38 protein-coding genes, 1 tRNA gene and 2 pseudogenes (1 of these 41 running past the window's edge) are annotated in these 57,671 nt (G+C 63.4%); 20 read left to right on the plus strand and 21 right to left on the minus strand.

What is annotated here, in order from left to right; genetic code table 11:
• Window positions 1-247: 247 nt before the first annotated feature.
• From Q4E25_RS07170 to Q4E25_RS07185, 4 genes are read right to left on the minus strand one after another with little or no spacing between them, the layout of a single operon-like run.
• Complete coding sequence (locus tag Q4E25_RS07170) at window positions 248-1,060, minus strand: PHB depolymerase family esterase (protein WP_303155825.1); 813 nt, start codon at window positions 1,058-1,060, stop codon at window positions 248-250.
• Window positions 1,061-1,071: 11 nt separating this feature from the next.
• On the minus strand, window positions 1,072-2,007 hold the full coding sequence (locus Q4E25_RS07175; RefSeq protein WP_303155827.1) for a metal ABC transporter permease: 936 nt from the start codon (window positions 2,005-2,007) through the stop codon (window positions 1,072-1,074).
• On the minus strand, window positions 1,985-2,686 hold the full coding sequence (locus Q4E25_RS07180) for a metal ABC transporter ATP-binding protein (protein ID WP_303155829.1): 702 nt from the start codon (window positions 2,684-2,686) through the stop codon (window positions 1,985-1,987). The genes Q4E25_RS07175 and Q4E25_RS07180 overlap by 23 nt, the downstream gene beginning before the upstream one ends.
• Window positions 2,687-3,610, minus strand: a complete 924-nt coding sequence (locus Q4E25_RS07185; protein WP_303155832.1) for a metal ABC transporter solute-binding protein, Zn/Mn family — start codon at window positions 3,608-3,610, stop codon at window positions 2,687-2,689.
• Window positions 3,611-3,681: 71 nt separating this feature from the next.
• On the opposite strand from Q4E25_RS07185, the gene Q4E25_RS07190 reads away from it, so the two are divergent.
• A complete protein-coding gene (locus tag Q4E25_RS07190) occupies window positions 3,682-4,767 on the plus strand; it encodes a LacI family DNA-binding transcriptional regulator (protein WP_303155835.1) in 1,086 nt (361 codons plus the stop codon).
• On the opposite strand, the gene otsB is transcribed toward Q4E25_RS07190, so the two are convergent.
• The 5 genes and pseudogenes from otsB to Q4E25_RS07215 form a co-directional block, all read right to left on the minus strand.
• A complete protein-coding gene (otsB, locus tag Q4E25_RS07195) occupies window positions 4,764-5,510 on the minus strand; it encodes a trehalose-phosphatase (protein ID WP_303155837.1) in 747 nt (248 codons plus the stop codon). The two genes, Q4E25_RS07190 and otsB, sit on opposite strands and share 4 nt — an antisense overlap.
• 17 nt (window positions 5,511-5,527) lie before the next feature.
• Window positions 5,528-6,034, minus strand: coding sequence for a hypothetical protein (locus Q4E25_RS07200; protein WP_303155840.1), 507 nt, complete (start codon window positions 6,032-6,034; stop codon window positions 5,528-5,530).
• Complete coding sequence (locus tag Q4E25_RS07205; RefSeq protein ID WP_303155843.1) at window positions 6,022-7,467, minus strand: trehalose-6-phosphate synthase; 1,446 nt, start codon at window positions 7,465-7,467, stop codon at window positions 6,022-6,024. Before Q4E25_RS07205 ends, Q4E25_RS07200 begins: the two co-directional genes overlap by 13 nt.
• Window positions 7,468-7,476: 9 nt before the next feature.
• Window positions 7,477-7,716 (minus strand): annotated as a pseudogene (locus Q4E25_RS07210) (hypothetical protein); the annotation flags it as partial.
• A gap of 51 nt (window positions 7,717-7,767) precedes the next feature.
• Window positions 7,768-9,477 (minus strand): threonine/serine exporter ThrE family protein, encoded by a 1,710-nt coding sequence (locus tag Q4E25_RS07215; RefSeq protein ID WP_303155845.1) that lies wholly within the window; start codon window positions 9,475-9,477, stop codon window positions 7,768-7,770.
• A gap of 135 nt (window positions 9,478-9,612) precedes the next feature.
• Between Q4E25_RS07215 and Q4E25_RS07220 the strand changes: the two genes are divergently transcribed.
• From Q4E25_RS07220 to Q4E25_RS07235, 4 genes are all read left to right on the plus strand, one after another.
• Window positions 9,613-9,685 (plus strand) — tRNA-Thr (locus Q4E25_RS07220).
• A 350-nt stretch (window positions 9,686-10,035) separates the two neighbouring features.
• Window positions 10,036-11,778 (plus strand): pyruvate dehydrogenase, encoded by a 1,743-nt coding sequence (locus Q4E25_RS07225; protein WP_303155848.1) that lies wholly within the window; start codon window positions 10,036-10,038, stop codon window positions 11,776-11,778.
• 148 nt (window positions 11,779-11,926) lie between these two features.
• Entirely contained in the window at window positions 11,927-12,631 is a 705-nt protein-coding gene (locus Q4E25_RS07230) for a response regulator transcription factor (RefSeq protein ID WP_303155850.1), read from the plus strand.
• A 2-nt stretch (window positions 12,632-12,633) separates the two neighbouring features.
• Window positions 12,634-14,082 (plus strand): cell wall metabolism sensor histidine kinase WalK, encoded by a 1,449-nt coding sequence (locus Q4E25_RS07235; protein ID WP_303155853.1) that lies wholly within the window; start codon window positions 12,634-12,636, stop codon window positions 14,080-14,082.
• 4 nt (window positions 14,083-14,086) lie between these two features.
• Here Q4E25_RS07235 and Q4E25_RS07240 read toward each other — a convergent pair whose 3' ends face one another.
• Window positions 14,087-14,509: an HIT family protein gene (locus tag Q4E25_RS07240; RefSeq protein WP_303155855.1), complete on the minus strand. Its 423-nt coding sequence runs from the start codon at window positions 14,507-14,509 to the stop codon at window positions 14,087-14,089.
• Window positions 14,510-14,543: 34 nt separating this feature from the next.
• On the opposite strand from Q4E25_RS07240, the gene purD reads away from it, so the two are divergent.
• Window positions 14,544-15,830, plus strand: coding sequence for a phosphoribosylamine--glycine ligase (gene purD, locus Q4E25_RS07245; protein ID WP_303155857.1), 1,287 nt, complete (start codon window positions 14,544-14,546; stop codon window positions 15,828-15,830).
• Between the two features lie 226 nt (window positions 15,831-16,056).
• On the opposite strand, the gene Q4E25_RS07250 is transcribed toward purD, so the two are convergent.
• Together Q4E25_RS07250 and Q4E25_RS07255 are read right to left on the minus strand one after the other, a co-directional pair.
• The gene (locus Q4E25_RS07250; protein WP_303155860.1) at window positions 16,057-18,018 is read right to left on the minus strand and encodes an alpha/beta fold hydrolase; all 1,962 of its coding nucleotides are present in this window, start codon (window positions 18,016-18,018) and stop codon (window positions 16,057-16,059) included.
• 110 nt (window positions 18,019-18,128) lie between these two features.
• Window positions 18,129-19,040, minus strand: coding sequence for an alpha/beta fold hydrolase (locus Q4E25_RS07255; RefSeq protein WP_303155863.1), 912 nt, complete (start codon window positions 19,038-19,040; stop codon window positions 18,129-18,131).
• 145 nt (window positions 19,041-19,185) lie between these two features.
• Here Q4E25_RS07255 and purB point away from each other — a divergent pair, with 145 nt between their 5' ends.
• Window positions 19,186-20,625, plus strand: a complete 1,440-nt coding sequence (purB, locus tag Q4E25_RS07260; RefSeq protein WP_303155865.1) for an adenylosuccinate lyase — start codon at window positions 19,186-19,188, stop codon at window positions 20,623-20,625.
• A 51-nt stretch (window positions 20,626-20,676) separates the two neighbouring features.
• Here purB and Q4E25_RS07265 read toward each other — a convergent pair whose 3' ends face one another.
• On the minus strand, window positions 20,677-21,576 hold the full coding sequence (locus Q4E25_RS07265) for a serine/threonine protein kinase (RefSeq protein ID WP_303155867.1): 900 nt from the start codon (window positions 21,574-21,576) through the stop codon (window positions 20,677-20,679).
• A gap of 71 nt (window positions 21,577-21,647) precedes the next feature.
• Between Q4E25_RS07265 and Q4E25_RS07270 the strand changes: the two genes are divergently transcribed.
• The 3 genes and pseudogenes from Q4E25_RS07270 to Q4E25_RS07280 all read left to right on the plus strand — a co-directional run bounded on the left by Q4E25_RS07270 (window position 21,648) and on the right by Q4E25_RS07280 (window position 25,433).
• Window positions 21,648-22,532, plus strand: coding sequence for a phosphoribosylaminoimidazolesuccinocarboxamide synthase (locus Q4E25_RS07270; protein WP_303155869.1), 885 nt, complete (start codon window positions 21,648-21,650; stop codon window positions 22,530-22,532).
• A 28-nt stretch (window positions 22,533-22,560) separates the two neighbouring features.
• Window positions 22,561-24,667, plus strand: a pseudogene (locus tag Q4E25_RS07275) (S9 family peptidase).
• Window positions 24,668-24,755: 88 nt separating this feature from the next.
• Complete coding sequence (locus Q4E25_RS07280; protein ID WP_303155871.1) at window positions 24,756-25,433, plus strand: DUF2334 domain-containing protein; 678 nt, start codon at window positions 24,756-24,758, stop codon at window positions 25,431-25,433.
• Window positions 25,434-25,471: 38 nt separating this feature from the next.
• Here the strand turns inward: Q4E25_RS07280 and Q4E25_RS07285 are convergent, their stop codons facing one another.
• Window positions 25,472-28,156, minus strand: coding sequence for an ExeM/NucH family extracellular endonuclease (locus Q4E25_RS07285; RefSeq protein ID WP_303155874.1), 2,685 nt, complete (start codon window positions 28,154-28,156; stop codon window positions 25,472-25,474).
• Between the two features lie 329 nt (window positions 28,157-28,485).
• Between Q4E25_RS07285 and purS the strand changes: the two genes are divergently transcribed.
• The 8 genes from purS (at window position 28,486) to Q4E25_RS07325 (ending at window position 45,253) form a co-directional block, all read left to right on the plus strand.
• Window positions 28,486-28,728, plus strand: a complete 243-nt coding sequence (gene purS, locus Q4E25_RS07290) for a phosphoribosylformylglycinamidine synthase subunit PurS (RefSeq protein WP_303155876.1) — start codon at window positions 28,486-28,488, stop codon at window positions 28,726-28,728.
• A complete protein-coding gene (purQ, locus tag Q4E25_RS07295; protein ID WP_303155878.1) occupies window positions 28,728-29,414 on the plus strand; it encodes a phosphoribosylformylglycinamidine synthase subunit PurQ in 687 nt (228 codons plus the stop codon). Before purS ends, purQ begins: the two co-directional genes overlap by 1 nt.
• Window positions 29,415-29,459: 45 nt before the next feature.
• Window positions 29,460-31,733 (plus strand): phosphoribosylformylglycinamidine synthase subunit PurL, encoded by a 2,274-nt coding sequence (gene purL, locus Q4E25_RS07300; protein WP_303155881.1) that lies wholly within the window; start codon window positions 29,460-29,462, stop codon window positions 31,731-31,733.
• Between the two features lie 117 nt (window positions 31,734-31,850).
• Window positions 31,851-32,423: a cysteine hydrolase family protein gene (locus Q4E25_RS07305; RefSeq protein ID WP_303155884.1), complete on the plus strand. Its 573-nt coding sequence runs from the start codon at window positions 31,851-31,853 to the stop codon at window positions 32,421-32,423.
• Window positions 32,424-33,982: 1,559 nt separating this feature from the next.
• Window positions 33,983-35,233, plus strand: a complete 1,251-nt coding sequence (locus Q4E25_RS07310; RefSeq protein ID WP_303155887.1) for an LPXTG cell wall anchor domain-containing protein — start codon at window positions 33,983-33,985, stop codon at window positions 35,231-35,233.
• Between the two features lie 164 nt (window positions 35,234-35,397).
• The gene (locus Q4E25_RS07315; RefSeq protein ID WP_303155890.1) at window positions 35,398-40,395 is read left to right on the plus strand and encodes a DEAD/DEAH box helicase; all 4,998 of its coding nucleotides are present in this window, start codon (window positions 35,398-35,400) and stop codon (window positions 40,393-40,395) included.
• Window positions 40,396-40,410: 15 nt separating this feature from the next.
• Window positions 40,411-41,907, plus strand: a complete 1,497-nt coding sequence (locus tag Q4E25_RS07320; RefSeq protein ID WP_303155892.1) for an ATP-binding protein — start codon at window positions 40,411-40,413, stop codon at window positions 41,905-41,907.
• 151 nt (window positions 41,908-42,058) lie between these two features.
• Window positions 42,059-45,253, plus strand: coding sequence for a Z1 domain-containing protein (locus tag Q4E25_RS07325; protein WP_303155894.1), 3,195 nt, complete (start codon window positions 42,059-42,061; stop codon window positions 45,251-45,253).
• Window positions 45,254-45,356: 103 nt separating this feature from the next.
• Here the strand turns inward: Q4E25_RS07325 and Q4E25_RS07330 are convergent, their stop codons facing one another.
• The 7 genes from Q4E25_RS07330 to Q4E25_RS07360 form a co-directional block, all read right to left on the minus strand.
• Complete coding sequence (locus Q4E25_RS07330; RefSeq protein ID WP_303155897.1) at window positions 45,357-46,340, minus strand: class C sortase; 984 nt, start codon at window positions 46,338-46,340, stop codon at window positions 45,357-45,359.
• Window positions 46,341-46,351: 11 nt separating this feature from the next.
• The gene (locus tag Q4E25_RS07335) at window positions 46,352-50,431 is read right to left on the minus strand and encodes an LPXTG cell wall anchor domain-containing protein (RefSeq protein WP_303155900.1); all 4,080 of its coding nucleotides are present in this window, start codon (window positions 50,429-50,431) and stop codon (window positions 46,352-46,354) included.
• Between the two features lie 11 nt (window positions 50,432-50,442).
• Window positions 50,443-51,267 carry a surface anchored protein gene (locus tag Q4E25_RS07340; RefSeq protein WP_303155902.1) on the minus strand — a complete coding sequence of 275 codons (825 nt, stop codon included), beginning with the start codon at window positions 51,265-51,267 and terminating at the stop codon, window positions 50,443-50,445.
• A 58-nt stretch (window positions 51,268-51,325) separates the two neighbouring features.
• Window positions 51,326-52,288, minus strand: a complete 963-nt coding sequence (locus Q4E25_RS07345) for a class C sortase (RefSeq protein ID WP_303155906.1) — start codon at window positions 52,286-52,288, stop codon at window positions 51,326-51,328.
• 268 nt (window positions 52,289-52,556) lie between these two features.
• Entirely contained in the window at window positions 52,557-54,179 is a 1,623-nt protein-coding gene (locus tag Q4E25_RS07350; RefSeq protein WP_303155909.1) for a SpaH/EbpB family LPXTG-anchored major pilin, read from the minus strand.
• Between the two features lie 511 nt (window positions 54,180-54,690).
• Window positions 54,691-55,155, minus strand: a complete 465-nt coding sequence (locus Q4E25_RS07355; RefSeq protein WP_303155911.1) for a hypothetical protein — start codon at window positions 55,153-55,155, stop codon at window positions 54,691-54,693.
• A 121-nt stretch (window positions 55,156-55,276) separates the two neighbouring features.
• On the minus strand, window positions 55,277-55,996 hold the full coding sequence (locus Q4E25_RS07360; protein ID WP_303155913.1) for a Crp/Fnr family transcriptional regulator: 720 nt from the start codon (window positions 55,994-55,996) through the stop codon (window positions 55,277-55,279).
• A gap of 159 nt (window positions 55,997-56,155) precedes the next feature.
• On the opposite strand from Q4E25_RS07360, the gene Q4E25_RS07365 reads away from it, so the two are divergent.
• The gene (locus Q4E25_RS07365) at window positions 56,156-56,389 is read left to right on the plus strand and encodes a cation transporter (RefSeq protein WP_303155915.1); all 234 of its coding nucleotides are present in this window, start codon (window positions 56,156-56,158) and stop codon (window positions 56,387-56,389) included.
• Between the two features lie 139 nt (window positions 56,390-56,528).
• On the plus strand, window positions 56,529-57,671 hold the 5' portion of the coding sequence (locus Q4E25_RS07370) for a cation-translocating P-type ATPase (RefSeq protein WP_303155959.1). Its footprint extends 744 nt past the window's final position; the window shows 1,143 of its 1,887 coding nt (coding positions 1-1,143); its start codon is at window positions 56,529-56,531; the stop codon falls past the right edge of the window.

Consider the following 57,671-nt stretch of genomic DNA (forward strand, 5'->3'; position numbering starts at 1 on the left):
CACACCCGGCCATGAGCCGCCACTCAGCACCAGCCCCCAAGGAGGCGCCACAGCACCCAGCAGACACCACGCACCCAGCAGGGGAACCGGCTTCCCGGTTCCTCTACACGCCGTGCCCAAGCACGGTGAGGCATTCGAAGCCTTGGGCATCCGCAGCGCCACTGATGCCGGGTGCGTGCGCGCGATACGGCGAGACGCTGGCGCGCGGTTCGGCGGTGATGCGCGCGGTTGAGCAGGTGGGCTTCGGCTAGCGCAGCCCGAAGAAGCGGCCCACCACATCCGCGGCTAGGAAGCTATCGGTGTTCGGCCCAATACGCGGGTCCAGCTCCTTGCCCGAGGGGATGACGTGGCCGGCGCCCAGCATGGTCCAGAACTCGACGGGGTTCTCGCCCTCCCAGGTGCGCACCTCGACGTCCGGGTAAGGGCGCGCGAGCACCGGCTCGGCGGCGGCGCCGTTGAGCTGCGCCATGTGCTTGGCGGTCCACAGCGCAGAGGTCACCCGGCCCCGCGTTCGCTGCGGGTCCAGGCCCGCCACACCGCCCTCGTAGGGCGCGTACGGGTCCGCCGTCCCATGCATGAACATCAGCGGGGTGGGCCGATACGCGGAGTCCGGGTTGCTCGGGGCGTGGTTATCGCCCTCGCCCAAGGTGGAGGCGAAGACGCAGGCGGCGTGGAGGAGGCCGGGGGCGTCGAAAAGCAGGCGCAGCACCATCTGCCCGCCGTTGGAGTAACCGCAGGCGAAGGTGCGCTGAGTGCCGTAGCGCCGCTGGGCCAGGGAGACCAGCGCGCGGGTGAAGGCGATATCATCGACGCCCAGCTCCCGCGCCTTGACCGGCAGCTGCCGACGGTAATCGTTGAAGTGCCGGTCCACCCCATCCGGGTAGATGAGCACGCAGCCGGTGCGCCGGGCGAGCTCGTCAAAGGTGCCGTCGGTAAAACGGCGCATCACCGAGCCCGACTGCAAGGAGCCGTGAAAGAACAACAGCAGGTCCCGCGGCTTTTCAGGCTCCACCACGGTGAAGGTGCGCGTTAGGCCGTCAATCTCCAGCGTCTCTTTCATGAGGAGACAGTCTAGTGGCTGGTGTGGTGCTCATCGCCGGCGCCCCGGCCTTCGCGGTCGCCCCGGAAGAAGCGGGCGGCAGCGACGTCATCGCGCACCGCCGCACGCCCGCGCCGCCAGCCCACGAAGCGGCAGAGCAGATAGATAACAAAAGAAATCGTGGTGACAAACACCGAGACCGGCAGCCCCGGCGCCAGCGAGAGCACGAAGCCACCCACCGCGGCCACCTCCGCAAAAAGCGTGGACCACAGCACCGCCTTGACCGGCGAGGAGGTAATCTGCACCGCTGCCGCCCCCGGCGTGATGAGCAGCGCCATGACCAGCAGCGAGCCCACAATCTGTACCGACTGCGCCGCCGCCAGGCCCACCAGCACGGCGAAGAAGACCGAGATGAGCTTGACGTTGACCCCCGCTGCCTGCGCCATGACCGGGTCGGCGGAGGCAAAAAGCATGGGCCGCCACAGCAGCGCCACCGCCACCACAATGATCACCGTGGTCAACGCCAACAGCCGCACTGAGGCCGCGGACACGCCGACGATTTGGCCGGTCAGCAGCGTCATGGCGGTCGTCGCGTTGCCGGGGTAGAGGTGCAGGAAGAGCACGGACAAGCCCAACCCAAAGCTCATCACTACGCCGATGGCGCTGTCCTGCTGCCCGCGCAGCCCCAGCACCGCCAGGATGATGGCGGCCACCACCGCGCCCACTAGGGCGCCGGCGCCGATGTTGAGCCCGAAGAGCAGCGCGGCCGCCGCGCCCATGAGCGCGAGCTCCGAGGTGGCGTGCACCGAAAAGGACATCTGCCGCAGCACGATGAGCGAGGTCATCACGCCCGAAAGGATGCCCAGCAGCGCGCAGGCCACAAGCGAGGACTGCACGAAGTCCACCCCCAGCAGGTACTGGGTGTCGTGCCAGAAATTAGACAACCTAGACAACGATGAGTCTCCCATCCACGGTGATGACGTTAACCTTGGAGCCGTAGAGCTCGCTGAGCACCTCCGAGCGCATGACCTCGCTGACCTCGCCGTACATGTGCCCGTGCGGGGCGATGTAGAGCACCTTGTCCACCACGCCGAGCACCGGGTTGATGCCGTGGGTGACAAAGATGACCGAGGTGCCGCGCTCGTGGCGCCAGCGGTCGAGCTTGGCCACCGTGTCCTTTTGGCGGGCGGGGTCGAGGGAGAGGAGGGGCTCGTCGGCAAGCAGCAGCTGCGGGTCGTTCGCCAGCGCCTGCGCCTGCCGGATGAGCTGCTGCTGGCCGCCGGAGAGCTGGCCCACGCGGCGCTTGGCGATGCCCTCCGCGCCGACCTCCGCCAGCAACTCATCCACACGGCCGAGCGCCGGGCGACGCCCCTTAAACACCCCGTGGGCCAGTGAGAGCGAGACGAGGTCGCGGGCGCGCAGGGGCAGATCGGGCGGGAACATGCGCTGCTGCGGGATGAAGCCCACGCGCGAGGTGACCTCGACGGAGCCGGCGCTGAGCTGGCGGGTGCCCAGGATGGTGCCCAGCAGGGTGGACTTGCCGGCGCCGTTGGGGCCCAAAACGGCGATGAACTCCCCGCTGTCCACGGAGAGGTTCAGGCCGGACCACAGCGGCTCGACGGCCGCGTTATGAAATTGAACTAGCACTTAAATCGCTTCGAGTGAGGAGACGGCGTGGTCGTAGTAGTCGAGGAAGTTGGTGCCCTCGGGCGGGGTCTCGCCGATTTCCACGATGGGGATGTGGCGCTGCTCGGCGGCGTCGTGAATGCGCGTGGCGATGTCCGTCTCGGTCTGCGGGTTGTACACCAAGAGCTCGACCTTGTCTTCCTTGATGGCCTGGAGGAAGCGCGCGAGGTCGGCGGCGGTGGGCTCGCCCTCGGAGACGGTGGCCTTGCGGTAGCCCTCGGGGGTGACGTCGGTGCTGTCGGTGTACTTCATGATGTAGTCCGCGATGGGCTCGGTCTGCGCGTAGTCCACGGCGGGCAGCTGCATGAGGCGCTGCTTGATGCCTTCGACGCGTTCGACCAGCGGCGCGGCGCTGGCATGGGCCTCGGGGTTGGCTTCGTTGACGAGGTCGGCGACCTCGCTGGCCACCTTCTCGAGTGCGGCGGCGTCGTACCAGATGTGCTCGTTGCCGTCGATGTTGGTGATGGAGTCGCGGTCCTGCTTGGCCTCGGCGGCGCTGACGACGTCGGGCTGCTCGTCGAGTGCGCCGTGATCCGTGAGGGGGAGGGCGGAGATGATGTCGTCCTGGTTGCTCACGGCCTGGTAGAGCCAGGAATCGTAGCCGCCGCCACCGACGATGAGCACGTCGGCCTCGTTGGCCTTGGCCAGGTCCGCGGCGGTGGGTTCGAAGTGGTGGGGGTCCACGCCGTTGCCCTTGACGATGGGCTCGACCTCGATGTCCACGTCAGCCTGCGCGGTGTCGATGACCGCCTCGGCCACGTCGGCCCAGATGGAGGTGGAGGCCACGACGGTGATCGTGGAGTCCTGCGGTTCGGCGTCCGTGGCGCAGCCGCTGAGCAGGGCGGCCGTGGCGCTGAACGCCAGGAGGGAGCGTGTAGGGTTCATGCCTTCTACTATCGCGTTGTTGAAAATAGCTGTCAAATGGAAATGGATTGAAAATGGTAGGCTAAGCAACCATGGTCAAACAGCCCCGCGCCACCCTTGCCTCGGTGGCCGCCGCGCTGGGGGTGTCCCGCACCACCGTCTCCAACGCCTACAACCGGCCGGATCAGCTCGCCCCCGATACCCGCGAGCGCATCCTGGCCGCCGCCGCAGCGCTGGGCTACCCGGGCCCGGATCCCACCGCCCGCAGCCTGCGCACCCGCCGCCAGGGCTCCATCGGCGTGCTGCTGACGGAGCACCTCTCCTACGCCTTCGAGGACATGGCCTCGGTGGACTTCCTCGCCGGGCTGGCGGGTGCCTCCGACGGCACCAACATCACGCTCATTCCCGCCGGGCCGGATACCGCAAGCAGCCAGGCCCAGGCCGCGGAGCTCATCGGCGGGGCGGCGGTGGATGGCTTCGTGGTCTACTCGGTGGCGGCGGGGGATGCCTACCTGGCCGCTGCGCAGCGCCGCGGCCTCCCGCTGGTGGTGTGCGATCAGCCCACAGACTCCGGGCTGCCCTTCGTGGGCATCGACGATTACGCAGCGATCGCCCCGGCCGCCCGCGCGCTTGTCGATGCCGGCCACCGCCACATCGGCATCCTCGCCATCCGCCTGCACCGCGAGCGCCTCGACGGGCCCGTCAGCCCGCAGCAGCTGGGCAGTGCGGACATGCACGTGCAGCGCTCCCGCGTGCTCGGCGTGCTCGATGTCTTCGCAGCCGCCGGCCTAGAGCGCGAAGCGATCCCCGTGGTCACCCGCCACATCAACGATCCCGCCACCGCCCGGGCGGCCGCCGCGGAGTTGCTGGACGCGCATCCGGAGCTCACCGCGGTGTTGTGCACCACGGACTCGATGGCCCTCGGAGTGCTCAGCGTGGCGCGCGAGCGTGGGCTGCGGGTGCCGGAGGATCTCTCCGTGACCGGATTCGACGGCATCTCCACCGCGCTGCTGGCGGATCTCAGCACGGTGATTCAGCCCAACAAGGACAAGGGTGCTGCCGCCGGGCGGATGCTGGCCAGGCTCATCGCCGAAGGGCCCGGCGAGGATTGGGGCACCAGGGAGCTGCTGCCCACCAGCTTCCACGCCGGGCGCACCGTGGGCCCGCCGCGCGCCTAGTGTGCCGCTAGAAAGTCGGCGCGGGCGCGGGCCAGCTCCTCGAGGAAGTCGGCCACCCCGTCCAGGTCCGCCACCCGGTGCTGGGCCAGCGTGTCGCCTTCGCCCACCTTCACGCCCAGGTCCTGCGGCTGGTGGAGCACGGCGAAGCCGTCCTCGTCGGTGGTGTCATCGCCCAAGAAAACCACCGCGGTGGCGCCGACCTTGGCGCGCAGCTTCTCAATCCACGTGCCCTTGGTGTCAGCGGTGGCGGAGTACTCGACGATGGACTTGCCCACCGTCTTGGGGAATCCCCCGGCATCGAGCGCCGCGGCCTCCTCGTAGGCCTGACGGGCCGCCTCCGGGTCCCGCTGCTCCAGCTCGCGCACGTGCAGCACGCGCTGGAAGGGCTTGATCTCCAGGCCCGCGCCGTAGCGCTGCGCAATCTCGCGCAGCTCGGCCTCTTTGGTGGCGAGGTGGGCACGCATGGCGTCGTCAAGCTGCGCCGGCTCCCAGGAGGACTCTGCGCCGTGCGAGCCGCCCAGCAGCACCGGCTCGCGCAGCGGGAAGACCCGCTTTAGCCCGTCGAGGTGGCGGCCCGAGAGCGCGGCGACGGTGGTCCGCGGCAGCTGCGCTAGCCGCTCCAGCGCGGCAATCGAGCGCGGGTGGGGCTTGACGGCGTAGATGTCGGTGTCGTGGCCGGCCAGGGTGCCGTCGAAGTCGGAGACCACGGCCAGATGCTCGGTGGAGGCGAGTTCTTCAAACATGCCTCCCAGCCTATCCTTTACAGGGCGGTCATCTGGATGCTGGGGGAGTCCACGGCACCGGTGCGCAGCGTGAGCACCAGCTGGTTGTTGGGGTCGAGGGTGAAGTCGAACTCGTGGCCCTCACTGATCAGGTTGTGCATGAGGTTATGCGCCCAGCTCGAGGAGCCCTCGCAGGGCTGGCGGGGCGCGTCATAGCGCACCGAGTCCACGCGCATAGCTTCCGCGTCGCGGATGTTGGCTGGCTTGTCCTCCGCGCTGAAGGAGACTTCCGCGGTGAAGGCTGCGCAGCCGGTATCGCCCACCACGCTGCTCTCCCCGAAGCTCATCTGCGGCACGGTGGCGATACCTCGCGGGATCCCCGAGGGCGCGTCCGGCGCGGTGTACAGGCCGATGACCTGCCACTGCTTGCCCACAACGCCCGCGTCACCCCGCGGTGCCGGGCCCTGCTCCTCGCTGCCGCAGGCGCCGAGCCCCAGGGCAGCCACGGCCGCTGCGGCGCACAGCGCCGCCCTTAGCGTGCGCATCGGGCCTCCTCGAGAGCGCCAAGGAAGGACTGGGACCAGCGGTCGACGTCGTTGTCCAGCACCTGCTGGTGCATCGCCCGCATGCGCTCGGCCATCATCTCCGGCTGCTCGTCGAGTGCTTTGATGGTAGACAGCAGCGCCCGCTTGACCGACTCAATGTCGAAGGGGTTGCACAGGCTGGCCTCCTGCAGCTCTTGGGCGGCGCCGGCGAACTCGGAGAGCACCAGGGCCCCGGAGCCGTCAGCGTGGCAGGCCACGTACTCCTTGGCCACCAGGTTCATGCCGTCTTTGAAGGGGGTGACTAGCATGACGTCGGCAAGCCGGTAGTAGGTGCGCAGCACGTCCTTGGGCACGCTGCGGTGCTGGTAGTGCACCACGGGCGCGCCCAGGGAGGCGAAGCGGCCGTTGATGCGGCCCACGGCCTCCTCCACCTTGGAGCGGGTGGCCTGGTAGTGGGAGATGCGCTCGCGCGAGGGGGTGGCCAGCTGCACCAGGGTGACCTCCCCTGGGTTAAGCGCCCCGGTATCCAACAGCTCCTCAAAGGCGGTCAGCCGCTGCAGGATGCCCTTGGTGTAGTCCAGGCGGTCCACGCCGAGGATGATGTGGCGGGGCGCGCCGAGGTCAGCGCGCAGCTGGGCCACGGAGGCCTCGTCAGCCTCGTCGAGGTGCGTGAACTCCCGGGTGGAGATGGAAATGGGGAAGGCCCCCACGCCCACGCGGTGGCCGTTGGCCATGCGGATGTGGGCGGTGACCTCGCGGGTGGAGACCTCCCCCTCGACGTCGAGGCCCTGCAGGCGGGCCAGCTCGAGGAAGTTGCGGGCGTTGGATTCTAGGTGGAAGCCGATGAGATCGGCGTTGAGCAGCCCGCGCACCAGCTCCTCACGCCAGGGCAGCTGGCGGAAGAGATCCGGGGAGGGGAAGGGGATGTGCAGGAAGAAGCCAATGGTGAGATCGGGGCGCAGCTGGCGCAGGATGCCGGGCACGAGTTGCAGCTGGTAGTCCTGCACCCACACGGTGGCGTTATCGGCGGCCACGGCGGCGACCTCGTTGGCAAAGCGCAGATTGACCTCGCGGTAGGCCTCCCACCAGTCGCGGTCATAGACGGGGGTGACGATGAGATCGTGGTACAGCGGCCACAGCGTGGCGTTGGAAAAGCCCTCGTAGAAGGACTCGTAATCCGCCTGGGTGAGCTTGACGGGGTGCAGGCGCACGCCGCGCTCGGTGGTGAAGGGCTCGGGGGCTTCGTCGGCCACGCCGGGCCAGCCCACCCAGCAGCCCTGGTGCGCTTCCAGAACGGGGGACAGCGCGGTGACCAGGCCACCCGGGGAGGCCTTCCATTCGCGGGTGCCGTCGGGTTGGGTTTCCAGGTCAACCGGGAGGCGGTTGGCCACCACGACAAAGTTGTTGGTGCGTTCTGCGGAGTGGCCAGACATGATGATTTACGCCTTCTTCGTGGCCTTCTTGCGGGTGGTCTTCTTCGGGGCGGCGTCGGCATGCTCCGCCAGCACCTTCTTGTGCACCAGGCCCTCCGGCTCGACGCCAAGCATGGACATCAGCGTCACGCCGTCGAGGAAATCCTCCGCGTAGGTGGCAACGATGCGGCGCGCAGCGCGGGCGGTCTCTTCCTCAACTGCGTGAGTGTTGTCAACAGCGGGCTGAGTATCAGTGACCTTGGGTGGCACGTCGTCCTCCAGAACTTAAAAGGGGAAAGCTTTCAAACCTCGCATTCTACGCTATTGCTCGGCGTCGTGTGTGCCCGGCACCGTGTACCGCGGCCGGTCGGGCCGGGATTGCTGGCCCGGCTGCGGCTGCGCGGGCCACTGAGACGTTGCCGGCCACATGTCGGTGACGGCCTGCCACTCCTCGGTGGCCGCCTCGGACTGCTGGAAGCGGGCCTGCTGTGCGGGCGTGGGCGGCTGCGGGCCCTGCTGCGGCGGCGGGGCCGGGAAGTTTTGACGCGGGGCAAAGGGGGACATCGGCACGCGCGGGATGCGGGCGCGCTGCGCAAGCCGGGTGGCCCGCATGAAGGAGAAGGCGCCCATGCGCTTGAAGGTGGAGTAGGGGCGGAAGTACTGCGGGCGTCGCAGGCGGCGGGCCACGCGCTCACCAAAGACCACACCCGCGGCCAGCGCGCCGGCAATGGCCAGCGCGGAGGTGAGGTTGATGAGGCCGGTGATGATCTGCTCGTTGAGCGAGGCGTACATGCCGCGGTAGAGCGTCAGGCCCGGCAGCATCGGGGTGTAGCCCACGATCATTGTGATGAGCGGCGGCATGACGTAGCGGCGCGAGAGCAAGCCGCCGGCCAGGCCCACCGCGATGGCGGAGAGTCCGGAGGCCACCACGCCGCCCACCCCGAAGGTGATGACCACGACGTAGTAAAAGATCATGCCGGCTGCGGCGGTGAGCCCGGAGATGGTGACTTCCATGATCGTCGCGCCCAGCGCCAGGGCGAAGGCCGCCGAGCCGATGCCGCCGCAGATCACCAGCAGCGGCAACTCGTGGTAGACCGGCGGGGCCAGGGTAGCCAGCGGCGGCAGGCTGAAGTTGAGCCAGGCTGCGCACTGGATGCCCATGCCGATGCCGCCGATGATGGCGCCGGTGGACATCAGCGCCTCGAAGAAGCGCGCGGCGGAGGTGACGGGGGCGCGCGTGATGCCGTCGACGAGGCACTGCACCAAGGTGAGTCCCGCCACCAGCACGATGATGCCTGAACCGATGATCTGCGAGGGTAGCATCGAGATGCCAAAGCTGGCGAAGATGTTGTAGAGGATCGCCGCCGGCAGCACCGCGAGGAAGCCACCCACGATGTTCTGGTAGAAGGGCGGCAGCCGGTAGCCGGCCAGGAAGGTGTTGGTGCCCATGATGAGCACCGTGATGCAAAAGGTCACAATGCCTACGAGGGCGTCGCCACCCAGCATGACGGAAAAGGCGCTGCCCATCACACCCCAGCCGGCCAGGATGACCGGGGTGGAGTAGGGGTTGTGCATCTGGTCAATCTCGTCGAGGCGTTTTTCCGCCACCGCCGGTGGGGTGGCGCCGGACTGGATGGAGTGGATGAGCCGGTCCACCGCGGAGAGTTTGGTGAAGTCCACGGAGATGCTCGGCGCCACGCGGAAGACGTGCAGGTTCTGGCGGTTGCTGCCGGTGCCGATGGCCGTGCTGATGGTGATTGTGTTCATGAGGATGGACACGTGGCAGTAGTGCAGGCCATAGGAGGAGGCCACGAGGTGGACCTGCGCCTGGGTGTCGGAGTTGGCCGTACCCGCGGTGATGAGGATGGCGCCCACGCGTGCGGCGATCTCCATGACGCCGGTGACTTGGGCGGGGTCGGTGAGGTCGACGGGGGCCAGCGGGGAGGGCGGCGGCGCGGCCTTGGCGGCATCGATGGTGGCGACGCGCTGGGAGGCCCGTAGGCGCTCCCGCATGGTGGAAAAAACAGACACTCCGATTCCTTGTGAACGCACGCTCTACAGTTGCCCCTGCACTCTATCTTTTTGGCCCTGCGGCTGCATCTACCGCTTGGCCGTTTTTAACCCGGCGGGCTCTCGGGTACGATGCTTGCAGCGGTTATCCGCGGTGCTGGAGTGGCGCAATCGGTAGCGCAACGCACTTGTAATGCGTAGGTTGCGAGTTCAAGTCTCGTCTCCAGCTCAATACCTGTGGCGCCCGTGACGCCCCTGGCGCCGCTTGCCGACGCCGCCCTACACCGCCGCGCCCGACTTCGGATTGGCCCGAAACAGCCACCCCGTCACCGCGGTGAGCACCAGCATGCTCGCGGCCAGCACCCCCACCGTGGTGAGGTAGGCCTGCGTGTAGGCCCCGCGGCGTGCATGTCAAGAAACTGTAAAGAACGCGCTAGCCGGATTCAATTCAGCAAAACCTGCCCTGTGGTGCGAACCATAGGTAACCCTAAGTGTGAGAATAGCGCGCCTTGGTGGCGAGAACTGGGTGGGAGCAGGAACACTGGGGTTCAAGATTAAAGCAAAAGAAAGGCGGAGAAAATGGCTCGCAATTACGCACAGCAGCTCGTCCAGACCCTCGAGGAACACGGCGTGAAGCGCATTTATGGCCTGGTGGGTGACTCCCTTAACCCCATCGTGGACGCCGTGCGCAAGTCCTCCATCGAGTGGGTGCACGTGCGCAACGAGGAGGCCGCCGCCTTCGCCGCCGAGGCGGATTCCTTAAGCACCGGCCAGCTCGCCGTGTGTGCGGCTTCCTGCGGCCCCGGCAACACGCACCTTATCCAGGGGCTGTACGACGCCCACCGCAACGGCGCCAAGGTCCTCGCCCTGGCCAGCCACATCCCCTCCCGCCAGATCGGCTCCACCTTCTTCCAGGAGACCCACCCGGAGAAGATCTTCCAGGAGTGCTCCGGCTACTGCGAGATGGTCAACTCGGCGGATCAGGGCTCCGTGGTGCTGCACCACGCGGTGCAGTCCACCATGGCGGGCAAGGGCGTGTCCGTCCTGGTCATTCCCGGCGACGTCTCCACCCACGAGGCCGAGGATGACACGTTTACCTCCTCGGTGGTCTCCTCCGGCCGCCCGGTGGTCTTCCCGGATCCGGCCGAGGCGGCAGCCCTGACCCAGGCCATCAACGAGGCCGAGACCGTCACGCTTTTCGTCGGCGCCGGCGCCAAGGACGCCCGTGAGCAGGTGCTGGCCCTGGCGGAGAAGATCAAGTCCCCCATCGGCCACGCTCTGGGCGGCAAGATGTACATCCAGTATGACAACCCCTTTGACGTCGGCATGTCAGGCCTGCTGGGCTACGGCGCCGCGCACGAGGCCACCCACGAGGCGGACCTGCTCATCATGCTGGGCACGGACTTTCCCTACAATGACTTCCTGCCCACCAAGAACGTGGCGCAGGTGGATATCGACGGCTCCCACATCGGCCGCCGCACCCGCATCTCCTACCCGGTGACGGGTGATGTGGCCGCGACCATCGAGAACATCCTGCCGCACGTGGAGGAGAAGACGGACCGCAGCTTCCTCGACCGCATGCTCAAACTGCACTGCGACAAGCTGACTAGCGTGGTGGAGGCCTACACCAGCAACGTGGAGAAGTCCAAGCCTATCCACCCGGAGTACCTGGCAGACATCATCGATGAGGAAGCGGCCGAGGACGCCATCTTCACCGTGGACACCGGCATGTGCAACGTGTGGGCCGCCCGCTACATTACGGCCAATGGGCGCCGCGAGCAGCTCGGCTCCTTCCGCCACGGCACCATGGCTAACGCCCTGCCGCAGGCCATCGGCGCCCAGGCGGCTAACCCCGGGCGCCAGGTGGTCACCTTTTCCGGCGACGGCGGCCTGTCCATGCTCATGGGCGAGCTGCTCACCGTGAAACTGCACAACCTGCCGGTGAAGATGTTCGTCTTCAACAACTCCTCGCTGGGCATGGTCAAGCTGGAGATGCTGGTGCAGGGCCTACCGGAGCACGAGACGGACCACGCGCCGGTCAACTACGCCAAGATCGCCGAGGCCGCCGGCATCAAGCACGTGCGCATCGAGGACCCGGCCACCGCGCGCGAGCAGATCCGCGAGGCCCTGGCCTTCGACGGGCCCGTGCTGGTGGATATGGTCACCGACCCCAACGCGCTCTCCCTGCCGCCGACACTGACCTTCGAGCAGCTCATGGGCTTTTCCAAGGCGGCGACCCGCACGGTCTTCGGCGGAGGCGTGGGCCGCATGCTGTCCATGGCCAAGTCCAACCTGCGCAACATCCCGGCCTCCCTTTCCTAGGGGCCAGCCGTTCACAGCCAGCGCACAGACTTTGCTCAGTACCCTTGATAGGCGGAGTGCCATAATGCTCTCTTTGAGTAAAGATGTGCCTGAAGGCGGCGTCGGCAAGCACGGCGTCGTGGGGTAGCAGAGGAAGGAAAGCGGGACAATGGAAGATTCCAAAGAGGTCAAGGTTCTCGTTGTTGATGACGAGCCCAACATCGTCGAACTTCTCACCGTCTCCCTGAAGTTTCAGGGCTTCGACGTGTACAGCGCCAACAGCGGCACCGAGGCGCTGCGCGTGGCGCGGGAGGTCAACCCCGACGCCTACATCATGGACGTCATGATGCCCGGCATGGACGGCTTCGAGCTGCTGGGCAAGCTGCGCCAGGAGGGCCTCGACGGCCCGGTGCTCTACCTCACCGCCAAGGACTCGGTGGACCAGCGCATCCACGGCCTGACCATCGGCGCGGATGACTACGTGACCAAGCCCTTCAGCCTGGAGGAAGTCATCACCCGCCTGCGCGTCATCCTGCGCCGCGGCGCAAACGCCGAAAGCGACGGCGGGGACGCCACCATCACCTACGCGGATCTCACACTGAACGACGACACCCACGAGGTCACCAAGGCCGGGGAGATCGTCGAGCTTTCGCCCACCGAGTTCAACCTGCTGCGCTACCTCATGCAGAACAAGGAAGTGGTGCTCTCCAAGGCGAAGATCCTGGACAACGTGTGGCACTACGACTTCGGCGGTGACGGCAACGTGGTGGAGTCCTACATCTCCTACTTGCGCCGCAAGATCGACACCGGCGATACCCCGCTCATCCACACCGTGCGCGGAGTGGGCTACGTCCTGCGCATGCCCCGCTCCTAGACATGAGCGCAGAAGAAGCCCCCCAGCCGGTCCGCTCGCCGCACTCCGACGTCACCCTGCTGGGCGCGACCACGCCGCGCCGCCGCTTCCAGTGGCCCAAGGCCCTACCGCTGCGCACCTGGCTCTTGGTGCTCATGGTGCTGGTCTCCGGCCTGGGGCTGACGGGCTCCTCCCTGGCGGTGTCCTCCATCATGCGCGACGTGCTCTTCTCGCGCATCGACCAGGAGCTCACCGAGGCCACCCACACTTGGGCGCACAACCTGAGCACCGCCGCCCTGGTCTACGACAGCGGGCAGCGCCCGCCCACGGAATTCGTGGCGCTGGTCTATCAGCCCGACGGCTCCTTCCTCTACACCGGCCCGGACACCTCCATTCCTGACGTGCGTGATCTCTACGTCGGCGGCAGCCCCGAGACCGTGCGCTCGCTCGAGGGCAACAACGAGTGGCGCGCCATCGCCGTGGAGGACGAGGGCAACGTGCTGGTCGTGGCCAAGGACCTCACCACTGACCGCTCCACCCTGCGCGGCCTGGCCATGGTGCAGATCATCATCACCGCCGTGGTCATGCTGCTCATCGCCTTGGTGGGCATGTGGTTCATCCGCCGGGCCCTGCGGCCGCTGCGCGTGGTGGAAAAGACCGCCTCCCAAATTGCCGCGGGTGACCTGGACAAGCGCGTGCCTGAGTGGCCGGCGCACACCGAGGTGGGCCAGCTCTCCGCCGCGCTCAACATCATGCTGGGCCAGCTGCAGCGCTCCGTGGTGGACGCACAGGAGAAGGAGGAGCAGATGCGCCGCTTCGTCGGCGACGCCTCCCACGAGCTGCGCACGCCGCTGACCAGCCTGCACGGCTATGCCGAGCTCTACCGCTCCGGCGCCACCCAGGACGCGGACTTTGTGCTCTCCAAGATCGACGCCGAATCCCAACGCATGTCCCTACTAGTGGAGGATCTGCTGGCGCTCACCCGCGCGGAGGGCACGCGGCTGGATCTGCGCGACGTCGACATGCTCGAGCTCGTACTCTCCGTGGGCTCCTCGGCGCGCGCGGCCTTCCCCGGCCGCGAGATTCAGGTGCGCAACGAGGCCCATGACATCCCCGTGGTCAAGGGCGACCCGGACCGCCTGCACCAGGTACTGCTCAACTTGGTCTCCAACGGCATCCGCCACGGCGGCGAGGAAGCCGTGGTCACACTGGTGGTGCGGGAGGAGGCCGAGCATGTGCTTATCGACGTCGCCGATGACGGCAAGGGCATGTCGCCTGCCGACGCCGCCCACATCTTCGAGCGCTTCTACCGCGCGGATACCTCCCGCACGCGCGATACCGGCGGCTCGGGTCTGGGGCTGGCCATTGTGAAGTCCCTGGTGGAGCAGCACGGAGGCAGCATCTCGGTGGCCTCCGAGCTGGGCGAGGGCTCAGTGTTCACGCTGAGCCTGCCCAAGGCAGCGGCGGAATAGCCGGCTAGCGGCGGCCTTCCTCGTCGGTGCCCAGGTGCTGGCGGATGCGCGCTGCGGCCTCGTCCATGGCGGCGGGGTCGGTGCCGTCGGCAGCGTAGGCCTTGGCAAAGTCGTACTCCTCCATCTTCTCGGTGGGGAAGAGGTGGATGTGGGTGTGCGGCACGTCGAAGCCGGCGATGATGTAGCCGGTGCGCGGGGTGTCGAAGGCGGTCTTGATGGCCTCGCCGATCTCCAGGGCGACCTCATTGAGGTGCAGCCAGGTCTGCGGCTCGAGGTCCGTCCACTTGTCTACCTCCTCGATGGGCACCACGAGGGTGTGGCCGTAGCGCAGCGGCTCGATGGAGAGGAAGGCCACGCAGGTCTCGTCGCGGTAGACAAAACGGGCAGGCAGTTCACCGTTGATGATCTTGGTAAATACAGAAGACATGGTCACTAGGCTACCGCCCGTTAAGATGTACGGCATGCGCATTCTTGTTATTGGCTCGGGCGGCCGTGAACACGCCCTTCTGAAAGGCCTGAAGGCAGATTCCCTCACCACCGACCTGCACGTCGCTCCGGGCTCCCCGGCCTTTGCGGAGATCGCCACCGCCCACCCGGAGTACACCGATGTCGACTCCCCGGCCCGCATGCTGGAGCTGGCGCAGAAGATTGAGGCTGAGCTCGTCGTCGTGGGCCCGGAGGTCCCGCTCGTGGCCGGCGTGGCGGACGCCCTGCGCGCCGAGGGCATCGCGGTCTTTGGCCCCAGCAAGGCCGCCGCGCAGATCGAGGGCTCCAAGGCCTTTGCCAAGGACGTCATGGCCGCGGCGGGTGTGAAGACCGCGCGCGCGGAGCAGATCGCACCGGGTGCCGCGGAGGCGAACATTGAGGCTGCGCTGGACCGCTTCGGCCCGCAGTTCGTGGTGAAGGACGATGGCCTGGCAGGCGGCAAGGGCGTGGTGGTCACCGCTGAGCGCGCTGCTGCCCGCGCGCATGTCGACGCCGTCTTGGCCGCCGGCAACCCCGTCCTGCTGGAGTCCTTCCTCGACGGCCCGGAAGTGTCCCTGTTCTGCCTGGTTGATGGCGAGACCGTCGTGCCGCTGCTGCCCGCGCAGGACCACAAGCGCGCCTACGACAACGACGAAGGCCCAAACACCGGCGGCATGGGTGCCTACACCCCGCTGCCGTGGCTGCCTGCCGAGGGCGTGCAGCGCATCGTCGACGAGGTCTGCGTTCCCGTGGCCAAGGAGATGGTCAAGCGCGGCACCCCGTACTCGGGCCTGCTCTACGCCGGTTTGGCCTGGGGTGCTGAGGGCCCCGCGGTGGTGGAGTTCAACTGCCGCTTCGGTGATCCGGAGACCCAACCGGTGCTGAGCTTGCTGCGCTCCCCGTTGGCGGCCGCGCTCAACGCCACGGCCACGGGCACGCTGGCTGAGCTGCCCGCCCTGGAGTGGGAGGACGGCTTTGCTGTGACCGTGGTTTTGGCCGCGGAGGGCTACCCGGCCTCGCCCCGCAAGGGCGATGTCATCCGCTCGGCGGATCTGGCCGATACCACCAAGATCCTGCACGCCGGTACCACCCGCGAGTCTCGCGGCGGCGAGGACGTTGTGGTCTCCAACGGCGGCCGCGTGCTCAACGTGCTGGGCAAGGGCGCCACGCTGGCCGAGGCCCGCGCCGCCGCCTACCAGGTCCTCGACGGCATTGAGCTCGACGGCGCCTTCTTCCGGAAGGACATCGGCCTGCGCGCCGAGAAGGGCGAGATCAGCATCTAGCGCTCTCCCGCCCGCCGGCCAGCGACCAGATTGACGGGGAAGGCCTCAAAAACTGCGGTTTTGGGCGCCTTCCCCGTCAATGTGGTCACCGCGGAAGCAACGTAGGACACACCCAGCACTACTCGGCGGCCCACGTAAGAGCAAAGCCCCGGGGCCACAGGCAAACACTGTGGTCCCGGGGCCTAGTCAAAACGGGCCTGAGCCGCGTATCCCGGCGGTGAGAGACTTACCAGGGCAGCAGCTCCTGCAGCCTTTTCTGCCACTGGCTGACATCAGGTCCCAGCCACCAGACGACGGCTGCGATGATAGTCGCCACACCAGAGAACGCAGCGAAACCGATAAGCCACGGGTTGGCGCCTTCGGAGCTGGACTCAGCGGAGCCCTCCGGCTTGGGGGTTGGCTTAGGCGTTGGTTTGGGCGTGGCGGAGGTGGTGCTGCTTGACGACACCGTGGTCGTGGGCGTGCTTGACGACGACGCCGTGGTCGACGTGCTCGGCTTGGTGGAAGGCTCGCTCGGCTTCGCGGAGGTGGTGCTCGGCTTGGTGGTGGGCTCAGTGGAGGTTGGCTCGCTCGGCTCGGAGCTCTCGGTAGAAGTCGGCTCGGTGGAGGTTGGCTCGCTCGGCTCGGAGGACTCGGTGATGGACGGCTCGCTCGGCTCGGAGGGCTCGGTGCTGGAAGGTTCGGTGGAGGTCGGGGTCGGCGGCACCGGCGCCTCGACATTCACGCGCACGGCGGCGGTGCCCGTGCTGCCGTCCGGGTAGGTCAGCTCCACCGTGAGCTCATGCTCGCCAGCGCTGACGTCCTCGTCGGCGTTGAGCACCCAGGTGCCGTCGAGGTCGGAGAGGTGCCAGGAGGGGGCGTCGGCAAGCGCAAGCGTGGTGTCCTCCGGGAGATCGGCGAGGTTGGCGATGGTGAGCGTGGTGCCGCTGCCCGGCTTAATGGTGGCGGGCTCGGCGGTGATCTCCGCCGACGCTACTTGGGCGGGCATGGCCAGCGCCTGCACGGTGAGGGTGACCGGCTTCATACCGTTGACGGAGACGTCGACGGGAATGTCGGTCCACCGGCCGGTCTCCTGCCCGTCGATGGGATCGAGGGTGAGGGAGCCGTCGGCGTTCTGGGTGGCGGACCAGCCCGCGGGCAGCTTCGGCGCGGTGATCCTCGTGCGGCCCAGCTGATCGGCGTTGCTCACCGTGACCTTGGTGCTTTGTCCAGCCGGGATGATGTGGCTGCCCTCGATGACCGGCAGCGGAACCATGGACTCCGCATCCGGGCCGCAGATGGGCTGGGTCATGTGCGGGGTGCGCGAGAGGCCCCAGGCCATGAGCTGGATGGTCTCCGTAGACATGGGCATGCGCGGGTGGGCGGAGAGAGCGGAGTAGCCGCAGGCCTCGTCGGCGTTGACGTTGACCACCCAGCCTTCCTCGCCCTGCAGGACGCTGGAGATGTTCTTGCCGTAGGGCGCCTCGTTCTCAAAGGCGTAGTCCGTCACCGTGGTATCGCGCGGGGAGTAGGCGGCGGTGTAGATGATGCCTGGGGAGGTGTCCTTGAGCTTTTTGAGCTCGGAGATCTGCGGTGTCTCGCCGGCATCGCCGATAACCTGCTGGAAGCCGGCCGTGCCGATGAAGCCGCGCCAGAACTTCGGGGCGGAGTCAAACATCCCGCGCAGCCAGCGGGCACCGTTGAAGTCCGTACCGCGGAAGTTGGCGCCCAGGGTGATGACGCGATCGACCTTATCGGCGTGGCCGAGCTGCTCGATGTACTTCTTGGCCATCATGCCGCCCTGCGAGTGGCCGATGATGCTGACCTTCTCCGCGCCGGTCTTATCCAGCACGTTCTGGATGCCGGCTTCGACGTCCAGGCCGGCGGCGTCGAGATCCCCCTGGGCGTAGCCCACCTTGCCGGCCTCCTTGCCGTAGTTGAAAGCGTAGGTGCAGTAGCCCAGCTCAGCCAGGTAGTTGGAGGCTGCCTTCCAGTCGTTGACGCTGGTGGAGGTGCCGTGGAGGAAGACTACCGGGTAGGAGTTGTTGGTGGGCGTGCAGGTGAGGTCGTTGAAGGCCGCCCCGGAGATGCGGGGAAGCTGGGTGGCTTCCGCCGTCACCGCCTGGGCCGGGGCAGCGAGAGAAAAGACGAGAACCGAGGAAGTCAGCGCGGCGAGAACCCTGCGCGCATGGAAACGAGAGGTAGTCACGGATGCGACTTTACCTGAATCTATGCTTAACAAGTAAAAAGAAAAACTTGCTTACCAGGGAAAATGGTGCAGATCACGGCTACGGGCGCCGCGGGTCACAGTGACGGTGCCTAGGCGGCGCACTCGGGCTGAGTCTCGGAGGGGGTGCGCGACAGGCCCCAGCCCACCAGCCGGATGGTTTCCGGGGACATCGGCATGCGCGGGTGCGCGGAGGGGGCGGAGTAGCCGCAGGCCTCGTCGGCGTTGACGTTGACCACCCAGCCCGCGGGGCCCTCCAGGATGCTGGAGATATTCTTGCCGTAGGGCTCCTGGCCGTCGAAGGCGTAGTTGGTCACGGTGGTATCGCGCGGCGAGTAGGCGGCGGTGTAGACGATGCCCGCGGAGGTGTCCTTGTGCTCGTTGAGGGCGGCCATCTGCGGGGTCTCGCCGGCATCGCCGATGACCTGCTGGAAGCCGGCGGTGCCGATGATGCCGCGCCAGAAGCCCGGGGCGGAGTCGAAGAGCCCGCGCAGCCCGCGGGAGCCGTTGAAGTCCGTACCGCGGAAGTTGGCGGCCAGCGTGACCACGTGGTCGACCTGATCGGCGTGGCCGAGCTGTTCGATGTACTTCTTGACCATCATGCCGCCCTGGGAGTGGCCCACCAGGTTGACCTTCGCAGCGCCGGTGACGTCCAGGACGCTCTGGATGCCGGCTTCGACGTCGCGGGCGGCGGCGTCGAGATCGCCCTGGGCGTAGCCCACCTTTCCGGGTTCCTTGCCGTAGTTGAAGGCGTAGGTGCAGTAGCCCTGCTCGGCCAGGTAGTTGGAGGCGGCCTTCCAGTCATTGATGCTGGTGGAGGTGCCGTGGAGGAAGACAACGGGGGAGCTGCCGTTGCTGGGGACGCAGGTGGGATCGTTGAAGGAGGCGCCGGGAACCTGGGGGAGTTCCGTGGCGGTCTGACTGGCGTGGGCGGGGGCGGCGAGCGCGGTGAGGGCCGTGGACGCTGCTAGAACAACAAGAGTCTTAGGTAAAAAGTTTTGCACCTGTTGACTATAAGCACGATTTATATTCACTGTCCTGTTGTCGGTAGCGGCCGGCGGGCAAAAGCCGAGGATGTAGCCGGCCGCGGTGATGATAATCACTCCCGGCAAACCCAGGAATGCCAAGTGTAGCCCCCAACGTGGAATAATGAGCCACGTGGCTGAAAAGAAGAACATTTCCAACGTCCTGTCCGCTCGTTACGCATCCCCGGAGATGGCTGAAATCTGGTCCCCGGAGCACAAAATCATCCTGGAGCGCCAGCTCTGGATCGCCGTGATGAAGGCCCAGAAAGACCTGGGTGTGGACATCCCCGCTGAGGCTATCGCCGCCTACGAATCCGTCATCGAGGACGTCAACCTCGAGTCCATCGCCGAGCGCGAGCGCGTCACGCGCCACGATGTCAAGGCCCGCATTGAGGAGTTCAACGCCTTGGCCGGCTTTGAGCACATCCACAAGGGCATGACCTCCCGCGACCTCACCGAGAACGTCGAGCAGCTGCAGATTCTGCGCTCGCTGGAGCTGACCCGCAACAAGGCCATCGCGGTGGTCAGCCGCATCGGCGAGCGCGCCGCCCAGTACCAGACCCTGGTCATGGCCGGCCGCTCCCACAACGTCGCCGCCCAGGCCACCACCCTGGGCAAGCGCTTCGCCTCCGCCGCGGACGAGCTCCTGCTGGCCATCGAGCGCGTGGAGTCTCTGGCAGAGCGCTACCCGCTGCGCGGCATCAAGGGCCCCATGGGAACCTCCCAGGATATGCTCGACCTCATGGGCGGCTCCGAGGACAAGCTCGCCGCGCTGGAGACGCGCATCGCCGATCACCTGGGCTTTAGCCGCGTGTTCAACTCGGTGGGCCAGGTCTACCCGCGCTCGCTGGACTTCGACGCTATTTCCGCCCTGGTGGAGCTGGGCGCCGCGCCTTCCTCCCTGGCCACCACGATTCGCCTCATGGCCGGCAACGAGACCGTTACCGAGGGCTTCAAGGAGGGCCAGGTGGGTTCCTCGGCCATGCCGCACAAGATGAACGCCCGCTCCTGCGAGCGCGTGGGCGGCTTCCAGGTCATCCTCCGCGGCTACCTCACCATGGTGGCGGATTTGAGCGGCCAGCAGTGGAACGAGGGCGATGTCTTCTGCTCCGTCGTGCGCCGCGTCGCGCTTCCCGACGCCTTCTTTGCCATCGACGGCATGTGTGAAACCTTCCTCACGGTGCTGGCGGAGTTCGGCGCCTTCCCGGCCATGATCGACCGCGAGCTCGAGCGCTACCTGCCCTTCCTGGCCACCACCCGCATCCTCATGGCCGCGGTGCGCGCCGGCGTGGGCCGCGAGACCGCCCACGAGGTTATCAAGGAAAACGCCGTGGCCATGGCGCTGGACATGCGCGAGAACGGCGCGGAGCAAAACCTCATCGAGCGTCTGGCTGCCGACGATCGCCTGCCCCTGGACCGCGCCGCCCTCGACGAGGCCCTCTCCGATAAGCACGCCTTCATCGGTGCCGCCGAGTCCCAGGTCACCCAGGTGCTCAGCCGCATCAAGGCCCTGGTGGATCAGCACCCGAAGGCCGCGGCCTACACCCCGGGCGAGATCCTCTAATCAGCTCGAGCTAGAACTGAATCAGCTCGAGCTAGAGCAGAAGAGACGGAACTAGAAGCCCGGCAGCTGCAGCTGGGGCAGTTGCAGCTGGGGCAACTGGAGCACGGGCAGCTCGAAGCCGCCGAAGGAGACTCCGTTGACGGCCATGTAGCCGCCCACCAGCAGCGCGGCTAGCGCAAACATGCCGCCCACCACGAGCACGCCGGTGGAGGAGCTATCCAGCGGGGATTGCGTCTTGCCCGGGATGTCGATCTCCGGCACCGGCTGGTAGCCTTCCACAGCACCCTTCTCCTTGAGCAGCGCGATGCACTGCTCCCAGGCCTGCGCCTGCGCGGGGTAGCCGGCGGTGGCGTTGAAGGCCTCGACGGCCTCCGCCTCCTGCGCCTGGTGCTTCTTCAGCACCTTCTTCATCGCATCGCTGAAATCGCGGCCGGTGCTCAGCAGCGGAACCCGCGGCTGGCCGCCCTTGGCGGTGAAGGCATCCATCTGGGTGCGCGAGCCGTTGATGGAGTACTCGGCGCGGGCCTGCAGCAGCGTCTCGGAGGAGGCCACCAGGGCCTCCGGGTTGTTTGCGCCCACGGCGATGAGCAGGATGTCGCTGGCGTTGTAGCCCTTGGCCCGCAGGGCCGCGGCCGCGGTGGCGTAGCCGGGCAGCTGGGTCACGTTAGGGGAGGTAAAACCGGAGAAGTCCACGCCGGGCACCTGCGCCTGAATCTCCTCGGCGGTGGCGCGGATGGTGGCGATGTAGCCTTCGCGGACGGCGTCGGCAGCCGCGCGGTCCTCCGCGGAGGGCTCCACGGTGCACAGCCACTGCCCGTGGGCGGATTCGCGCACGGAGGTATCGGGGGCGGCCAGCGCCTGGGGGACGCTCAGGCTCCCCAGGGCAAGCGTGGCGGCGGTTAGGACTGCAGTGCTTCGAGTGGTGTAGCGAGCGGTGTATCGAGTGCGCACGGTGGGCTCAGGCTCCTAGAGAGTTCGGCATAAGATCTCTTGGCAGTTTAGGCGGGGTTAGGATGGTTGTCATGCGTCCAGAGCTTTCTTCTTATACCCACCTTGCATCGGGCAAGGTCCGTGACATTTATGACGTCGATGAGAACACCTTGCTCATGGTGGTCTCCGACCGCATTTCCGCCTATGACTACTCCCTGGATCCGGCCATCCCGGACAAGGGCAAGGTGCTCACCGCCACCTCGAAGTTCTTCTTCGACGCCATCGACTTCCCCAACCACCTCGCCGGCCCGCTCGATGACGAGCGCATCCCCGAGGAGGTCCTGGGGCGCGCCATGGTGGTGAAGAAGCTGGAGATGCTGCCCTTCGAGTGCGTGGCCCGAGGCTACCTCACCGGCTCCGGCCTTAAGGAATACAAGGCCACCGGCAGCGTGTGCGGCGTTGAGCTGCCGGAGGGCCTGACAGAGGCCTCCCGCCTGCCGGAGCCCATCTTCACCCCGGCCACCAAGGCCGAGCAGGGCGAGCACGATGAGAACGTGTCTTTTGAGGTGGTCGTCGCCAAGCTTGGCCAGGAGCGCGCCGAGGAGCTGCGCGCGGCCACCCTGCGCATCTACGCGGAGGCCGCGGCCATCGCCGAGTCCAAGGGCATCATCCTGGCGGACACTAAGTTTGAGTTCGGCCTGGACTCCGAGGGCACCCTCATCCTCGCCGATGAAGTCCTCACCCCGGATTCCTCCCGCTACTGGCCGGCCGATTCCTACGAGGAAGGCAAGGTCCAGCCCTCCTTTGACAAGCAGTACGTGCGCGACTGGCTGACCTCCCCGGCCTCCGGCTGGGACAAGGATTCCGAGACCACCCCGCCGCGCCTGCCGGAGGACGTCGTGGCCGCCACCCGCGCGCGCTACATTGAGGCCTACGAGCGCCTCTCAGGCCAGCGCTTCGAGGATTTTCTGGCGTAGCTACGGCGAGTCACTAAAGTAGGGCGGCATGACTGAATTAACCCCACCCCGTGCCGCCCATCACCCCATCACCCGTGAGTTCCACGGCCGCAGCTTCGTCGATGATTTCGAGTGGCTGCGAGACAAGGAATCCCCAGAGACCCTGGAATACCTCAAGGCGGAAAACGCCTACACCGAGGCCAAGACGGCTCACCTGGAGACCCTGACGGAAAACATCTTCCAGGAGGTCAAGTCCCGCATCAAGGAAACGGACATGTCCGTGCCCTCCCGCCGCGGGGATTTTTGGTACTACGGCCGCACCGAAGAGGGAAAGAACTACGCCTATAGCTGCCGCATCCCGGTGGAGCAGGGTTCCGATCCCTGGACGCCGCCGGTCATCCCCGAGGAAGGTCGCCCGGAGGGGGAGCGGGTGCTTCTCGACGCCAACCTGCTCGCCGAAGGCCACGAGTTCTTCTCCTTGGGTGCCTCCGTGGTCAGTGATTCCGGCAACCTGCTGGCTTACTCCGTGGACTACGCCGGCGACGAGCGCTTCGAGCTCTTCATCAAGGACCTGCGCACCGGCGAGCTGCTGGAGGATCACCTCGAAGGCATCTTCTACGGAGCAACTTGGGTGGGCGATGAGTACATCTTCTACTCCACGGTGGATGAGTCCTGGCGCCCGGACACCGTGTGGCGCCACAAGGTGGGCACCGCGCAGTCGGAGGACGTCGTGGTCATGCGCGAGGAGGACCCGCGCTTTAGCATCGGCGCGGGCAAGACCCGCAGCGAGAAGTTCCTCGTCATCGTGGCCAGCTCCAAGCTCACCTCCGAGTTCTGGGTGCTGGAGCAGTCCAACCCCGAGGGCGAGTTCCGCTGCCTGTGGCAGCGCGAGTCCGGCGTGGAGTACGACGTCGACCACGCCGTGGTGGGCGGCCAGGACTACTGGCTGGTCACCCACAACGTCACCGGCCCCAACTACGAGTTGGGTTATTGCCCGCTTGGCGGCACCTCCTCGCTGCCCTCCCTGCGCGAGCTCACCGTCCTCATGCCGCACGAGGACACCGTGCGCCTGGAGGGCGTGGATTGCTACCGCGATCAGATCGTGGTGGGCTACCGCCGCGGCCATCATGGACGTGCGCTCCGGCTGGGGCGAGTTCACCGAGCTGGACTTCGACGAGGAGCTCTACACCGTGGCCGTGGGCGGCAACCCGGAGTGGGACGCCCCGGTGCTGCGGGTGAGCTACACCTCCTTCCTGCAGCCGGCGCAGCTCTTTGACTACCGCGTGGCCACCGGCGAGTACACGCTGCTCAAGGAGCAGGAGGTGCCCGGCGGTTACGAGAAGGACGAGTACGTGGCCTACCGCTTGTGGTCCCAGGCCCCCGACGGCACCGAGGTGCCCGTCTCCGTGGTGCACCGCGCGGACCTGGACCTCACGCAGCCCAACCCGGCGCTGCTCTACGGCTACGGCTCCTATGAGGCCAGCATGGACCCGTACTTCTCCGTCTTCCGCCTCTCGCTCATGGACCGCGGGATGATCTTCGCCATGGCGCACGTGCGCGGCGGTGGTGAGATGGGCCGCACCTGGTATGACGAGGGCAAACTGCTCAACAAGAAGAACACCTTCACGGATTTCATCGCGGTGGCCGATGACCTCATCGCGTGCGGGCTGACCGCCCCGGACCGCCTGGTGGCGGAGGGGGGCTCGGCCGGCGGCCTGCTCATGGGCGCGGTGGCGAACATGGCCCCGGACCGCTTCTGCGGCATCCAGGCCAACGTGCCCTTTGTGGACCCGCTGACCTCCATCCTCATGCCGGAGCTGCCGCTGACGGTGGTGGAGTGGGAGGAATGGGGGGATCCCTACCACGACCCGCAGGTCTACGACTACATGAAGAGCTACGCGCCCTATGAGAACGTCACTGCCCAGGACTACCCGGATATCCTGGCGCTGACCTCGCTCAATGACACCCGCGTGCTCTACGTGGAGCCGGCCAAGTGGATTGCCAAGCTGCGGGAGGTGGCCACCGGCGGCGAGTTCCTGCTCAAGACGGAGATGGTGGCCGGCCACGGAGGAGTCTCCGGCCGCTACGCCAAGTGGCGCCAGAACGCATTCGAGTACGCCTGGACCATCAATAAGGCCACGGGCGCGACCGAATAGCGCGCGCGGAGCGCACGCTCTGCCTACCGCAAGGAAGCGCGCGCTGCTCGCCGCGCGAAGCGCTGCTTCCTGTGCGATAATTTTTTCCATGCATGGCCACCTCCTGGTTTCGATTTCCAGTATTTTCGACGACACCCGAAAGCAGGCGGCTAGCCTCTTGAGCCAGCTGGACCGGGAGGAGATCCCGGTCTCCCTGTTGGTTGCTCCGCACATCGACGGCAACTGGCACCTGGCCAAGGATTCCTCCACCCTGGGCTGGCTCAAGGAGCAGGCGGACAGCGGCCGGGTGCTCATCCTCAACGGCTTTGATCAGGCAGTGCAGGGCCGCCGCGCGGAGTTTGCCAATCTGGACACCCACGAGGCCCGCCTGCGGCTCAAGGGCGCGACCCGCCAGATGGCCAAGCTGGGCTTTGAGCCCACCATCTTTGCCCCGCCGCGCTGGCGTATGTCGGAGGGCACCCTGGCCGCGCTGCCGGAATTCCCCTTCGAGCTGGCGGCCTCCACCCGCGGCGTGCACGAGCTGCGCAACGGCAAGCTGCACCAGGCGCGCAACCTCTCCTTCGGCGAGGGCTTCGGCGCTGCGAAGTGGTGGCGGCGCAACATCATCCGCGCTGCCGAGCGCTCCGCCCTGCGCGGCAACACCGTGCGCCTTTCGGTCTCCGGCCGCAACCTTAATGACCGCAAGGTGGTCGCGGACTTCCTCAAGGCCGTGGAGCGCGCCGCGCTGGCCGGCGCCAAGCCTGCCGATTACAGCGTCTACCTCTAGATCGGCGCTGCCTCACGCCGCCCCCAAAACGCAAAAGTCTAGCGCAGGAAGTCACGCACTTCCTTGGGCAGGGCCTTGACCACCTGCGGAGGCAGGATGCCCTGCAGGCCGCCCATCAGGGCAGCGATGCCGGGGATGGCCACCAGGGCCGCCACCACCAGCGCGATGATGCCGCCGGTGCTGGAGCCGGCGGTGCCCGCTGAGCCGTCGCCGGGCTTGCCGCTGCCGTTGTTGTCAGTGTTGCCGCCGTCGCCGTTGCCGGAGCCCTGGAGGCTGAAGCCCACCTTGACCGGGTCGTGGTCGGAGGCGCGGAACGGGGAGTCATCGTAGAAATCCACCGCGTTGTAGTTGCGGCGGGAGTACTCGAAGGCCACCGGCTCGTCGGCGTTGATGTTCCACACCTGGGCATCAGAAACCTTGCCGGAGGCAACCTCGTTGGCCAGGATGTGATCCAGCGAGCCGAGCAGGCCGCTGAACTGGTAGGAGGCATCGGCGTCGAAGGTCTCCGCCGGCACGGTGTAGCCGTTAGTGCGGAAGACGTCGAGGGCCTCCTCGTGGGTGTAGGTGTTGAGATCGCCCATGACAAAGGTAGCCTTGCCCTGCCAATCCGGCTGCTTGGCCAGGTGATCCAGCACCGCCTGGGCCTGGGCATTGCGCACGTTAGGGTTGTTGCCCTGGCCATCGCCGGAGTCCTTGTCGCCGTTGGCCACCGAGCCCTTGGACTTGAAGTGGTTGGCCACCGCCACGAAGCTCTCCGTGACCTTCTCATCGGTGGCGGCGAACTCCTGGGCCAGCGGCTCGCGGGCGGTGCCGGTAAAGCGCGGGTCGTCGAAGATGCGGGACTCGCCCACCGGCTTGACGCGATCCTTCTGGTAGATGAAGGCGGTGCGGATGACGTCGACGGTCTCCGGGAGCTTCTCCGGGGAGGCCACAAAGGCCCACTTCTCGGAGCCGGCGGCCTTGTTGAGTTCAGCCGTCAGGTGCGCCAGCGCCTCGTCGCGCCGGGACTTTTCGCCGGTGACACCGAAGGTGTCCTCGATCTCGGAGAGCGCGATGACGTCGGCGTCCAGGCCGTTGATGGCGGCGACGATCTTGCGCTGCTGGTCCTCGAAGGCCTGCTCGGTGTAGGCGCCGCGGGTGGTGCCGCGGTTGACGGTGACGGGGTTGCCGTCCTTGTCCTTGTAGGAGGTGGTGCCCTCGAAGTCCTTGCCCAGGGAGGCGAAGTAGTTGAGCACGTTGAAGGCGGCGATGGTGTAGTCGCCCTTGACATCGAGGGCGCCCAGCTCCTTGGCGCGGGAATCCTCCCAGGTGATCGGCAGGTCAGCACCCTTGGTGTTGCCGGTGACCGGGGAGGCGGGCTGGAAGCGCCACTGCTCGTGGGAGTAGCCCACGATGACCGGGTGCTGGAAGCTGACCTGGTCGGTGGTGCGCAGGGACTTGATGGTCTGGGCGCCGTCCTGAGCGATGTAGGGCAGCGGGGTGTTCTGATCCTTGCTGAGGTAGTCGCGGGTGCGGCCGTCGTCAAGCGTGACCAGCTTCGCGGCGTTGGCGGCGGCGAGCTTTTGCACTTCGGAGTCGGCGTCGGTGGAGGGCTTGAACAGATCCGTCGGCTGGCGCAGCGCCTCGGTGCCGGCGGCCAGGCCCACCTCGCCGTACTGGTTGAGGGAGTAGTTGTTGGTCACGGTGTGGGTGCCGGGCAGCACCAGCATGTGCTCGTAGGGCTCGCGGGCCTCGTCGCCCTCGGGCAGAGCCTCCAGCGTGAGCGGGGTGACCGCGGGCAGCGCCTCGGCGCGCTTCTCCACGCTCGAGGCGTTGAGCTGGGTGGCGCCGTAGTACTCGGAGACCTTGCCGCGCACGGTGACGGACTCGCCGGCCGCCGGGTACTCGCTGGCGGGGGCGGAGCCCAGGTAGACGAAGATAGCCGGGGAGGCGGTGGGAGCCTCGGTACCGGTGCCGCCGGTCTGGATGGTGAAGCCGTTCATGCCGCCCTCGGACCACACGCCGGTGACCACGCCGGAGGTGGTGACCTCGGTGTCCTTGAGCGGAGAAGCGGGGCCGGTGCCCTGGATCTCCTCGATGCTCACCTCGGCGCCGGGCTGCTCCGGCTGCTCGGGCTGTTCCGGCTGCTCGGGGCCCGGGGTGGAGCCCTCGGCGCCGGAGTTCTGCGGGCTCGGCGCGCCCGTGGTGAAGTCCGCGGAGTTGTCATCGGTATCGGCGCCATTGGCGCTGCGGGAGACGGACTCGGCGTTGCTCGTGGCGGCCGCGGGGGAGCCCTCAGAGAGGGAAGCGGCGCCGTAGCCCACGAGGTCGGCGGTGGCCTGGGAGGCATCGACAAGCTTGACCGAGCCCTTGGAGCCGGAGAGCGCCAGATCGGACTCGGCGTCCGGGGTAGGCAGCGCCTCGCTGCCGCCGGCGCCCTGCGCGGCCTGGAGGAGGAAGTGGCCGCCGGCCGGGATGCTGCCCTTCAGCGGCGCGGATCCGCCCAGGCCGCCCTTGGCGGAGTAGTACTCCACGGACCAGCCGTCGAGGGAGATCTCCGCGGCGGTGGGGTTGAAGAGCTCGATGAAGTCATGGGTGTAGGTGGCGCCGGAGTTGCCGCCACCGCCGTAGACCTCGGAGATGACCACAGCACTGCCGTCGGTGGCAGCCTGGGCGGGAACGGCAAAGGAGGCGGTGGAGACCACCGCGGCGATGGCGAGAGCGCCAATGCGACGAGAATGCATGGAGAGAACCTTGAAACCTTAAGACTAAGAAAACGGGAAAAGACGGGAAAGAATGGGGTCCTTACCGTTTTAGGCCACCGCGCCGCCCGCTGCAGGCTAAGCCGGGCGGATTCGGACAAAGTTGGCGCAGGCTTAACCCGCTGTTTACTCGCCGTCGCGGCGCCGCCAGCGGGGCGCGGCGGCCCCAAAAGGCCTACGTGCGCGGCGACGATGCGGCCGCGATGGGGGAGGAATTGCGCTGCCCATCATCCGGGATAGGAAAACCGCACACAAGCGGGCTAAACTATGCAACGCAGACCAAGCCCACTTACAGTAAGGCAAAAATTTTCATGGCTCGTGTAGTTGTCAATGTTATGCCCAAGGCTGAAATCCTGGATCCGCAGGGTCAGGCCGTAGTCCGCGCCCTTGGCCGCATCGGAGTCAGCGGTGTCTCCGACGTCCGCCAGGGCAAGCGCTTCGAACTTGAGGTGAGCGACGAGGTCTCTTCCGCCGACCTGGAAAAGATCGCGTCCACTCTGCTGGCCAACACCGTGATCGAGGACTACGAGGTCGTCAGCGCGGAGGTCAAGTAATGGCAGCAAAGATTGGTGTCATTACTTTCCCTGGCACGCTTGACGATGTCGACGCCGCCCGCGCCGCCCGCATCGCCGGCGCCGAGGTGGTCAACCTCTGGCACGCCGACGAGGATCTGCGCGGCGTGGACGCCGTCGTGGTTCCCGGTGGCTTCTCCTACGGTGACTACCTGCGCTCCGGCGCCATCTCCGCGCTGGCCCCGGTGATGCGCAGTGTTATTGACCGCGCCAACCAGGGCATGCCGGTGCTCGGCATTTGCAACGGCTTCCAGATTCTCACCGAGGCCGGCCTGCTGCCCGGTGCGCTGACCCGCAACCAGGGTCTGCACTTCCACTGCGTCGATACCTACCTCGAGGTGGCCAACGCTGAGACCGCGTGGACCACCGAGTTCGAGCAGGGGCAGAAGATCCTGGTTCCGGCCAAGCACGGCGAGGGCCGCTTCCAGGCGGATCAGGCCACCATCGACCGCCTGGAGGGCGAGGGCCGCGTGGTCTTCCGCTACACCGATAACTTCAATGGCTCCATCAACGCTATTGCCGGTGTGACCAGTGAGAACGGCCGCGTGGTGGGGCTTATGCCGCACCCCGAGCACGCTGTTGAAACGCTCACCGGCCCGTCCACCGACGGCCTCGGTCTTTTCGTGTCCGCCATCAACGCTGTCGCCGCTGCCGGCGCCTCTAATTAGACTGTGCGCGCCTGCGGCCACCCGCGGGCGCGAAGGGAGAAAAGAATGTCTGTACACAACGACACCGTCGAGCAGGCCAAGGCGACCCCAGAGCTGGATCAGCCCTTCCGCGAGCTGGGCCTCAAGGAGGACGAGTACCAGCACATCCGTGAGATCCTGGGCCGCCGCCCCACCGACGCCGAGCTGACCATGTACTCGGTGATGTGGTCCGAGCACTGCTCCTACAAGTCCTCCAAGACCCACCTGCGCTACTTCGGTGAGACTATGACCGAGGAGATGGGGGAGAAGATCCTCGCCGGCATCGGTGAGAACGCAGGCGTGGTGGACATCGGAGACGGCAACGCCGTGACCTTCCGCGTGGAAAGCCACAACCACCCCTCCTATGTGGAGCCGCACCAGGGCGCTGCCACCGGCGTGGGTGGCATCGTCCGCGACATCATGGCCATGGGCGCACGCCCGATCGCCGTGATGGATCAGCTGCGCTTCGGGCCTGCCGACGCCCCCGATACCAAGCGCGTCCTGCCCGGCGTGGTGGGCGGCATTTCCCACTACGGCAACTGCCTGGGCCTGCCCAACATCGGCGGCGAGACCGTCTTTGACGCCTCCTACGCCGGCAACCCTCTGGTCAACGCCCTGTGCGTGGGCACCCTGAAGGTGGAGGACCTCAAGCTGGCCTTCGCCTCCGGCACCGGCAACAAGGTCATGCTCTTCGGCTCCCGCACCGGCCTGGACGGCATCGGTGGCGTGTCCGTGCTGGCTTCCGAGACCTTTGAGGACGGTGCCGAGCGCAAGCTGCCGGCCGTGCAGGTAGGCGATCCCTTCGCTGAGAAGGTGCTCATCGAGTGCTGCCTGGAGCTCTACAAGGCCGGTGTGGTCGTGGGCATCCAGGACCTGGGCGGCGCGGGCCTGGCCTGCGCCACCTCCGAGCTGGCCGCCGCCGGCGATGGCGGCATGGAGATCAACCTGGACAACGTCCCGCTGCGCGCCAAAGACATGTCCGCTGCCGAGATCCTCGCTTCCGAGTCCCAGGAGCGCATGTGCGCGGTGGTGACCCCGGAGAACGTGGAGAGGTTCAAGGAGATCTGCGCGCACTGGGACGTCACCTGCGCCGAGATTGGTGAGGTGACCACCGGCGAGCACCTCATCATCCGCCACAACGGTGAGGTCGTCGTCGATGCCCCCGCCGGCACCATCGCCGACGAAGCCCCGGTCTACGATCGCCCCTGGGCCCGCCCCGAGTGGCAGGACGAGCTGCAGAAGTTCCGCGGTGTGGACTCCGCCCCGCTGGCGGAGACCCTCAAGCGCATGGTGGCGGATCCCGCTCTGTGCTCCCGCGATTTCATCACCGAGCAGTATGACCGCTACGTGCGCGGCAACACCGTCCAGGCTCACCACGCTGACTCCGGCGTGCTGCGCATCGACGAGGAAACCGGCCGCGGCGTGGCTGTCTCCGCCGATGCCTCGGGCCGCTACACCAAGCTGGACCCGAACATGGGCGCGCGCCTGGCCCTGGCTGAGGCCTACCGCAATGTTGTGGTTACCGGCGCCAAGCCGGTGGCTATCACCAACTGCCTCAACTACGGCTCCCCGGAGAACCCCGACGTCATGTGGCAGTTCCGCGAGTCCGTGCATGGGCTTGCCGACGGCGCCGTGGAACTGGCCATCCCAGTCTCCGGCGGTAACGTCTCCTTCTACAACCAGACCGGTGAGGAGCCGATTCTGCCGACCCCGGTGGTGGGTGTGCTGGGCGTTATCGATGACGTGAACAAGTCCATCGGCCACCGCCTGGGCACCGTCAACGAGCCGGAGACCCTCATCCTCCTGGGTGAGACCAAGGACGAGTTCGGCGGCTCCATCTGGCAGCAGGTCTCCAAGGGTGAGCTCAACGGCCTGCCCCCGCAGGTGGACCTCAGCAATGAGAAGAACCTGGCTGAGTTCTTCGTGGGCAACGAGCTGCTCACCGCGGCCCACGATCTCTCTGAGGGTGGCCTGGCGGTTGCCGCATTTGAGATGGCCAAGCGCTCCGGCACCGGCCTGAAGCTGGACCTGGGCAAGGTGCACGAGGATGAGTTCGTGGCCGCCTTCTCCGAGTCCGCCTCCCGCGCCCTGGTGGCCACTACTGCCGACCGCGCCGACGCCGTGCTGGCCCGCGCCGCGGAGTGCAACGTCCCGGCCGTCATCGTGGGTGCTACTACGGAGGATGGCACCTTCACCCTGGGTGAGGAGAGCATCGAGGTCGCCGCCCTGCACGAGGCCTGGGCCGCCACGCTGCCCGATCTCTTCGGCCACGCTGTGGGCGCGAACTCCGTGGTGGAGTAAACCCCACAGTGCCTAGCGCTGCACACGCACGGCGCTGCACAAGCCCGGCTTCGGCCGGGCTTTTCCTTTTCCCGTACGCCTAGAATCCGCCCTACGCCACCCGCAAAGGAGCTTTCTATGCACCCCGAGTTCTCCGCTGACGCCTCCGCGCTCATCGTCGTTGACTTGCAGAAGGGCATCCTCGCCATGACCCCGGTGGAGGTCGCCGCCCCCATCATCGCCGCTAATCGGAGACTTGCCGCGGCATGGCAGTCTGCCGGGCGCCCGGTGGTGTGGGTGACGGCCAACGGCCTGCCTGCCGGCCACGTGGCCCAGCCCGTCCCGGAGCCCGCTGAGCTGCCCGCTGACTTCGCCACCCTGCACCCGGACTTCAGCGTCAAGGACGGCGACATCCTGCTGCCCAAGCCGCGCACCATCAGCCCTTTTGCGCGCACCGATCTTGCTGCTCAGCTGCGCGAGCGCGGCATCACCGACGTGGTCATCGGCGGCATCGCCACCGGCGCCGGCGTGGAGGGCTGCGCCCGCAGCGCCTACGACGAAGGCTTCACCGTCACCGTGGTGGCAGACGCCTGCGCCGACCCCAACCCCGCACGCCACGCGGCCTCCCTGCAGAACGTGCTGCCCACCATCGGCTTCACCACCAGCACCGAGGACGCGGTGGCCGCCCTGGCCGCCCACTCCTGCCCCTAGTACTCCCAGCTTCAAAATCCACGCGGAAACTACGCCGATCCAGTCCTCTTTTTGAAGCTGGGAGTCCCGCAGACCGTTGAACGCGGCACGCCACACGGACATCGGCCGGCGTCAAAGCAAGCAGGGCACGGCGTGGCAGGCGATGGCAGCAGCGAAAGGGCCAGCGATGTCGCCAGCGGTAAACAGTGCCCCACAAACTCGCGGATCCGAGGCGCGGCTCCCCAGTGGTACGCCGGTCCAAAAAGAGCCAATCAAGGGAGTGCTTGCTGGCTCGGTGCGATCTATACAGGAGTTCAGCAACCAGAAGTTAATTATAAAACCATGAGATAAAAAGAAGAATGGCTCAGTCTACACTTTTCAAATTTTGAGATTTGTACGCGGTCGATTCGTGAAATGTGAGAATTTAATTCTCCGTTTACTTACTCTGGGGTAGGTTAACAGCGACGGATGGATTATGCTATCGGCAGGGTTACTCCTTGGAAAGGATTGGCCCACTGAGCAGCTGCGTCAAGGAAGTGAAGGGTTGCTGCCTGTGACGCACTGTTTTTGTCCACTCTCTAGAATGGGGAACTTTGTGAAACTGCTTAAATACGCAGCTCTTCCCAGCGCCCTGCTCGTAGCGTCAAGTCTGGCCGTCGTCCCGACAGCCGGAGCACAACTCTCGACTTACGCTTATGGCAGTGCCTACGAAGATGCAGCCGAACTCGGCCGCAACAACGTTATCCACGACCAAGAGACGATCAAAGCCCTTGCGCCAACCGCGCGGGGGGGGGAAAGAGACTCTCAAGGCTGGGGATAAGTTCAACTATGAATTTGAGCTAACCACCGGATTCGATACCGTCAACGGTGCAGATGCCGTGATTCAGCGGTGGAACCGCGTGGATGTCTGTCAGGATCCGCAAGCGCCGTTCGATAACGCACCTACCATTGACTTGGTTCCTGGGGCCGCCACCATCGACTATGACGGTAACAACTGCTGGCGATTCACCCTCGGAGATGAATACGCAAAGCTGGGGGATTTTTATGTCAACCAGCCTCACCCGGGTGCAGACGATTACGCACCTATCGGATCGCCGTCGCGAAAAGAGATTTACAACGCTCCTGAGCGCATCACACTGACGATTCCTGCAACCGTCAAGGCCGATGTGCAGAAAGGCGCAGAGCTGAAGGGCTCTGCAACGATTCTGTCCGGCCGTGTTGCTGGTAACCTGCCTGAGCCTAAGCTGACGACTCGTTTCATCCAGAACAATGGCGATGGTACCTGTGTCTACGAGTCGACCCATGAGGAGACTACTAAGGGCAATCCGACGTCTGGCGCGTGGCTGCAGTTTGTCACTGTTGGATCTGACATTCGGGGTACGGAAACTAATGATCCCGCAACTCGTGAGCAAGCCCTCACGAACCAGCGCCGCTACGCCTCACTTCCGTACTACGCAAAGTACAATAGGCCTCAGCTGCTGGAAGGGGCTGTCTCTGTCAACAAGGACCCTTCCCGTCAATATGATCTGCAGTCTATTGTATGGGATTCCACCACTTCAGTCATTGGCAGCTACGAAGGTATGGATGAGATCTTCACCGGTGAAAGCTGGGTGAAGCCCGGTGAGATGGACTACACCACCGTCCGCTACACAAATCCGTGCGGCAGGGCAGTAACCGCTGAGGTGTTCCGGGCCGCTAATGAGGACCCGAATTACACCTTCCCCACAGAGGACCACGTCTTCGTTCAGGCTTTCAAGGCTGAGGTCGGCATGGCTCGCCCGCCGGAGGACGCACATGCCACTGCGTACTACGCGGTGACCGTTGACGCCGATGAGCCGACTCCGCCCACCTCTGAGCCGGCGCCGACGACGGTGACCACGACTGTCACGGAACCGGTGCCGACTACGCTGACGGCCACTGAGACTGCGACCACCACGGTCACTAAGGACCCGGAGGTGGTCACCACTACTAAGACCGCGGATCCGGTCACGACCACTGTGACGCCCAAGCCGGAGGTCACCACAGTTGTAGAAACTAAGACAGTGGCGGAGACCGCCACCGTGACGGAGAACGTCACCGAGACTAAGACTGAGAAGCCCGCACCGGAGACCATCACTGAGACCAAGACGGTGGAGCCGAAGCCGGAGACCTCGGTTGTCACCACGACAGCAACGGTCACTGAGTCTGAGGAAGTCCCGACGACCACCACCGAGACCGTGACGAAGGAACCGGAGACCACTACGGTCACCGCGGATCCGGAGACCATTACGGTGACGGCTGATCCGGACCCCACCACCGTGACTGAAACCGTGACGGAGACGGTAACGGAGACCTCAACCGAACCGGCACCGGGCTCTTCTGAGCCGGAGCCTTCGGAGTCCGAGACACCCTCGTCCACCCCGGGCCCGATCGATTCCAGCGATGGTTCCTCCAAGGGCGGCATCATTGCTGCTGCGCTAGGCATTCCGGTTCTGGGCGGTCTGCTGCTGAGCTCCTCTGCACACGGCTCTTCCCACGATGGTGGGTCCAGTAAGCCCGCAACCAAGGATGAGCCGAGCAAGCCTGCACCTGGTGCTCCGAACATGACTACTGCGCCTGACGCGCCGCGTCCGACCGAGGCTCCTGCCCAGGAGGCAAAGCCCTCGAGCAATGCTGCGCCGCAGAAGAAGACCACCAACAACGCGCAGGCTGCGTCGCCTTCTGCACAGAACAACGCATCCCGTCAGCACTCCCAGCTGGCTAACACCGGTGCCAACGTCCTGTGGCTAGCGCTGACTGCTCTGGTACTTGCCGTGGCAGGTATCTTCCTCATGCGCCGCAAGGAAAGCTAAGGAGTGCTCAGTCCGCTCTGAGCGCAGAGAGGCTATCCCTGCTGAGGCATGAGTGATAGGAAAGGCCGTGGATCCGAGAAATCGGACCACGGCCTTTTCGCATGTTTAGCATTGCGGTAGGTAAATGCGCTCTTGTGCGAGCAGGATCAGGCAAAATATTTCCCATGTCCAAGTTCTCAGAGGTCCTCGACCAGCTGCGCGAAAACCAGCCCAAAGCACACTACGGCATCGCATTTGAGAAGTTGATGGTCAACTTCTTTAAGACCGATCCCACGTTTGCTGAGCAATTCGATGAAGTCTGCCGCTGGATCGACTGGCGCTACAACGGCGGCAAGGCTGACACTGGCATTGACCTGGTTGCCCGCCGCGTCGAGGACGGAACGTGGACCGCTATTCAGTGCAAGTTCTATGCGCCCACCACCCGCATCCAGAAGTCGCACCTGGATTCATTCTTTGAGGCCTCGGGGCGCTCTTTCGAGACAGAGAATGGCCGCGAGCACTTTGGCAGCCGCCTGATCATCTCGACGACGGACCGGTGGTCCTCTCATGCCGAGGAAGCCCTCGCGAACCAAATCATCCCCACCAACCGCATTGGCATGGCAACACTCGGGGAGTCTCCCATCGACTGGGACGTGGCTTTCCCGGGTTCCGAAATCCAAATCAATCTCACGCTGCGCAAGACCTTTGAGCCGCGACCACATCAGCAGGAGGCGATTGAGAAGGCCATTGAGGGATTCAAGACCCATGACCGCGGCAAGCTGATCATGGCCTGCGGCACGGGCAAGACCTTCACGGCGCTGCGCCTGGCGGAACGCGTCGCGGAGGAACAGGGCGGCAAGGCCCGCGTCCTCTTCCTTGTTCCTTCCATCTCGTTGCTCTCGCAGACTCTCAAGGAATGGACTGCCCAGGGGCGCTTGGATATGCGCTCCTTCGCGGTGTGCTCCGATACCAAGGTCTCCAAGAAAGCCGAGGACATCGCCGTCTACGATCTCGAGGTTCCTGTCTCCACCACCGGCAAGGACATTGCCCGGCGCTTCGAGTCCGGTAAGCGCGCCAAGGGCCTGAACATTGTCTTTTCCACGTATCAGTCCCTGCCGGCTGTACACGAAGCACAGAAGGAGGGGCTCGATGAATTTGACCTCGTCATCTGCGATGAGGCTCACCGCACCACCGGTATCACCCTGGCCGGTGAAGACCGCAGCAACTTCGTGGCCATCCACGACGCCGAGTACATCAAGGCGGCCAAGCGCCTCTACATGACGGCTACTCCGCGCCTGTATGACGAGAACGTAAAGGGCAAAGCCGCGGATCATTCTGCTGAGTTGGCCTCCATGGACGATGAAGCCATTTACGGCCCGGAGTTCTACCGCATCGGCTTCGGTGAGGCCGTGGATAAGGGCCTGCTCACGGATTACCGCGTGCTGGTCATGACGGTGGATGAGTCTGTGGCCGCGGAGGCCATGGCCTATACCGATAACAACCAGGTCAACCTCACTCTTGCATCCGCCATGATCGGCGCGTGGAACGGCTTGGCCAAGCGCTCAGGCGCCCTGCAGGGGCATAAGGGCGGGTTCGATGAAAATGCTCAGCCCATGAAGCGCGCGGTGGCCTTTGCCAAGGACATCAAGACCTCGCAACTCATCGCGGACTCCTACCCCTCGCTCATCCACACGCACCAGGAGCTGCTCAAAGAAAAGGCCGTGCTTAACGATGTCTCCCTGACCAACGTCGATCTCAACGTCGCCGCCCAGCACGTTGACGGCGGCATGAACGCCTTGGAGCGCGGCACGCGCTTGTCCTGGTTGGAATCCCCGGCGCAGGAAAACCAGACTCGAGTGCTTACTAACGCCCGGTGCCTGTCCGAGGGCGTGGACGTGCCGGCCCTGGATGCCGTCATTTTCTTCAACCCGCGCAACTCCATGGTGGACGTGGTCCAGTCTGTCGGCCGCGTGATGCGCAAGTCCGAGGGCAAGGACTACGGCTACATCATCCTGCCTGTGGCGGTGCCGCCGAGTGTTTCTCCTTCGGAGGTACTCAATGACAACCAGCGTTTCAAGGTGGTCTGGCAGATCCTTAACGCTCTACGTGCCCACGATGATCGCTTCAACGCCAAGATCAACTCCATTGCGCTCAATGGGGGAGATTCGGAGCCAGTCCTTCCCATCCAGCCCATTCCGGTCACGCCGCCAGACAAAAACCAAAAGGACCAGAACCAGGAAGAGAAAAACCAAGAGGAGAAAGACCAAGAAGAAAAGAACCGGGACAAGCTGCAGGAAGCGGACACCTCGCCTTCGACGGACGCGCTTGAGGAAAACACCAAGATCACCCAGCAGATCGCCCTGTTCTCGCTGCAGCAGTGGCAGGAGGCCATCTACACCAAGTTGGTGGACAAGGTGGGCACCCGCACCTACTGGGAGGACTGGGCTGATGACGTTGCAAAGATTGCGGAGAATCAAATCACCCGCATCCGCGCGCTCGTTGACGGCGCCGATACCGAGCTTCGCTCCGAGTTTGAGGGCTTCGTAGAAGGCCTGCGCAACAACCTCAATGACGGCATCGCGGAAGATGACGCCATTTCGATGCTCTCGCAGCACCTCATCACGGCACCGGTGTTCAACGCTCTCTTTGAGAATCACGACTTCATCACCCACAACCCGGTGGCCCAGGTGATGGAGAAGATGGTGTCGGCGCTGTCCAAGGCCAACCTGGATACGGAAACCGAGTCCCTGGAGAAGTTCTACGAGTCTGTGCGCGTCCGTGCTTCTGAGGTCAGCTCTGCCTCCGGTAAGCAGCAGGTGATCAAGGACCTGTATGAGCGCTTCTTCCAGAAGGCCTTCAAGAAGCAGGCCGAATCCCTGGGTATCGTCTACACCCCGGTGGAAATCGTGGACTTCATCTTGCGTGCGGCTGATAGCGTCTCCCGCAAGCACTTTGGCAAGGGGCTGAGCGATGAAGGCGTGTGCATCTTGGATCCCTTCGCTGGCACCTCGACCTTCACGGTGCGCCTTCTCCAGTCCGGCATTATCAAGCCGGAAGATCTCGCCCGCAAGTACGCCAGCGAGCTCTTTGCCACTGAGATCATGCTGCTGGCGTACTACGTTTCTGCCGTCAACATTGAGACCACCTTCAACGCCCTGCGCGAGGAGGCTGCGCTTCGCGACGGCGCACCCGCACCCGAGTACGTCCCGTTTAGCAACATCGCTCTGGCCGATACTTTCCAGATCCACGAGGAAGGCGATATCCCGGACCTCAATATCTTCCGGGAAAACAATGCCACTATTGAGCGCCAAAAGAACGCTCCGATCAACGTGGTGATTGGCAACCCGCCTTATTCTTCCGGCCAGAAGTCCGCGAATGACCTCAATGCCAACCTCAAGTACCCGAGCCTGGATAAGCGCATTGCGGAAACCTACGCAGCAAAGTCCACTGCGACCAACAAGAACTCGCTGTATGACTCCTACCTGCGCGCCTTCCGCTGGGCCACCGACCGCATCGGTGACCAGGGCGTGGTGGCGTTTGTCTCCAACGGTGGCTGGATCGACGGCAACACTGGCGACGGCGTGCGCTTGTCGATGGCCGAGGACTTCACCGACCTCTACGTGTTTAACCTGCGCGGAAATGCACGTACCGCAGGAGAGACCCGGCGTGCTGAGGGCGGCAACGTTTTCGGTTTCGGTAGCCGAACAAATGTCACCATCACCCTCGGGATCAAGGACCCGACCAAGTCTGGTTTCGAGCTTCACTACCGCGATATTGGCGACTACCTGAGTGCCGAAGAGAAACTCAAGATTGTCGATGCCTCCACCATCGAATCGATTGACTGGCAGGAGATCACCCCGAACAAGGAAGGCGACTGGCTCAACCAGCGCTCAGAGGAGTTTGAGACGTGGCCGGTCATTAGTGAAAAGAAGGGCAACTCGATACGCTATTTTGATAGTTTTTCCGCTGGTCTCCAAACGAACCGCGATACTTGGGTTTACTCATTTTCCAGAGAAAGTCTTGAGAGTCAGGTAGTGCGCCTCAGGAAGTCGTATTCCGAAGCCCTACAAAAGATAGAGCCAAACCAAACCCCAAACGAACTATTTCACGCGGAACCGCAGCTCGTGGACCCAGCAAGAAGCAAATGGTCCTCAAGCCTAGAATCAGAACTCAACCGACGACGTCCACTTGGCGAGGAGGGCACGTATCGGACTGGTCTATACCGGCCATTCTGTGTACAACGCGTGTATTTTGATGAGCAATTCAACCATCGCCAATATCAGCTGCCGTCGATGTTCCCGACCCCATCGCATCGAAATACTGGTTTCTATGTAGTCAATCCAGGCAGTGCTAAGCCATTTTCAGCAATTGCGACGGACTTGATTCCCGATCTAGCGATGTGGGGTAGCAATGCTGGCCAATTCTTCTCCCGCTTCACCTGGGCACCCGCCGAGGCGGAAGATGGTGGATTGTTCGGAGAGGAGGACGTCGTCAAACGTGGCGAATCTAGCGTCTACGGTCAGATCGGTGAAGTTGTGGATGGCTACGTGCGCGTGGACAACATCACTGATGACATCAAGCAGATCTACCGTGATGCGTTGGGCACAGACATCACGGGTGATGACATCTTCCACTTTGTCTACGGCAAGCTGCACGACCCCGAGTACCGCACTCGGTACGCTGCGGACTTGAAGAAGATGCTGCCGCATATCGAGACCCCGAGCTCGCGCGCGGAGTTCGATAAGTTTGCCGCTGCGGGTGCGGAGCTCATGGACCTGCACGTTAACTACGAGACGATAGAGCCGTGGCCGTTAGATATTCAGGTCAAGGGCGATGAGTCTGATCGTGAGACCTGGCGCGTTCTCAAGATGAAGTGGGCTAAGTGCAAGGACCCGGAGACAGGCAAGAACGTCAATGACGTGACCAAGCTGATCTACAACAAGCAGGTCACCATCGCTGGTATTCCAGCTGAAGCTGACGAGTACATGTTGGGCTCGCGCTCCGCGGTGGCGTGGTTGATTGACCGTTACCAGGTGAAGAAGGACAAGGCCTCGGGCATTGTCAACGACCCAAATGACTGGGCTGATGAAGTAGGCAATCCCCGCTACATCGTGGACCTCATCGGGCGCGTTGTGCGCGTAGCCATGGAAACGGTACGGATTGTGGACGGGATGGAAGATTAGAAGCACTTACAAGACATGAAACGACTAGATTCTTCTGAAATTTCGAAGACCATCGAACTTCCTCCGAGTGAATCAATTCATCAGGCACTTGGGGCGAACCACGACTTGTGCTCTGGCATAGACGAGTTGGTCGATAACTCCATCGATGCGAATGCACAGAACGTTTGCATCGTCTTTAGAGTGGCAGGCTTTCGCCTTGAGCAGATTGATATCCATGACGACGGACTCGGAATGGACGCCGCAAAAATGGAGAGGGTACTGAGGCTCGGCGGTCACGAAGCACACTCCGACAACAACATCGGGATTTACGGCATGGGGCTCAAAGAGGGATCCTTTGCCAACGCAGATGCATTCACCGTCGCTTCACGCGTAAAAGGGCATTTCGCCACGGGTATTCGCCTCCAAAAAGACAGCTTTGTTGCTGGCGTGCTCAACGAAAGAGCATTAACTCCGATATGGAATCTGCGCAGTGGATTGGTTAGTCCCAAGCACGGGACAACCGTAGTGTGGAATGCGCTCTCTGGTATCTACGAAGGAAACGACGAAGCTGAAGCTAACGCTTACCTTTCCACTACTATTGAAAAGCTGCGCAAGCACTTAGGTATTCGCTATCATCGTTTTCTTGAACAGGAGCGAGTCAGCCTTCGCATTTTTGTAGTCTACGATGGCGATGGTCCACACGAGACTCCAAGCGTGTCTCCAATCAATCCGTGTGGCTACCGTAAATCAGGGCACAAAAATTATCCTCGCCGCTTGAGCATTGGAGGAAGCCCGAACGCGCATGGTCTTACGGTGCATATTTGGACTAACCGCTCAAAGCTGGACGAGTTCCAACTTGAGTCAAAGGATGATCTAGGGCATCAAGGTTTCTATGTCTACATCGCAGACCGGCTAATTACGCAGGGGGGATGGTTTGGATTCCAGGAGCCTCGAAAAGACTACAAACTCTTGAGAGTTGTCATTGACGAGCCCGAAGTCATTAGGCAATACATAACAATTAGTCCTCAAAAGGGTTCTGTCCGGCTCGCCGAGGATTTCCACCGTTTCATGGAGAGTCTGCGTGTTGTGGGCGGCGATGACGCGTCTTTCGAGCAGGTTTGCAGTGATGCCGTTGAAGTGCTGAGAAACTCCAACCGGCGCTCAGGAAATCCGGATCCCCTCGCGGAAGGTGGGCAGGGCTTGGCGCCATCAATCAAAAGGGCGATTGAAGATGAGGCTGTTATCAAGACGAGTGACCCCGTAAGCGTGGTGTGGACGAGCATTCCTAGCGGTGAGTTTGTTGAAGTGGATGCTAATCAAAGCGTCATTTGGCTGAATAAGGACTATCGAAAGCTTTTGAATCCTGGTAGGGGGACGTTTAATGATGCCCCTTTAGTTAAGACCTTGGTCTATCTGCTTTTTGGGGACATCGCTACCTCGAAAAAGACTGCGAAGGCAAAGGCTAACGCATCGTTGTGGTCAAAACTTTTGACGGTGGCCGCGGAGGAGCAGATCAAGCAACAGGAGAGTTGATTTTCTTCGCTGGGATCGCTCATCTGTTCGGAGACCATTGAATTGTAGGGTGCCATGTCCGGTTTCCCAGGTATTTTAGTTCTCGATTCTGATTTTTTATGCGGTTCATCACTCTTAGCGGTGGTGGATTGCACTGCTGAGAGGAGCATACGTGTCCACCCACCGAACTACCCCCGATGGCAATGACTATGCCAATATTAAAGAAGCTATTGCACATGTTCTTAACCCCTCAAACCTAAGCCTCCTTGCGTCCTTGCAGCAGCGTCTCGAATTGATGGAGGGGATGAGTCTTGACGAGCAGTCGCTCGGCGAATTTATCTCTCAGTCGTCGGAAGAAGAAATACAGCCGCTGATGACCTTTGTTCTCGCAGCAATTGACGGCGATAACTCAGTGATTAAGCCAAAGACTGATACTGAGCCAACGACTCAAGAGCGGAAAGAATGGGTCCTACAACAGCTTGGGCTTGAGGCCCAAGCAGAGTTGATCGAGGGGCGGCTTCCTGAACCGGAACCGACGGTAATCATCGAAGAGAGCTTTGACGAGTGGTATACGCCTGCACGCCAGACAGGGAATACAAAATATTGGGATGACTATGTCCGCGTGCTTAGACGAAACGGATGGGATGCAGCATCGATTGATACTGTCGGAAAGCAAGCAACTGAGGTCATCCGTCGAATTGAAGATCCTAAGAAGCCGCACTATTTGTCTTCTCGTGGCTTGGTCGTTGGCTACGTACAAAGTGGTAAGACTGCGAACTTCACGGGTGTTGCTGCAAAAGCAATTGACGCCGGCTATCGCTTCATTGTCATCCTTGCCGGCACAATGGATAACTTGCGTGAACAAACCCAACGGCGCTTGGACAAAGAGCTGTGCGGCCGGGAAGCGGTTCTCAGCGGACTTGATGAGGACGATCTCACAGCCCGCGAGCGTAAAGACGAGACATATTTCAATGGCGACGAGGAATGGGAGCGAGACTGGGAAGAGAAGGGCGGAGCATTTCTTTCACATGGGGCTGTCTATGGACAGAAGGGCTTTCCGCGAATTAAGCGCGTAACGACTTCCGTACGCGACTATCGCCGTAACGGGACGAACGCGATTGAGATCGAACGCCCAGACAAGACGAAGCCCGTGCATCACCCAGACAATTTGGACAGCATGCCATGTCTAATCGCCGTGGTGAAGAAAAACGCCAGCGTTCTAAAGAATCTGAATTCTGATCTTCGTCGGGCTGCTCGTCTTAACAAAGACTTGAAGGATCTTCCCATGCTGGTCATCGATGATGAGTCAGACCAGGCTTCGATTAATACCAAGAACCAAAAGCGAACTTCGCTGGAGGAGAAGGAACGAACTGCGGTCAACGAGCAGATTACCGACCTACTCAGGACTTGCCCTCGTGCACAATACATTGGATATACCGCGACGCCGTTTGCCAATGTGTTTGTCGATCCTTCGGATCCTACCGATCTCTATCCCCATCACTACGTTTTATTGCTGAATGAGCCGCCCGCGTACCGAGGTGCCAAGTGGTTCCACGATCGTATGGATTTTGCTGATGACCCAGATGAGGCCACCATCGAGAATTCCCAGAGCAAGGCATTCATCAGAGACCTCGCTGACCGAGATGAATTCCCAGAAGATGAAGATTTCGATGCTATCCGAGTCGATGAACTACAAGAAGCACTGGACATGTTTGTGCTTACAGGCGCTATAAAGGAGTTCCGAGAGTCAAAGCATCCAGGGCTTACATTCAAACACCACACAATGCTCGTCCACGAAGGTGTTGGTACCGAAATCCACGGTGATGGAAAGCAAGTTCTCGAGGAGTTATGGCACAAGCGGGCCTACAACCTTCGGCGCACGATCCCCGCGTTGCAAGAGCTCTTTAAGGAAGATCTTCTCCCTGTGATGAAGATTGATAGGTTTAACGGTGGATACGCATGTCCAGAGTCATTCCAAGACCTCGAGCCGTTCATCGGCGAAGCGTACTCGGAAATGATGTCTGGAGTCCAGGCAGGCAAGAGTCCGATTCTTCAGGTCGACACGGTTGGCAAAGAGAGTCCCAATTTCGAGTCGGGTGGCGTATGGAAAGTCCTGGTCGGAGGTGCACAACTTTCACGTGGATATACCGTCGAAGGCCTGACTGTCTCGTACTTCCGGCGAAGGGCGGGGAGCGCGGATACCTTGATGCAAACAGGCCGTTGGTTTGGGTTCCGCAAAGGTTACCAAGACTTGGTGCGATTGTATGCACCCCGTGATCTCGTCGAACTTTTTGAGGCCGCCATGCATGACGAAGAAGTGTTCCGTGACCGAGCCAAGGTTTATGCTCAGCAGGATCTTGACGATGAAAAACGCATGACGCCGAGACGGATTGCTCCCGTTGTCCAGCAGTCACTTCCCGATCTCAAACCGACAAGCAAGAACAAAATGTTCAATGCCTACATTCGTTCGAGTGCAGCGGCGCCAAATGTAGTGGAATTGAACTCTATTCCGGACCGCAAGGAACGGGGCAAGCTAGCAGAGAACTTCCGCAACGTTGGCATTCCGCTTCTTCATGCACTCGAAACTGAGCCAACGAAGATGGCCTACTTCCGCCTCGAAGGCATGCGGTCCGGACGCGTCTTTGCTCACGCTGGTTACCGAGACTTCTATGCTGGCACGCTTCCGTCCAATTCGTTCGTAGCGTTACTCGATGCAATGAAGTGGTACGACGGATCAAACTTCAAAGAGAACATCATTTCTCCCCATATTCGATACCTGAAGGGGTTAATGGGAACCGGTAAGCATTCTCGCGTGGCGGCATCAGACTTTAGCGAAGTTGCGGTTTTGCTTCCAGTGCTTTCGAAGAACCCCGAAACCATTGAGGTCCCAGGGATTCCTTTCCCAGTCCCACTGGTGCGCCGCAGCCGCCGTGAAGATCGACACGATATTACTGGTACTGATCGTAAGTACACCTACATCATGCAGAGCATCGCGTCTGGTCAGTCAGTTCTTACCCCTCGTATTACTGACCTATCGGAGTACTCGGGGTACCTCAAGAACCCTTTTAAGCGACAAAAGGATCTCAAAGAGCCCTTTGACCTTGATCCATTGGTTGCAAAGAGCCGTGGTGCAGTCTTACTCACCGTGTTTGATGACCGAAACCCAGACGTGGTGAGCAACTCAAAGAAAAATGGCACCTTCGTTCCGCCGCGGTGGGATAAGGGGGAAGTCGGTCTTGCCTTGGCATTCAATTCTCCGCACGAAGCTGTGCGTGGTACGGCTGGAGTTGTTGAGTGGGGTGTTTACCTCCGAGGCGACGGAACCGGGGACGATGTGGTGATTGAGAGCTTCAGCGCTCAGGACTAGGGGACAGTTAAAAGAGATGCAGCCCGCCCGCGCTTCCAAAAGGAAGAGCGGGCGGGCTGAACGGTTGACTCAAGGATACCTCAGGGCCGGGGTAGGGGAGGGGCTAGTCGTCCTCGGCGTTGCGCTGGGCTTTGCCCTTGGCCTTGGCCTTGCTCTGGGCCTTCGCCGTGGAGAAGTTCCTCCGCCACCACCACATGAGTGCGGCGATGATGAGCGCTGCGGCGGCGAGGATGGCCCACATCCACCACTGCAGGTGAGGGCCGCGCTTGTTGAAGGCGTCGGCGTCGTCAGGCTCCATGGCCACGCGGTGGGCGTGGACCAGCAGGCGGTGGGTGTTGATGCCGTAGGGAGTGCAGGTCACCAGGGTGATGAGGTCCTCACCGGGCACGCGGCGTAGCTGATCGGTCTCCTCAGGCAGGACAACGCTGATGTCGTGCACCTCGTACTTCATGCGCTGGCCGGAGACCGCGATGTAGATGGCGTCGCCCTCCTTCACCTTGGACAGGTCATCCCACAACGTGGCCGTCTGCAAACCGGTGTGGGCGGTCAGCACGGCGTGGCGGCCCTCAGCGGGGATGTCGGCGCCGGGCTGGCCGGGTTGGAGCCCGGCAGGCAAAGCGCCCACCGGGAGATCCGTGCCGTAGAGGTGGCCCACACCCTTGTCCAGCACGGCATCGCTCGTGCCGTGGTAGACGGGCAGATCGGAATCGATGGAGGGGATAACGATGCGCGCCATGACGGAGGTCTCAGCCAACTGGCTGAGGTAGCGCAGGTAGCGCTGGTACTCCGGGCTGGACTCGTCCTCGTGGGAGGTCCAGGCGTCGGCAAGCTGCGCGTCCTGGCGCTCAGCGTTGTAGCGCTGAGCTTCCTCCCATGCGCCGTGCAGGACCTCCGGGGCAGCGGCGGCCTCCAGCTTGGAGTACGCGTCTGCGGCCTTGCGCTGGCCGTAGTTGTTCCACTGCGTGGCCACCACGGGGTAGAGCAGTACGGCCAGGCCGGCCAGGATAAGCACCACGGCAATGATGGCATTGCCGTTGGCCTTGGGCTTCCTGGTTGCTGTGGGCTTCTTGGTATCGGTGGATTTCATAGTGAGTGTTCCTATGCGCGGCGGCGGGCCACAAGCGCACCGGCGGCGATGATGAGAGCGCCCAGCAGGGCCAACCAGCCCACGCCCATCCCGCCGGTCTTGGGCAGGGAGCCCACGGTGACGTCGGCGATCTGGATGGTCACCACGTCTTTATCGGCGGTGGGCACGATGCTGGCCGGGAAGCCGTTCTTCTGGTCCTGGAACTCGATCTGTGCCTTGCCGTCGGCATCACGGGAAACGGTGAGCAGAATCGGCTTGGGCAGCAGCGAGTAACCAGCAGGGGAGCGGGTCTCCACCAGGAAGTAGGTCTGGCCGGACTTCACGGTGGTCGCACCGGAGGTTCCGCCCTGCGGGACCTCGATGGGGGTGCCCTCGCCGGTGGGCTGGAGCTGGCCATCGGGGCCGAGGGAGGTCTCGAAGAGTGCAAAGGAGGCGTCGAGAAGCACGGCGTTGTCCTCGTGATCAACCTTCTGCAGCTGGATCTTCACATCAGGATCCTCCGGCGGACATTCGGCCGTGGAGGAATTGTTGCCGTGATCCGGATCTTCCTCATTACCCAGCACCGTGGCGGTGTTGGGCACGCAGCGGGCAGGGGTGCCCTCATCCACGGCGGCGGAGAACTCGAGGGACGCGGACTGGTTGAGCTTCACAGGCCCAAAGATGGCCTGGAAAGCGGTCTTATCACCGTTGATTTCTACAAGAACGTTGGAGGGGTTGGCGTCTACGCGTACGTCCTTCAGACCCGCGGGAAACATATCCGTGAGCACGAAGCCAGAGGAACCATCCGGGCCCAGGTTGGACACCGTGGCGCGCCACCGCAGGCGGGCGGGCTGGACGCTGGTATCCACGCCCAGGAACTCCTTGGTGATCTGCAGATCCGTCTTCAACGGGGCGGTGCCGTTGCTGGTGCCGTTGGAGTTATAAGACACCGGCACGTTGCGCTCCACGCTGATGAGCTCAGCGGTGGGGTTGGCGGAGTCCGGGTTGATGATGCGCAGGCGCACGCCATCGGCAGTGGAGACAGTACTGGCGGTGCCAAAGCCCAAGTCGCCGTTGCCGTAGGTCCACGCCTTGCCCCACTGCAAACCGGTGGGAACGGAAAGGCCAGCGGCGGACTTCAGGTCGGTGATGTCGATTTCCTTGCGCTGACCGGTGCGCAGATCCACGCGCTCAAGCAGCACACGGCCACCGGAGACCCAACCGTTGCGGATACCCCAGGCGTAGGTGCCGTTGGAGAAGTCCTCACCGCCGACGGTCTGCGGCAGTACGGTGTAGTCCTCCACGCGGTAGTTGCTCTTTTGACCGCTGTGATCGGTGGGGTTGCCGTAGCGCACCGCCGCAGTGACGTGATCCAGGTTGACCTTGTACAAAGCACCGCTGCCGGATAGCGAGGCGTTGGAGACCCAGTAGTCACCGTTGGCATCGAAGAAGCCGTTGTTGATACCACCCCACAGGTCATTAGCCCAAGGCTGATCGTAGTTTCCGGCAAAGGCGTAGTCCTGAGTACCAGGCTTGGTCACCTTGCCCAGGTTGTAGACCTGGCCGGTCATGGGGTCGATCTGCAGGAGGTGACCAGCGGGGAAGCAGGGATCCTCCAGCGGGACCACGTCCGCGCCGTAACTATAGCCGTTGCTCTGAGCATCCATGTTGCGGATGACCTTGTGCTGGCCGATGCGCGGCTGGGAGATGGCGTAGAGCCAATTGTCGTCGGCGTTATACGCCAGCGAGTTGATCACCCAGCCGCTCTCCTTGCCAATAGGAACGAACTGCGCCGCACCCTGCTTCTGGTAGTAGAGCTGGGTGGAGTAGCGGTTCTGGCCGTCCGGCTTGGACGCCGTGACGTAGACGCGGTTTCCCTCGGCCTTTTCTACCTCAGTGAGCTCGCGGGCCGGGCGGCGGTAGGTCGAGGCCTGCCCATTGCCCATGTAGGGGATAGGGCGGCCATTGGGATCAGTCACGTCGGCGACACAACGCTGCGGGATCTCGCGGGCCGCGCGGTAGAGCTTGACCATGCCCACGCCGCAGGCGGTTGAGCGCTTGGTCAGGTTGATCTTGACGGCACGGTACTGCACGCCGTTATCACGGATGGGGGAGTTGAAACGGATAAGTAGGCGGTTGCCCTGGGTCTGCAGGGTATAGCTGCTGCTGCCGATGCTGATGGGGGCGCGGTAGAGATCCATGCCGGGGTAGACCTGCACCGTGAGGTAGCGGTAATCGCTTACGCTTCCGATGTTGGAACCCATATCCACCGAGATCATCGAGAGATCCCCGTTGAAGCTGTTGTCTTTGACCTCATGAACCCACTGGGTAAACACCGCAGTGCTGCCATCGGTGCACTGCGTGGCGGTATTGGGCAGGTAGACGTAGCCCGCCTGGGAGGTCTCCGTGGCCGGCGGGGACAGGGGAGAATCACTGGGAGCGCCCAGGGTGCCGGTATCGCGGCGCCAGGGGGTGCCGGTATCCGGCTGGTCCTTGGCCACACCCCAGATGGTCAGTGCGGTGCCGTCACAGGTTAGGCCCTGTGCATCCGGGATGAAGACGTGGAAATCGGAGTAGACGTGCGGCGGGGCCTGCAGCGGGTTGTTGAAGATGATAAACAGCGAGTCCCCCTCCACGCGGGTGGAAAAGTCCAGGCCGTTGGAGAGGTTCATGAAGCCGGAGCTGCCGCCGGTATTTCCGAATTGAACGCGGAAGCGGGGATCATTGGTATCAATGCTGGCGGCGTTGCGCAGCTTGACCTCCAGCATGGAGACGTTCTGCGAGGAACCACTGGTCGCACCGCCGACGCTATCGGCGGTGCGCCACCACTTCTTGAAGTAGGGGACACCATCGACGGTGCCACACTGGTGATCCGATTGCGGCAGCTTGACCGTATCCGCCGGTGGGAATGCGGGCGCGGCCTCGGTGGTGCCGTAGATGTCCATGCTGATCTTTGCGTTGGCAGGATCGAAGGAAAAGCGCGAAATGAGCTCAAAGGCGGCTGACTGTGCGAGCTCGATGGAGTCCACACGGGAGCCGTTGACCATGGGGTAGAACTCAAACTCCAGGTAGCCCAGCTGGTTGCTGATCACGCGCTTGCCGCTGCTGATCTGCGCGGTGCCGGCGGGCGCGGTGATGCCGTTGAGATTGAAGGTGAAGTCTTTGACGTCGAAGGCCTGGCCGGGCTTTTCCAGGCGGATAACCGCCTTGCTGAAGGTAGAAGCGCGCACGGTGCTGGCCTTAGTGGAATACGGGCCGGTGCCCGCGCCGGTGGTGGAGACATCCTTGAGCTGCAAGCCGCCGAGGCCGTTGACGCTGAAGCTGGGGTGCTGGCCACCGGCATCGGGCGCGGAGCAGTCCTGCGCTGCGACGTTAAACTCCCAGCGGGTGGTCGCCCCAGCGCTCAATACGTATCCGGCCTCCGGGGAAGCGGTGACAGTGACGGTGGAGGTGTCCGTGTCGTCGTGGCGTTCGTAGCGAACGCCGGTGACCTGTGGGAGTTCCACGGTCTTGCGCACGCCGCACTGGCCCGGCTCCACGAGCTTGGGCGCCTGCGGGGTGATCTCGGTGAGCGCCGGGGCGTCCTCCGCGCCAGAGACGGTCATCCGTGGGTTCGTCAGCGGTGCGAAGTACTGGGCCACGATGGTGACGCGCTGGCCAGCCCGCACGGGGACATCGGCAACGTTCAGTTGCCATTTCTTTGCGCTGAAATCCCAACCGAAGCCAGGGTTGGAAATCCTGCTTCCTCCCACCAAGAGGTAGGCGTTATCGCTGGCGGGGGAGCGCAGCGCGGTGAGCTTGGAATCCTCCAGCACCACGGTGTTGAGCGTGCCGGAGTGGGTGGCCGTCAGGGAAAAGCCCTTGAGGTCCACGTCTTCGTAGCCCACGGAGGCGGCACCGGAGTCCTGCCACGCGGTCTGCGCGTTTGCCTTCGGGGTGGCTCCGCCGAAACCGGCGGGCAATAGCACGGACACAACCAGGCCGAGGGCGATGGCGAGTGCTAAGACGCAGCGCGCCACCGTGGCGGTGCGCACTGCGGCGGTATGCCCTGTTGCGGTGTGTGCGGTCAGCGTTGCGGGCCCGGCGCTACGGGATGCAGTGACAATACGCATAGGTGGTGCCGTTAGTCTTTCTTATTTCGTCGTGCGGATGCGGTTACTGTGATGACGCCAGCGCCGATGAGCGCCAGGCCAGCAAAGACAATGCCGATGACCTGAACACCCGTCATGGCCAGGCCAGGTGGCAGGGGAGTTGCAGGGGCACCGGGCGGTGGTGGTGCCTTGACTGTGGTGCCGGGCGTGCCCGGCTCGCTGGGCTCCGTGGGCGGCGGTGGTGCCTTGACTGTGGTGCCTGGGGTACGCGGCGTGGTGGGCGTGGGCGGAGTATCCCGCGGGGTAGTGGGCGGGGATGGCGGGGTCGAGGGTGTGGTGGAACGTGGCTTGGCCACAATGACACCCGCCGGGGCGGTGCCCTCCTCCTCGGAGACCTGGAAAGGCACAGCGACGAGGAAGGAGTTGATGTTGCGGTGCTGTGGGCTAGGCGCCTCAGAGACCACCAGGAAGATGCCGCGGGGAAGGTCCTCGAAGAGCACCGTGCCGTTTGCGTCGGTGGCCGCGCGGAAGGTGCGGGATTTCTCCCACTGCTGGGCAATGGCCTCCAGGCTGGTGCCGTGAATCTTTGCGAGGTCTCCCTGGGAGTTCGGGTCAATACCAGCTAGTTGTTGCAGCTCGATCATCACGCCGTCGACCTTCCCGGTAGGCGGGGTGCCATCAGCGTTGCGATTACCGCGGGCCAGGGTGATCTGCAGGTTATGCGTCATGGCGGTGGCGCTATCCTGCAGGGAGTCCGCGCCGACCACGGGCACGGCGTGCGCCGGGGTGGGCGCCCAGGCGCCGGTGCTGCTCCAGGCCAGCAGCGCTGCGGTGCAGGCTGCCATCCCCGTGCCCACGCGGGTGCGCGTTCTACTAGTGTGGGCGCTCCTGGTGCGCGTCTTACTGGTCACTGTCCTACCGGTGCGTGTCATAGTTACCTTCCCCTGGGCGGGCGTTGTGCTTGATGGGTTCTTCTTCTGTGTGCTGGGGTTTTCTTGCGCGGCGGGCGGTGTGCCACAGCCACCACGCCAGCGAGATTCCGGCCAGCATGACCGCTGTGAGCAGCGCGTACATCCACCACTGCCAGCCGGAACCGTGGGTGCTATCCAAAAGCGTTGCTTCGGCGGCATCGAGTGGTACCTGGTGTCCACGCACCAGCAGGCGGTGGGAGTTGATGCCATAGGGGGTGCAGGTGATTAGCGTGATGTAATCCTTGCCCTCCTCCGGGCGCAGACCTTCTGTCTGCGTGGGCAGTACTACGCTGCGCTTGTCCACGACGTATTTCATCCTGTGGCCCGAAACCTGCACGTAGAAGACGTCACCCTCTGTGAGCTTGGCGAGGTTATCGAACATCGTGACGTTGGTCAGCCCGGTGTGTCCGGTAATGACTGCGTGGGTTCCCGGACCGCCTACGGGCAGGTCGGATCCGTAGAGATGGCCCAGGCCTTCCTGCAGGGTTTTCTCTTCCGTGCCGTGGTAGAGCGGCAAATCCACGGTGATGCTGGGGATCACGATGCGCGCCATGGCCTTGGTGGCTGAGAGCTGAGTGAGGTACTCGGCGTAGTCGGCGTTGGACTCGTCGATTTGGTTTAGCCAGGGATCCAGGATGGGCCCGGTGGTGCGGGTGCTGTTGTAGTTGTGGGCTGCATCCCACTGCGTCTGCTTGGCCTCTTGTGGCGCGGCGGCGTCGAGCTTGGCGTATTCCTGCGCGGCCTTGGTGGTGTTGTGGTTATTCCACGCTGTAGCCACTATCGGGTAGGCCATGACCAGCATGCCGATGATGACCAGCAGCGCGGGCAACAGTATGCGTGCCGGCCGGCCTGCCTTGTTGCGTTGGGGTGGCCGCTTTCCCGGGCGGGAAGCAAGAACAAGCTTCACTCAGAACTCCACAACTGTTGTGACAGATAGCCGCCCCTGGCCGAAATCCGGCATGCTGAGCTTTCACGAATCTTCGGGGGTGCAGGACTACGAGAATTGGAAAGACAAAAATCTAAAACTGTAAAAACAAAAAAGAAACGGGGTAGCTCTTGCGGAGCGGCGTGGCGATGTCTCACCTTCCGCCCCGCTCAGCCACACCCCGCGGGGGAGTGTGGCCTAGCCCAGGCAGCTACGTTCCTGGGCTAGGGATGAGCGCTTGCCAGCGCGATTAGTTCTTGGCACTGCGGCGTGCGAAGAACGCACCGGCGCCAATGATGAGAGCACCGATAGCCGCGAGGATGCCCACGCCGGCGCCGCCGGTCAGGGGCAGGTTCGGGGTCTCCTGGCGGACGTTCTCGATCTCCAGGGCGCCGTTCTTCAGCGGGGTGGATGCAGAGGCCAGGCTGATGATCGGTTGGTTGTTCAGCGGGTCATCGCCACGAGCTTCGGTGACAGTAAGCGTGAACTGGTGAAGCTTATCGGACAGGGCATAACCAGCGGGTGCCTCGATCTCCTTCAGGCAGTAAGCCAGATCCTGCGGCACATCGCCAGTGTTGTTGTCATTGAAGACGTTGTTGACGTGCAGGCCATCGATGGTGAATACGCCATTCTTGTCGGTGACAAACTCGTTCTGGCCCTTGATGGTGACGCGGTTTTCTTCCTTATCGTCGACGCCAGCCTCGCACTTATCATCCTCAGACTGGAAGAGGGCGAACTTAGCGCCAGAAAGCGGCTTCTTGCCTTCACCATTGTCGGAGTTGGCATCGACCTTCTGAACCTTGACCTTGCCGTGGTAGGTGTAAACCTTGTTGGTCTTGTTCTCAATGTCGTTGCCGCCATTGGGGTTGTTGGTGATGATGGTGGCCTCGTTGGTGATGTCACCCGCATCCTCGCCCACCGGAAGAACCTCTACATCAAAGATGAGGGAAAGGGTCTCGCCAGACTTGACCTTGTCTAGGCCGGAACGAGTTAGCTCAACGGTCAGCTTGGTGCCGACGGTAGCGCTGGCACCCGTCGCGGTGACCGTGTAATCGGCGTCGTCGAGAACTAGACCTTCAGCGGTCTTAGCTTCAATGTTGGCAGTCGCTTCATCGAAGGAAACGCGCGGATCGAGCTGATCCTCGAAGTAGAACTTGGTCAGCTTCTTGCTGTCATCGAAGTGCGGAGCTTGACCGGTCACGGTGTAGGTGATGCTGTCACCTGCGTTCTGGTTAGCGTCGTCGACTTCCTTGGTCACCTGGACCTTGGAGTTCTTCGGGTAGACGTGGACGTCGTAGTTCCAGTTGCTCTTCTGGCCCTCGCCGTTTTGTGCTGACTGATCTTCATCGTTGTTGGTGGTCGGAACAAACACCAAGAAGGGCTTGCCAGGAACTAGGGAGGTGTTATCGGTAACGACCTCTTCGACCAAGTAGACGCCGATCGGAAGATCCGTCGCGGTGAAAACACCATTGGTGCTGGTCAGTTCCTTGGTATCACCAAAGGGCTTCGCAGTCTCCGGCGTCAGGGCCTTAGCCTTGGCGAATCCCTCGTTAGTGGTGAGGTCAGCCTCGACCTGGGTCACCTCGAACTTAATGGACTTAAGGTCCTCTTCGGTGACATCGTTGCCCGGCTCGTCGTTGAGCTGATTACCAGAGTGGTTGGTTCCGTCCTCAGCACCAATGCGCTTGTGAATGGTAATGGAGCCGGTCTTGGTGAAGTCGATGTTGCCGCTGGCGACATTCTGAGCCGGAGCCTCCTGGGCAAGCACGGAAACCTGCTCCGCAGCAGCGATGCCCGGGGCAGCCAGGGCGGTAGACAGGCCTACGATTGCTGCAAATGATACGGAGCGGGCCGTACGAGAAACTTTTTTCACGCGAAAAGTCCTTTTCATGGCGAGTAAACGGAGACTTTCTCCATTTACGAGGAATACGAATCACGCGACCGTCGCCCTTGAATGGCTTAAGGGGCGACGTTCCCCAACGCACCTTAGTTAAGGTTCCTCTCAGGAATCTGTCGCGGATTGCCTCATTTTTGGTGAACCCTGACGGAAAGGCAAGTTGAAACAAAGCGAAAATTAAGATCCCTCTAAGGAATGGGTAACGTTCGACACCCCTCCCATAAAGTGTTTTAATGGCTAACTAATCGGTGTCGTATCAACCAACCTACGGGTTGGTAATTTGCGGCGGGTGTCAATTTGTATCCCTGCCAGCGGAAAAAGCCTCATTTAATGCAAGTCTTATGCAAACGGAAGTGGCAAAAGAAATACCGACCAACAGGTCGGCTTGAGTGCTCTAAATGTGCCTCATATTTCTAGGTGAGATGAATCACCAATCTGAGGATCGGTCCGATTATGTGTGTTTGGTTCTGCTTAGTCAGCGGCGTCCTTAGAAGCCCTGGAGTTTGCTGTAGATGTAGATCGGAATAAAGAGAACGGGAATCTGCAGCGCTAGGATGAGGGCCCCGCGCAGCGTGCGCGTGCGGCCTTTGCTGGTGGCACACCGCGCGCCAAGGATGAAGCCCAAGGGGATGAGGGCGAAGGACGCGAGGAATGCGCCTAGAAGAACGAATATTCCGCTAAAACCCATTCCCATGGAGGAGTCATAATCCGAGGTGGCATCAGCGGAGATGAGAAGAAGGAAGCCCAGGCCCCACAGGGCGAGCAAAACGAGCGGGCACAGCAGGCCCATGATTTCATCGGGGCGCCACGTGCGCTTGGACTGCGCGGGGGCGTCATGAAGCCCGGATGCGTCATGAGGGGCATCCGTGCCGTTGGGGGCGAATGCGGTCTCCGGGGCGGGGTTTGGGTTCTGGGGAGGGAGGAAAGGCCCTTCCGGCTGCGGTGCGGTCATGAGGGAGTCCTTAGGGAGAGGGAATTACCTCAGCATCATACTGTGATGTGGCTCCCCGCGCCGTGGCTCATGGGGAGCAGTGCCCGGAATGGCGGGAGCAGTGCTCGGGGCGGTATGCAATTTAGTCCTTGGGCAGCGGTGCAAGCAGCTGAATCTTCTGCCGTCCCGGTGCCAGCACGCCCCTTTTCACCAAGGCAGACATGGCGCGTGACGTGGACTCCACCGTGGTGCCGGCCAAACCGGCGACATCCTCGCGGCGAATGGGGGCGTCGACAAGCCGGGTGGAATCAGCAAGGGTGCGGCCGAACTTCTCATCCAGGTAACGCAGCGCGTCGAGTACCCGCACCCGCACCCGCGAGGTGGCGTCTTGGACCTTACGGGTCTGGGATTCGCGCAGTCGGCGCTGCTGCAAGTGGAGTAGCGCCACGGCCAGCGGCGGGTGGGCGGTGACTACCTCGCTGAGCTTATCCGCCGGTAGGAAGAGGCAGCACACGGTGGTGGTGGCCCAGGCACCCAGCGCCGCGGTGGGCTCGCCCAAGACCATGCTGCCCAGGACATCGCCCGGCCCGCACATGTCCACGGTGACCTCGTCGCCTTCAGCCGTGGATTGGCTCAGGCGCACGATGCCGGACATCACCATGTACAGCCCGTGCAGGGCCTCGCCCTGGGTGTAGATGGCGGAGCCTTCCTCCCAGGCCAGCGAGATGACGTGGCTATCAAAGTCGCGGCGGGCAGCAGGATCGAGCCCGCGGGTAAGCGGCGAGTGAGCCATGACGCGCTCGCACACCTGTGGGGGACAGGTATGCGGAGTGGAGCAGTGTCCGGAGACGTGTGAGGCCATGCCCCGAGCATAGTGCCCTGGTGTTCTGTTTCCTCTTTGATGTCCTCTTTGATCTAGGTCAAGGAAGCCAGCGCGGAACTGCCTTAGCGTCATAGGTGAACAGGGAAAAGGCCCCTGCCACAGAGTCAGAGACTCGACGTCAAAAGAAAGGGAAAGAGCATGTCTGCTACCACTATCAAGAAGATCGTCCTGCGTTCCGATGAGTTCTCCTGCCCCTCCTGTGTGGCCAAGATTGAGGCCAAGCTCACCGCCATGCCGGGAGTGGACAGCGCCGAGGTGAAGTTCAGCTCGGGGCGCATCGTTATCGAGTATGACCCGGAAACCGTCAGCGTGAAACAGCTCGTGGCGGCCGTCAAGGACGTTGGCTACACCGCCACGCCCAGCATGTACTAGTGCCTAAAGGCCTAAAGCCTGATGGAGTTGAGTGCTGATGGAGTTGAGGGTGAGTAGGCGGAGTGGAAGGAAAACCATGAAGGTGAGTATCTCCCCAGACACATGGAAGAACTGGGGGCCGGTAGCGGCGGCCGGCGTCATGATCGTCGCAAGCTGGGCCAGCGGGATGTCCTGGCTGATGCTGGTGGCCGCGGTGATCGCGGGCTATCGCATCGCTGTGAGCGCGGTGCTGGCGCTGCGCGTGAAGATGATCAGCATCGACCTGCTGGTGGTCGTGGCCGCCGTGGGCGCGGTCTTCATTGATAACTACTGGGAATCCGCCGCGGTGACCTTCCTCTTTGCCCTGGGCAAGGCGTTGGAGGCCGCCACCATGCGCAAGACGCGCCGGGCACTAAGTGAGCTGGTGGAGCAAGCACCCATGACGGCGCGGGTGCTGCGCGGGGATGGAAGCGCTGAAGCCATGGAGGAGACCGTGGAGCTGTGGGAAGTCGAGCCAGGGGATATCGTCCTGGTGAAAAACGGCGAGCAGATTCCGGTGGACGGCACCATCGTGCAGGGCGCTGGCGGGATCGACGAGGCCGTGATCACCGGCGAGTCCATCCCCGCGGAGAAGTCCCAGGGCCACAAGGTCTTCGCCGGCACCTGGCTGCGCAGTGGCGCGGTGCGCGTCGAGGCCCAGGAGATCGGCGCGGACTCCACGTTGGCCAAGATCATCCACCGGGTGGAAGAGGCCCAGGACGATAAGGCGCGCACCCAGTCCTTCCTGGAGAAGTTCAGCCAGTGGTACACCCCGGCCATCATGCTGGGCGCGCTGCTGGTGGGGCTGGTTGCCCGTCATGTTGAGCTGGCACTGACGCTGCTCGTCATCGGCTGCCCGGGCGCGTTGGTCATTAGTATCCCGGTCTCTATCGTCGCGGGCATCGGCCGCGCGGCGCGCGACGGCATCCTCATCAAGGGAGGGGACTACCTGGAGCAGGCCGCCAAGGTGGACGCGGTGGTCGTCGATAAGACGGGCACCCTCACCGAGGGCCGGCCGAAGCTCAGCGATGTCCTTACCCTGCCCGGTGACACGCACCATCCTGCGGTGACATGGAGCGAGGAGGAGATCCTCGCTATGGCCGCCGACGTGGAAAGTGCTTCCGAGCACCCGCTGGCCGCGGCCATCGTGGAGGGCGCGGTTGAGCGCGGCTTGCGTGCCGAGGGCGCGGTGAGTGAGGTTGAGGACGTCGAAGCCATCGTGGGCAAAGGCGTGCGCGCCACCGTTCCGGGAATCGGGACGGTC

It is taken from the genome of Corynebacterium sp., from assembly GCF_030532325.1.
Lineage (GTDB): Bacteria > Actinomycetota > Actinomycetes > Mycobacteriales > Mycobacteriaceae > Corynebacterium.

Excerpts from the sequence above, each read along its gene's own strand:
- Q4E25_RS07170 (WP_303155825.1), bottom strand. The coding sequence starts at position 1,060 with ATGAAAGAGACGCTGGAGATTGACGGCCTAACGCGCACCTTCACCGTG.
- Q4E25_RS07175 (WP_303155827.1), bottom strand. The coding sequence starts at position 2,007 with ATGGGAGACTCATCGTTGTCTAGGTTGTCTAATTTCTGGCACGACACC.
- Q4E25_RS07185 (WP_303155832.1), bottom strand. The coding sequence starts at position 3,610 with ATGAACCCTACACGCTCCCTCCTGGCGTTCAGCGCCACGGCCGCCCTG.
- Q4E25_RS07190 (WP_303155835.1), top strand. The coding sequence starts at position 3,682 with ATGGTCAAACAGCCCCGCGCCACCCTTGCCTCGGTGGCCGCCGCGCTG.
- otsB (WP_303155837.1), bottom strand. The coding sequence starts at position 5,510 with ATGTTTGAAGAACTCGCCTCCACCGAGCATCTGGCCGTGGTCTCCGAC.
- Q4E25_RS07200 (WP_303155840.1), bottom strand. The coding sequence starts at position 6,034 with ATGCGCACGCTAAGGGCGGCGCTGTGCGCCGCAGCGGCCGTGGCTGCC.
- Q4E25_RS07205 (WP_303155843.1), bottom strand. The coding sequence starts at position 7,467 with ATGTCTGGCCACTCCGCAGAACGCACCAACAACTTTGTCGTGGTGGCC.
- Q4E25_RS07225 (WP_303155848.1), top strand. The coding sequence starts at position 10,036 with ATGGCTCGCAATTACGCACAGCAGCTCGTCCAGACCCTCGAGGAACAC.
- Q4E25_RS07230 (WP_303155850.1), top strand. The coding sequence starts at position 11,927 with ATGGAAGATTCCAAAGAGGTCAAGGTTCTCGTTGTTGATGACGAGCCC.
- Q4E25_RS07235 (WP_303155853.1), top strand. The coding sequence starts at position 12,634 with ATGAGCGCAGAAGAAGCCCCCCAGCCGGTCCGCTCGCCGCACTCCGAC.
- Q4E25_RS07240 (WP_303155855.1), bottom strand. The coding sequence starts at position 14,509 with ATGTCTTCTGTATTTACCAAGATCATCAACGGTGAACTGCCTGCCCGT.
- purD (WP_303155857.1), top strand. The coding sequence starts at position 14,544 with ATGCGCATTCTTGTTATTGGCTCGGGCGGCCGTGAACACGCCCTTCTG.
- purB (WP_303155865.1), top strand. The coding sequence starts at position 19,186 with ATGAGCCACGTGGCTGAAAAGAAGAACATTTCCAACGTCCTGTCCGCT.
- Q4E25_RS07270 (WP_303155869.1), top strand. The coding sequence starts at position 21,648 with ATGCGTCCAGAGCTTTCTTCTTATACCCACCTTGCATCGGGCAAGGTC.
- Q4E25_RS07280 (WP_303155871.1), top strand. The coding sequence starts at position 24,756 with ATGCATGGCCACCTCCTGGTTTCGATTTCCAGTATTTTCGACGACACC.
- Q4E25_RS07285 (WP_303155874.1), bottom strand. The coding sequence starts at position 28,156 with ATGCATTCTCGTCGCATTGGCGCTCTCGCCATCGCCGCGGTGGTCTCC.
- purS (WP_303155876.1), top strand. The coding sequence starts at position 28,486 with ATGGCTCGTGTAGTTGTCAATGTTATGCCCAAGGCTGAAATCCTGGAT.
- purQ (WP_303155878.1), top strand. The coding sequence starts at position 28,728 with ATGGCAGCAAAGATTGGTGTCATTACTTTCCCTGGCACGCTTGACGAT.
- purL (WP_303155881.1), top strand. The coding sequence starts at position 29,460 with ATGTCTGTACACAACGACACCGTCGAGCAGGCCAAGGCGACCCCAGAG.
- Q4E25_RS07305 (WP_303155884.1), top strand. The coding sequence starts at position 31,851 with ATGCACCCCGAGTTCTCCGCTGACGCCTCCGCGCTCATCGTCGTTGAC.
- Q4E25_RS07310 (WP_303155887.1), top strand. The coding sequence starts at position 33,983 with ATGGATGAGATCTTCACCGGTGAAAGCTGGGTGAAGCCCGGTGAGATG.
- Q4E25_RS07315 (WP_303155890.1), top strand. The coding sequence starts at position 35,398 with ATGTCCAAGTTCTCAGAGGTCCTCGACCAGCTGCGCGAAAACCAGCCC.
- Q4E25_RS07320 (WP_303155892.1), top strand. The coding sequence starts at position 40,411 with ATGAAACGACTAGATTCTTCTGAAATTTCGAAGACCATCGAACTTCCT.
- Q4E25_RS07330 (WP_303155897.1), bottom strand. The coding sequence starts at position 46,340 with ATGAAATCCACCGATACCAAGAAGCCCACAGCAACCAGGAAGCCCAAG.
- Q4E25_RS07335 (WP_303155900.1), bottom strand. The coding sequence starts at position 50,431 with ATGCGTATTGTCACTGCATCCCGTAGCGCCGGGCCCGCAACGCTGACC.
- Q4E25_RS07355 (WP_303155911.1), bottom strand. The coding sequence starts at position 55,155 with ATGACCGCACCGCAGCCGGAAGGGCCTTTCCTCCCTCCCCAGAACCCA.
- Q4E25_RS07360 (WP_303155913.1), bottom strand. The coding sequence starts at position 55,996 with ATGGCCTCACACGTCTCCGGACACTGCTCCACTCCGCATACCTGTCCC.
- Q4E25_RS07365 (WP_303155915.1), top strand. The coding sequence starts at position 56,156 with ATGTCTGCTACCACTATCAAGAAGATCGTCCTGCGTTCCGATGAGTTC.